This window comes from Embleya sp. NPDC050493 (genome assembly GCF_044458105.1).
In the GTDB taxonomy this organism is placed as follows: Bacteria; Actinomycetota; Actinomycetes; order Streptomycetales; family Streptomycetaceae; genus Embleya.
Genome location: NZ_JBITHP010000001.1, coordinates 205118 through 262788, shown reverse-complemented (window position 1 = coordinate 262788; position 57671 = coordinate 205118). Strand labels below are relative to the sequence as shown.

42 protein-coding genes and 2 pseudogenes (1 of these 44 cut by a window edge) are annotated in these 57671 nt (G+C 70.4%); 25 read left to right on the top strand and 19 right to left on the bottom strand.

The features are described from left to right. Both ACIBM5_RS00930 and ACIBM5_RS00925 read left to right on the top strand, forming a co-directional pair. Positions 1–818, top strand: the 3' portion of a protein-coding gene (locus ACIBM5_RS00930) for an aldo/keto reductase (protein ID WP_396004747.1). The gene continues 163 nt to the left of window position 1, outside the view; only the last 818 of its 981 coding nucleotides appear in the window; its start codon lies beyond the left edge, outside the window; its stop codon occupies positions 816–818. An 89-nt stretch (positions 819–907) separates the two neighbouring features. Continuing rightward, complete coding sequence (locus tag ACIBM5_RS00925) at positions 908–1312, top strand: nuclear transport factor 2 family protein (protein ID WP_396004746.1); 405 nt, start codon at positions 908–910, stop codon at positions 1310–1312. A 144-nt stretch (positions 1313–1456) separates the two neighbouring features. Here the strand turns inward: ACIBM5_RS00925 and ACIBM5_RS00920 are convergent, their stop codons facing one another. Both ACIBM5_RS00920 and ACIBM5_RS00915 read right to left on the bottom strand, forming a co-directional pair. Next, positions 1457–2323, bottom strand: coding sequence for a hypothetical protein (locus ACIBM5_RS00920; RefSeq protein ID WP_396004745.1), 867 nt, complete (start codon positions 2321–2323; stop codon positions 1457–1459). Continuing rightward, entirely contained in the window at positions 2320–3069 is a 750-nt protein-coding gene (locus tag ACIBM5_RS00915) for a MerR family transcriptional regulator (protein WP_396004744.1), read from the bottom strand. The genes ACIBM5_RS00920 and ACIBM5_RS00915 overlap by 4 nt, the downstream gene beginning before the upstream one ends. 459 nt (positions 3070–3528) lie before the next feature. On the opposite strand from ACIBM5_RS00915, the gene ACIBM5_RS00910 reads away from it, so the two are divergent. The 4 genes from ACIBM5_RS00910 to ACIBM5_RS00895 all read left to right on the top strand — a co-directional run bounded on the left by ACIBM5_RS00910 (position 3529) and on the right by ACIBM5_RS00895 (position 7991). Beyond that, on the top strand, positions 3529–3714 hold the full coding sequence (locus ACIBM5_RS00910) for a hypothetical protein (RefSeq protein ID WP_396004743.1): 186 nt from the start codon (positions 3529–3531) through the stop codon (positions 3712–3714). 190 nt (positions 3715–3904) lie between these two features. Beyond that, positions 3905–6721 carry an AAA family ATPase gene (locus ACIBM5_RS00905; protein ID WP_396004742.1) on the top strand — a complete coding sequence of 939 codons (2817 nt, stop codon included), beginning with the start codon at positions 3905–3907 and terminating at the stop codon, positions 6719–6721. Between the two features lie 124 nt (positions 6722–6845). Continuing rightward, on the top strand, positions 6846–7538 hold the full coding sequence (locus ACIBM5_RS00900; protein WP_396004741.1) for an alpha/beta fold hydrolase: 693 nt from the start codon (positions 6846–6848) through the stop codon (positions 7536–7538). Positions 7539–7658: 120 nt separating this feature from the next. Further along, on the top strand, positions 7659–7991 hold the full coding sequence (locus ACIBM5_RS00895) for a hypothetical protein (protein ID WP_396005118.1): 333 nt from the start codon (positions 7659–7661) through the stop codon (positions 7989–7991). A gap of 7 nt (positions 7992–7998) precedes the next feature. On the opposite strand, the gene ACIBM5_RS00890 is transcribed toward ACIBM5_RS00895, so the two are convergent. Then, on the bottom strand, positions 7999–8127 hold the full coding sequence (locus ACIBM5_RS00890; protein ID WP_396004739.1) for a hypothetical protein: 129 nt from the start codon (positions 8125–8127) through the stop codon (positions 7999–8001). A gap of 315 nt (positions 8128–8442) precedes the next feature. Here ACIBM5_RS00890 and ACIBM5_RS00885 point away from each other — a divergent pair, with 315 nt between their 5' ends. The 11 genes from ACIBM5_RS00885 (at position 8443) to ACIBM5_RS00835 (ending at position 26280) form a co-directional block, all read left to right on the top strand. Beyond that, positions 8443–8679 (top strand): DUF5988 family protein, encoded by a 237-nt coding sequence (locus ACIBM5_RS00885; protein ID WP_396004738.1) that lies wholly within the window; start codon positions 8443–8445, stop codon positions 8677–8679. Between the two features lie 592 nt (positions 8680–9271). Further along, positions 9272–11233 carry an ATP-binding protein gene (locus ACIBM5_RS00880; RefSeq protein WP_396004737.1) on the top strand — a complete coding sequence of 654 codons (1962 nt, stop codon included), beginning with the start codon at positions 9272–9274 and terminating at the stop codon, positions 11231–11233. A 411-nt stretch (positions 11234–11644) separates the two neighbouring features. Further along, positions 11645–13108 carry an acyltransferase domain-containing protein gene (locus ACIBM5_RS00875; protein WP_396004736.1) on the top strand — a complete coding sequence of 488 codons (1464 nt, stop codon included), beginning with the start codon at positions 11645–11647 and terminating at the stop codon, positions 13106–13108. Continuing rightward, positions 13105–19098: an SDR family oxidoreductase gene (locus ACIBM5_RS00870; protein ID WP_396004735.1), complete on the top strand. Its 5994-nt coding sequence runs from the start codon at positions 13105–13107 to the stop codon at positions 19096–19098. The genes ACIBM5_RS00875 and ACIBM5_RS00870 overlap by 4 nt, the downstream gene beginning before the upstream one ends. Positions 19099–19115: 17 nt before the next feature. Next, on the top strand, positions 19116–20129 hold the full coding sequence (locus tag ACIBM5_RS00865) for a 3-oxoacyl-[acyl-carrier-protein] synthase III C-terminal domain-containing protein (protein ID WP_396004734.1): 1014 nt from the start codon (positions 19116–19118) through the stop codon (positions 20127–20129). Between the two features lie 8 nt (positions 20130–20137). Next, positions 20138–21589 (top strand): cytochrome P450, encoded by a 1452-nt coding sequence (locus ACIBM5_RS00860; protein ID WP_396004732.1) that lies wholly within the window; start codon positions 20138–20140, stop codon positions 21587–21589. A 4-nt stretch (positions 21590–21593) separates the two neighbouring features. Beyond that, positions 21594–22739, top strand: coding sequence for a Rieske 2Fe-2S domain-containing protein (locus ACIBM5_RS00855; protein WP_396004731.1), 1146 nt, complete (start codon positions 21594–21596; stop codon positions 22737–22739). Positions 22740–22765: 26 nt separating this feature from the next. Next, positions 22766–23659 carry a 3-hydroxyacyl-CoA dehydrogenase family protein gene (locus ACIBM5_RS00850; protein WP_396004730.1) on the top strand — a complete coding sequence of 298 codons (894 nt, stop codon included), beginning with the start codon at positions 22766–22768 and terminating at the stop codon, positions 23657–23659. 53 nt (positions 23660–23712) lie between these two features. Continuing rightward, positions 23713–24012 (top strand): acyl carrier protein, encoded by a 300-nt coding sequence (locus ACIBM5_RS00845; RefSeq protein ID WP_396005102.1) that lies wholly within the window; start codon positions 23713–23715, stop codon positions 24010–24012. Continuing rightward, positions 24005–25111, top strand: a complete 1107-nt coding sequence (locus ACIBM5_RS00840) for an acyl-CoA dehydrogenase family protein (RefSeq protein ID WP_396004729.1) — start codon at positions 24005–24007, stop codon at positions 25109–25111. Before ACIBM5_RS00845 ends, ACIBM5_RS00840 begins: the two co-directional genes overlap by 8 nt. An 80-nt stretch (positions 25112–25191) precedes the next feature. Then, complete coding sequence (locus ACIBM5_RS00835; protein WP_396005101.1) at positions 25192–26280, top strand: HAD-IIIC family phosphatase; 1089 nt, start codon at positions 25192–25194, stop codon at positions 26278–26280. On the opposite strand, the gene ACIBM5_RS00830 is transcribed toward ACIBM5_RS00835, so the two are convergent. Beyond that, positions 26258–26920: an O-methyltransferase gene (locus tag ACIBM5_RS00830; protein ID WP_396004728.1), complete on the bottom strand. Its 663-nt coding sequence runs from the start codon at positions 26918–26920 to the stop codon at positions 26258–26260. The two genes, ACIBM5_RS00835 and ACIBM5_RS00830, sit on opposite strands and share 23 nt — an antisense overlap. Positions 26921–27365: 445 nt before the next feature. Then, the gene (locus tag ACIBM5_RS00825; RefSeq protein WP_396004727.1) at positions 27366–28298 is read right to left on the bottom strand and encodes a LysR substrate-binding domain-containing protein; all 933 of its coding nucleotides are present in this window, start codon (positions 28296–28298) and stop codon (positions 27366–27368) included. A gap of 101 nt (positions 28299–28399) precedes the next feature. Here ACIBM5_RS00825 and ACIBM5_RS00820 point away from each other — a divergent pair, with 101 nt between their 5' ends. The 3 genes from ACIBM5_RS00820 to ACIBM5_RS00810 are packed head-to-tail and all read left to right on the top strand — an operon-like array spanning position 28400 to position 30561. Then, a complete protein-coding gene (locus tag ACIBM5_RS00820) occupies positions 28400–29125 on the top strand; it encodes an SDR family oxidoreductase (protein ID WP_396004726.1) in 726 nt (241 codons plus the stop codon). A gap of 16 nt (positions 29126–29141) precedes the next feature. Next, complete coding sequence (locus ACIBM5_RS00815) at positions 29142–29924, top strand: SDR family NAD(P)-dependent oxidoreductase (protein ID WP_396004725.1); 783 nt, start codon at positions 29142–29144, stop codon at positions 29922–29924. A 31-nt stretch (positions 29925–29955) separates the two neighbouring features. Then, the gene (locus ACIBM5_RS00810) at positions 29956–30561 is read left to right on the top strand and encodes an ester cyclase (protein WP_396004724.1); all 606 of its coding nucleotides are present in this window, start codon (positions 29956–29958) and stop codon (positions 30559–30561) included. Between the two features lie 791 nt (positions 30562–31352). On the opposite strand, the gene ACIBM5_RS00805 is transcribed toward ACIBM5_RS00810, so the two are convergent. The 5 genes from ACIBM5_RS00805 to ACIBM5_RS00785 all read right to left on the bottom strand — a co-directional run bounded on the left by ACIBM5_RS00805 (position 31353) and on the right by ACIBM5_RS00785 (position 36055). Next, positions 31353–32267, bottom strand: a complete 915-nt coding sequence (locus ACIBM5_RS00805) for an MBL fold metallo-hydrolase (RefSeq protein WP_396004723.1) — start codon at positions 32265–32267, stop codon at positions 31353–31355. Positions 32268–32783: 516 nt separating this feature from the next. Then, a complete protein-coding gene (locus tag ACIBM5_RS00800) occupies positions 32784–33293 on the bottom strand; it encodes an alpha/beta fold hydrolase (protein WP_396004722.1) in 510 nt (169 codons plus the stop codon). After that, positions 33214–35013, bottom strand: coding sequence for a ferritin-like domain-containing protein (locus tag ACIBM5_RS00795; RefSeq protein ID WP_396004721.1), 1800 nt, complete (start codon positions 35011–35013; stop codon positions 33214–33216). The genes ACIBM5_RS00800 and ACIBM5_RS00795 overlap by 80 nt, the downstream gene beginning before the upstream one ends. Next, positions 35010–35189: a hypothetical protein gene (locus ACIBM5_RS00790; protein WP_396004720.1), complete on the bottom strand. Its 180-nt coding sequence runs from the start codon at positions 35187–35189 to the stop codon at positions 35010–35012. Before ACIBM5_RS00790 ends, ACIBM5_RS00795 begins: the two co-directional genes overlap by 4 nt. A 116-nt stretch (positions 35190–35305) precedes the next feature. Next, positions 35306–36055 carry an SDR family oxidoreductase gene (locus tag ACIBM5_RS00785; protein WP_396004719.1) on the bottom strand — a complete coding sequence of 250 codons (750 nt, stop codon included), beginning with the start codon at positions 36053–36055 and terminating at the stop codon, positions 35306–35308. Between the two features lie 212 nt (positions 36056–36267). Here ACIBM5_RS00785 and ACIBM5_RS00780 point away from each other — a divergent pair, with 212 nt between their 5' ends. Beyond that, entirely contained in the window at positions 36268–37470 is a 1203-nt protein-coding gene (locus ACIBM5_RS00780) for a low temperature requirement protein A (protein WP_396004718.1), read from the top strand. A gap of 55 nt (positions 37471–37525) precedes the next feature. On the opposite strand, the gene ACIBM5_RS00775 is transcribed toward ACIBM5_RS00780, so the two are convergent. Both ACIBM5_RS00775 and ACIBM5_RS00770 read right to left on the bottom strand, forming a co-directional pair. Beyond that, positions 37526–40291, bottom strand: a complete 2766-nt coding sequence (locus ACIBM5_RS00775) for an ATP-binding protein (RefSeq protein ID WP_396004717.1) — start codon at positions 40289–40291, stop codon at positions 37526–37528. A gap of 142 nt (positions 40292–40433) precedes the next feature. Next, positions 40434–41084 (bottom strand): annotated as a pseudogene (locus ACIBM5_RS00770) (sigma-70 family RNA polymerase sigma factor); the annotation flags it as partial. Positions 41085–41900: 816 nt separating this feature from the next. Between ACIBM5_RS00770 and ACIBM5_RS00765 the strand changes: the two are divergent. Then, positions 41901–44816, top strand: coding sequence for an ATP-binding protein (locus ACIBM5_RS00765; protein ID WP_396004716.1), 2916 nt, complete (start codon positions 41901–41903; stop codon positions 44814–44816). A gap of 95 nt (positions 44817–44911) precedes the next feature. Here ACIBM5_RS00765 and ACIBM5_RS00760 read toward each other — a convergent pair. Further along, positions 44912–45412: pseudogene (locus ACIBM5_RS00760) on the bottom strand (sigma-70 family RNA polymerase sigma factor); the annotation flags it as partial. A 394-nt stretch (positions 45413–45806) separates the two neighbouring features. Here ACIBM5_RS00760 and ACIBM5_RS00755 point away from each other — a divergent pair. Beyond that, a complete protein-coding gene (locus tag ACIBM5_RS00755; protein WP_396004715.1) occupies positions 45807–48590 on the top strand; it encodes a LuxR C-terminal-related transcriptional regulator in 2784 nt (927 codons plus the stop codon). 98 nt (positions 48591–48688) lie between these two features. Here the strand turns inward: ACIBM5_RS00755 and ACIBM5_RS00750 are convergent, their stop codons facing one another. From ACIBM5_RS00750 to ACIBM5_RS00725, 6 genes are all read right to left on the bottom strand, one after another. Continuing rightward, positions 48689–49885 (bottom strand): PP2C family protein-serine/threonine phosphatase, encoded by a 1197-nt coding sequence (locus tag ACIBM5_RS00750; protein WP_396004714.1) that lies wholly within the window; start codon positions 49883–49885, stop codon positions 48689–48691. A 194-nt stretch (positions 49886–50079) separates the two neighbouring features. Continuing rightward, positions 50080–50295 carry a DDE-type integrase/transposase/recombinase gene (locus ACIBM5_RS00745; protein ID WP_396004713.1) on the bottom strand — a complete coding sequence of 72 codons (216 nt, stop codon included), beginning with the start codon at positions 50293–50295 and terminating at the stop codon, positions 50080–50082. A gap of 354 nt (positions 50296–50649) precedes the next feature. Further along, on the bottom strand, positions 50650–51432 hold the full coding sequence (locus ACIBM5_RS00740) for a DUF427 domain-containing protein (RefSeq protein ID WP_396004712.1): 783 nt from the start codon (positions 51430–51432) through the stop codon (positions 50650–50652). 202 nt (positions 51433–51634) lie between these two features. Then, positions 51635–52450, bottom strand: a complete 816-nt coding sequence (locus ACIBM5_RS00735; RefSeq protein WP_396004711.1) for an alpha/beta fold hydrolase — start codon at positions 52448–52450, stop codon at positions 51635–51637. Between the two features lie 393 nt (positions 52451–52843). Next, positions 52844–53794, bottom strand: a complete 951-nt coding sequence (locus ACIBM5_RS00730; RefSeq protein WP_396004710.1) for an alpha/beta hydrolase — start codon at positions 53792–53794, stop codon at positions 52844–52846. A gap of 538 nt (positions 53795–54332) precedes the next feature. Further along, entirely contained in the window at positions 54333–55232 is a 900-nt protein-coding gene (locus tag ACIBM5_RS00725; RefSeq protein ID WP_396004709.1) for a sigma factor-like helix-turn-helix DNA-binding protein, read from the bottom strand. Between the two features lie 743 nt (positions 55233–55975). Between ACIBM5_RS00725 and ACIBM5_RS00720 the strand changes: the two genes are divergently transcribed. Together ACIBM5_RS00720 and ACIBM5_RS00715 are read left to right on the top strand one after the other, a co-directional pair. Then, complete coding sequence (locus tag ACIBM5_RS00720; RefSeq protein ID WP_396004708.1) at positions 55976–56908, top strand: SDR family oxidoreductase; 933 nt, start codon at positions 55976–55978, stop codon at positions 56906–56908. 141 nt (positions 56909–57049) lie between these two features. Continuing rightward, positions 57050–57523 (top strand): carboxymuconolactone decarboxylase family protein, encoded by a 474-nt coding sequence (locus ACIBM5_RS00715; protein ID WP_396004707.1) that lies wholly within the window; start codon positions 57050–57052, stop codon positions 57521–57523. Positions 57524–57671: the final 148 nt, after the last annotated feature.

The following is a 57671-nucleotide window of genomic DNA, read 5'->3' as shown; positions in this document are numbered from 1 at the left end:
AAAGCTACGGCCCGTTCCACAGCGAGGAGATCGTCGGGCAGGCGCTGGAAGGCCGGCGCGACCGGGCCGTCATCGCCACGAAGTTCGGCATTCTGTCGCACGGCGGCGACGCGACCGCCATGTTCGACAGCAGCCCGGCCAACATCCGCACCGCCGTCGAGGGCTCTCTGAAGCGCCTGCGCACCGATCGGATCGACCTCTACTACCAGCACCGGGTCGACCGGAACACCCCCATCGAGGAGACCATCGGCACCGTGGCCGAGCTGGTCGCCGAGGGCAAGGTCCTGCACATCGGCCTGTCCGAGGCCTCACCGGACACGATCCGCCGCGCCCACGCCGTTCACCCGATTTCCGCGTTGCAGACCGAGTACTCCCTGTGGACCCGCGACGTCGAGACCGAGCTGTTGCCTCTGCTGCGCGAGCTGGGTATCGGCCTGGTCCCCTACGCGCCGCTCGGGCACGGGTTCCTCACCGGCGGGATCCGCACGCCGGAGGAGATCCCCGAGGGGGACTGGCGCAAGACCAATCCGCGCTTCGTCGGCGAGGCCTTCCGGCAGAATCTGCGGCTCGTGGAGGAGGTACGGGCCATCGCGGGCGAGGTCGGTGCGACCCCGGCCCAGATCGCTTTGGCTTGGCTGGTGGCCCAGGGCGGGGACATCGCCCCGATCCCCGGAAGCCGGCGCGTCGCGCGCGTCGAGGAGAACACCGCCGCCGACGGCGTCGTCCTGACCGCCGGTCGGTTGCGGCGGCTCGACGCCCTCACGCCGGCGACCGGCGCCCGGCACGACGACTTCAACGAGTCCACGATCGACCGCTGAACCGGCACCGACGCGGACAACCGCAACCCGAACACGACATTCACCGAGGTTCTCGACGCCCGAGAGCCCTCGCCCTCAGGAGGCACGTCATGTCCGCAGCCACGTCACCGACCGAGCGCAACCGCGCGGTCGTCGAAGCCATGTTCGCCGCGGCGAACAAGGGCGACATCGAGGGAGTCCTCTCCCACCTGTCCGACGACATCGCGGTCATCGAACCGATGTTCCTGCCTTTCGGGAAGGCGTACCACGGCAAGGACGAATTCCTCGCCCTCGCTCAGGTCCTGCCCGACTACCTCGACATCTCCTCGATCACGGTGCACTACACCATCGCCGACGGCGACCGCGTCGCGGCGTGCGTCGGCATCACCGACATCGCGACCGGAGAGCCGACCCGGTTCATCGAGCAATTCACCGTCAAAGACGGCAAGATCGTTGAGAACCGGCTCTTTTACCACGATGCCGGCACCTTGGTCGACAAGCCCAAGGTGGTTTAGCGCATAGGTGGTTTGGCGCATAGGTGGTTTGGCGCATCCGGCCCTCGCCGTCGACCGCGCAGTGGTCGTTCCCCGGCCGGCGGCGCCGTCGCGTGGGGTCGGTGGCGGTTCCGGAGCGCCCGGGCGCCCCGCCGGGTCTGGTGCTCACCCCGACGCGGCCGTACCCCGGGCGGATGCGGTTCGTGCTCGTATGACGGCGTCGTGGAGGGCCTTGGGGTCGTCCGCGTGCAGGCGGATCACCCGTACGAGGCGGGGTGCGCCGAAGAACTGCGGTGCGTCGACCGGTTCGGTCAGGTCGAGGGTGAGCGAGGTCTGCGCGCCGACGGTCAGGTTCAGCTCGCCGTCCTTCCGGTCATGGGTGAACCGCGTCTCACGGCGGATGGAGGCGATCCGGTCGAGCGGTACACGAATGTCGACGTGGGCCGCCCGGCGCACGCGCAGGACACCGTCGGCGAGCACGTGCGGGCGGGTGACGGCGGCGGCGTGCAGGCCGAAGAGGAACAGGACGGTGTAGATGTCGACGACGAGGAACACGGAGTGCACGACGGGCCGGTCGGCGAGCAGGTACGACATGGCGAGGGTCTCGATCACGCAGGCGAACGCGAGGCCGAAGATCAGGGCGGCCTGGTCACGGGCGTGCGGGAAGACCGCGTCGGCCCTGTCGACACCGTACGGACGGCGTACGGCCCACCGGGCCAGGCTCGCCATGATCCGCGCCTCGTGTACCACGCATCGCCGCGCGCGCTCGGGGACGAGTCGTGCGAATGCTTCTCGTCGGGAGAGTCCGCGTCGCCGCAGCCGCCGCCAGACCAGGGCCTCGGAGCCGAGCAGCACCGGCAGGAGCAGTCCCCCGCCGAGCAGGGCGGCGCCGGGCACCGGCACGGCGCCGAGCAGGCAGGCGAGCGAAGCGAGTTGGGCCGACAACACGGTGACGCGCAGTGTCCGCAGAACGCGTCCCCGTGCGGGGGTGGCGGGTTCGGGCCGGAGCGTGCGGATCTCCGAGGTCGTCACGATGGTCCCTCACGTCGTTCCCGCACCAGTTCGATCGCGCGGCGGATCGCTGCCGATTGGGCCGGTGCCATGTCCGCGAAGACGGCTTCCGCCAGACCGCGGCCGGCGGTGTCGGGGTATTGCATCGCAACGTCGTCGGGCAGAAGTTCCGCGAGTACGGCCGCGGCGCCGGCCACGCGCGGGTCGTCCGGTTCCGCCTCGGCGAGGTCGTCCAGCAGGCCGTACACCTCGCCCGCGTGCGCCTCCATGCCGCGCAGCGCCTGCATCAGCCGCACCCGGTCCTCCTCGGGGATCACGGTGTCCAGGAGGGCCAGAACCTCCCGGTCCTTCACTGCCATCGGGGAGGCCGGCACCTCGCCGAGACCCGCCAACAGCGTGGTCAGCTCCGGTGACAGCGGCCCCTCGGCGGTCAACCGGCCGGCCCGCGCCTCCTCCAGCAGTACGGCGAGCCGCGCACGCCGCTCCCGGACGACCGCTTCCTGCCGGCCGAGGTCTTCGTCCAACTCCCGCAGTACCTCCACCAGTTCGCGGCCCTCGTCGTCCGCGAGGACGTCCCGCACCTCGTCGAGGCCGAGCCCGAGTTCGCTCAGCCGCCGGATCCGGGCGAGGAGCACGGCGTCCCGGATGCCGTACTCGCGGTATCCGTTGCCTCGCCGTACGGGCTCGGGCAGCAGTCCGAGATGGTGGTAGTGCCGCACGGCCCGAGGAGTGACCCCCACGAGGGCGGCGATCTCGCCGATTCGCATGCGTCCAGTAGAAACCCTGACGTTGCGACAAGGTCAAGCATCTCAGGGGGCCGCCCTCCGAACCCCACGGATCCGAGGCCCGGGAGGACATCGTGGATCTCGGGGGGCCGCCCTCCGAACCCCACGGATCCGAGGCCCGGGAGGACATCGTGCCGGAAGGCCCACCCGAAGCTCCTGTCGGGCCGATCAGCCGTTGCTATCTTGGCAGTTCGGGACATATGGCATGCGGTGCGAGGCCGCCGCACGTCGCGGGGAGGGTGATGATCGATGCGGAGGACCGCCACGAGCCCGGTCGATACGGCGTGTGGTGTGACGCACCGACCGGGGCCGCCTGTTCCGAAACGTGCCGGTCGACGGCTCGACGGACCTTCATCGGTCGTCTGACCGAAGCGACCCGGTGCGACCGCCTCCTACGCTGACGACATCCCGCGATACCCGTCCCCACGCAGGAGTCGTTCCGTGACCGAAGCCCCGCATCCGCTCTCCCCGGGCACGCACACCCTTGACGTGGATGGCACCATTCACCGATACCACGTGTCCGCTACCGGCCCGGTCCGCCTGGTCCACTCCCACGCCCTTGCCTTCGCCTCCGCCGTGGCCGACTTCGTGCCCGGCCACCGCGAGCGACCGCAGGACGTGCAATGACCGACCGCCACGTGATCCACATCACCTGGGCGGCGTCGAACTCGTGCCCGGAGCAGGCATCTTGTCGATGTCAGCGGTACCGCAGGCGGCATCCGCGATCCGCACCGTCCCCGGCGAACCGCCGCAGCGCGTGCCGGTCGGGTGTGCTCGTCGGCGCGGCGCCGAACGCAACGGACCAGGAGGTGTCGGCATGGACGACCGCACCGGCGCGGAGACCGGAACCGGGGTCCACGACCTCTTCGGCGCCTCGGGCGGCGGCCACGCGCCCACCATCGACGACGGGACACTGGTCGGCCGCGCGGCAGACCTGGCGCGGCTCGGCGCGTTCGTCGTCGAAGTCGGCGACCGTGGCGGGGCGTTGGTACTGCTCGGGGATCCGGGGGTGGGAAAGACGGCGCTGCTGGGCGTGTTCGCCCGGGAGGCCGAGGCCGCCGGGATTCGGGTGCTGCACACCGTGGGTGTTCAGTACCGGGCCCAGACGGGATACGGGGCGCTGCGGCAACTGTTGACCTCCGTTGCCGACGTGCGGTCCCGGGCCGGCGCCATGCCCGTCCTGGCCGCGGTGGCGGATCTGGGACACGCGGCCGTGTCCGGGCGACAGGAGGCGGTCGCGGCGGCCGTGGTGTCGCTGTTCACGGATCTGTCCCGTGAGCGGCCCACCGTGCTCGTGCTGGACGACGCGCAGTGGCTGGACCCGGCAAGTGCCGTGGTGTTCGCGCATGTGGCGCGTGCGTTGGCGGGGGTGGCCCGGGCCGGCATGGTGTGCGCGGTCCGGGTCGGTGACGAGAGCTTCTTCGCCCACGGCGGCCTCCCGTTGCACGAGTTGGGCCCGCTCTCCGAGGCCGCGTCGGAGGAACTCCTCGTCCGCCGCTTTCCCTCGCTCGCCGCGAGAGTGCGCCGGCGGCTGATGGCGGACGCCGAGGGCAACCCGCTCGCGCTGCTCGAACTCCCGGCCGCGCTCACCGACTCCCAACGCAGCGCCGGCCGGGCTCTGCCGCGACGCATCCCGCTCAGCCGGCGGCTCCAGGCGGCCTTCGCCTCCCGGATCACGATGTTGCCGGCGGCCACCCGGCATCTGCTGCTCGTCGCGGCCCTGGAGGGCAGCGGCAACCTGCTGGTGGTGCGCCGGGCCGTGGCCGGGCGGTGCGATCTCAAACACCTCGCCCCCGCCGAGCGGGTCGGCCTCGTCCACGTCGACGACACGACGGGCCGTCTCGGGTTCCGGCACTCCCTCATTCGCTCGGCGGTGGTGGACCTGTCCACCAGCGACCAGCGGCGTGGTGTGCACCGTGCGCTGGCCGAGGCGTGGGCGGGGGTGCCCGAGCAGCGGGTGTGGCACCTGGCGCAGGCGGCGGAGGAGCCCGACGGGCAGATCGCCGCGCTGTTGGAGGAGACCGCGGAGACCGGCGCCCGGCGCGGTGACGGGCCGAGCGCGGTGGCGGCGCTGGTGCGCGCCGCCGACCTGAGCCCGGCGGCGGCCGAGCAGGCCCGGTTGCTGGCCAAGGCCGCGTACGTCGGGGCGAACATCACCGGCGATCTGCGCGAGGTGCCTCGTCTGCTGGAGCACGCCCGCCGGATCCACCCCGACTCCGACTCGCCGGCCGCCACGGTGGCCGCCACGATGTACCTCCTCAACAGCCATGGTGACGTCGACACCGCGCACCGCCTCCTGTCCGGCGCCATCGCACTCCAACCCGAGCCCTACGACCTGAGCGACCCCACCCTGCTCGAAGCCCTGTCCACGCTGCTCATCGTGTGCGTCTATGGCGCCAGGGCCGGCCTGTGGGCGGACTACGACGCGGCATTGGCCAAGTGCACCTCGGTCCCGGACACCCTGCGATTGTTGCGGGCCACGTTCGCCGACCCGGCCCACGCCCGCCCGTCCGACTGGGATCGGCTCGACGCCGCCGTCGCGGCTCTGGCCGACACCTCCGACCCGGTCCGCATCGTCCGCATCGGCACCGCGGGTGCGTACGTCGACCGCCTCGGCGCCATGGCCGAACCGCTGTTGCGCACGGCGCGGGGCGGAAGCGGCGGCGAGAACCATTTCCCGGCCATCCAGGCGTCGTTCCTGTGGGGCAGCCATGCCTGGTTCACCGGCCGGTGGGCCGAACTGCGCGACGTGGTCGGCAACGGGCTGGCGCTGTGTGAGGAGTTCCACTATCCGCTGCGGTCCTGGACCGGAAAGTTCGTCCTGGCGTGTGTGTCCGCGGCCTGCGGCGACTTCGCGACCGCCCGCTCGCTCGCCGAGGGAATGGACCAGTGGGGCGGCTCCCGCAGAGCACGCGCCGTCTCCTGCTACGCCGCGCACGTGAAGACGCTACTCGCCCTGTCCCGGGGCGACTTCGAGTCGGCTTACCACCACGCGTGCCGGATCTCGCCCGCCGGGACACTCGCCCCGTTCGTCGGACACGCGCTGTGGGCGATCCTGGACACGGTCGAGGCGGCGGCGCGAACCGGCAGGCACGACAAGGCACGCGACCACGTCGCGGCGGCTCGCGAGGCGGGGCTCGACACGGTCTCGCCGCGCCTGCGCTTCGTCCTGGGCGCGTGCGGCGCCATGGCGGCGCGCAACGACGCCGAGGCCCTGCGCCGCTTCGGCGAGGCCCTGGCCGACGAGGACACCCAACGGTGGCCGTTCGACCACGCCCGCATCCGGCTGTACTACGGCGAACGGCTGCGGGCCGGCGGGGCACCCATCCCGGCCCGCTCGCAACTGGCCGCGGCCGTCGAGGGCTTCGAACGGCTCGGCGCGGCGCCCTGGGCACGGCGCGCCCGCGAGGAGCTACGCGCCTGCGACGACCACGTCCCGCGGATCGGCGCACTCACCCCTCAGGAACACCGGATCGCGAGCCTGGCGGCGACCGGCCTGAGCAACAAGCAGATCGGCGAGCGCCTGTTCCTGTCCCCGCGAACGGTCTCCTCCCACCTGTACCGGGCCTTCCCCAAGCTGGGCATCACCTCCCGGGCCGGCCTGCGCGACGCCCTCGACGGCGCCCGGCAGTGACGAAGCGCGGCCTCGAATTGCGTCAAATGACGCAAGAGGCGGGGCTGTTCACGTTTCTAGTGTCGGCGTTGCGGGCCGGGGCAACGGCGTCATCGGCTCCGCGGGACTCGGGAGGAACGAAACGATGAGCGACAACGCATCGCGCGGCAACGTCGTCCTCGTCCACGGCGGCTTCGTGGACGGCGCCGGCTGGCAGGGGGTGTACGAGGCCCTGGTCGACGACGGCTACACCGTGGCCGTCGTGCAGAACCCCACGTTGTCCCTGGACGACGACGTGCTCGTCACCCGGCGGGTGATCGACGCGCAGCCGGGACCGGTCACCCTGGTCGGCCACTCGTACGGCGGCGCGGTGATCACCGAGGCCGGCAACCACGACAAGGTCACGGCGCTGGTGTACATCGCCGCCTTCGCGCCGGACAAGAGCGAGTCGGTGAACACGCTGATCGCCGACCCGCCGCCCGGCGCGCCGGTGCCGCCGATCCTGCCGCCGGTGGACGGCTTCCTGCTCCTGGACCGGGAGAAGTTCCCCGAGTCCTTCGCCGGCGACCTGCCGCTCGCTCAAGCCCGGTTCCTGGCCGACTCGCAGGTGCCGTGGGGCGTCGAGGCCCTTGCCGGCGCCGTGGCCACGCCGGCCTGGCGCACGAAGCCGTCCTGGTACCTGGTCGCCTCCGAGGACCGGATGATCCCGCCGCCGGCGCAGCAGGCCATGGCCGAGCGCATCGGGGCGACGACGGTCGAGGTGGCGGGCAGCCACGCGATCTACGTGTCGCAGCCGGCCGCCGTCGCCGATCTGATCAGGCGGGCGGCCGACGCCTGATCCGACGCACGCGCACCTCCGGTGCCCGCCGTACCCGTCCGTGACGGCCGGTCCGGCGGGCACCGACACGTCTTGCCCTCGTGGGCAAGCCCCGACACCCCGGATCGCAAGGAGTACCCCATGAAGTCACCGCGCCGGAGCAGGACTTACGCCGCGGCCGCAGCCGCGGTCGCGCTGACGAGCGTCGTCGCCGTCGGCACCCTGACCCCCGCCGCGTCGGCGTCCGACCGCCCCGGACACGGCACGCCGTCGACACCCAGGCCCACCTGTGCGCTGAGCCTGCACGCCACCGGGTTTCGGCCGAGGGTGAGCGAGGTGGCGCGGACGATCGAGGCGGTGGGCGTGGGCATCAACCTGCTGCCGCACGCAGACATCGGGTGGGGTTCGGGCTCATTTCCGGGACCGCACGAGCGGCGCGGCCGACCCGTCGCGAAACGCGGGCTTCCGCAATGAACGTGGATCAAGCTTGGCACACGGCCGACGCGCGACGGACGTCCGGGACGAGCAGTTCGTCGGCCGCGCCGTCGTCGTCCGAGACGAGCCACAGGAGCCGGCCCTCGCCCTCACCGGTGTCGTCCACGACGGGCACGAAGACCGCTTCCCCGCGTGGCGGTGATGCCGTCGGTGGCTCATGTCACGCGGTACGCCGGCGCTCACGACGCATACGCCGGCTTTTTGCTCACGAAGAGCGGGTGGAAGAAGTAATCGATGGTCGTCGCGCTCCTCGGCGGCCGCATATGCGCCGGCTGTGCGTTCGTGCGCCCTGTGCTTGATGCCTTGGGTGTTGATTTCCTTGCAGAACGATCGGCTTCCGGTCGTCGGTCCCGTTGCGCAGCAATGCACTTCAGGAGTGGCCGCGACCGAACAGGCCCCTTGCGTGGTGACGCGTGATGCGAGGTGGACCATGAACACTGGCGCCGTTCCGGCGCATCCGGACAACGAGCTACGGGTGGCTCTGACAGGCGGGTTTCCCGAGATGCCGTCGATACTCGTGGTGGCGGGACCCGATATACCGGCCAAGGTATCCATAGAATTCCGAAACGGTCGTGAACACTACGAGTACACCGGCGGCGTGTTGGACCTGGACGGCGTGAGCCTGCCACTCTTCCGGTGGAGCTATTCCACGAGGATCGCCGAATAACGGTTGAGCAATCGGCTGTTCGCCGCACCGTCGGAGCGCCGGTTCATGATGGTCCACACCGACCGCGTGAGCCGGTGCTTCGGCGCGAGACGGCCGGCCGGTGCCCCGACTCCGCCTCCTCGATGACGTGCGTACACGAGATGCCGGGGAGGTGCCCGGCGGTCTGCCCCGCGCCCGCTACGGCGACCGCGCTCCCACGATCAAGTCGCCTCCCGCATCGATCGGTTCGGGCGACGCGAGCCGCACGTGCGAGCCCGGCGTGCGCGCCCGGGTGCGATCGTGAGCCGGTGACCGTCTGCGATAGCAGAGGTACCGTGAGTTGTGAGGGGAATCGTCGGGCCCGCCTTTGATGCGGGCTACTCGTCGGCGCCGGCCGGCCACGTCCGCCCTTCCGGTATCACGAAAATCCAGAGCATCCCGGGCCCGCAGTGCGTCTTGCCGCGTCGCGGCGGATCCGATCTGCGCGATGCCCCTCAGCCACGGGAGCCCCCCATTGCCACGCACGCCACCCATCGACGGCCACCCGTTCCCCAGTCTCGCCCAACATCTCGAAGCCGCCCGTAACCGCGCCTTCATCGGAAGGACGAGGGAGTTGGCGTTGTTTCGACGCGCGCTCGCCGGTGAAGCGGGCTCGTTGTCCGTGCTGTTGCTCCATGGGCTCGCGGGTGTCGGCAAGTCGTCCCTGTTACGGCAGTTCGCCGTGGACGCACGCTCGGCCGGGCGGACCGTGATCGAGATCAGCGGGCGCGTCGGCTCGTCGCCGGCAGCGTTCGAGCTCGCCGCCGCGGAGATGTTCACTCGCGACAACGCGGTGCTGCTGGTCGACGACTTCGAGCGCTGTCAGGTCCTGGAGGGCTGGCTGCGGGACCACTTCCTGCCCCGTTTGCCGGTCGGAGCGCTGACCGTCTTCGCCGGGCGCCGGGCCCCCGCGCCGGTATGGGAGACCGACCCGGGCTGGGCCGAAGTGGTGCGCGTGGTGCGGCTCGAGGACCTGTCGCGCGAGGATGCCGCAGCGCTGTTGGCGTCGCGTGGCGTGCCGTACGAACCGTTGCCGGCGTTCGCCGGCGGGCATCCGCTGGCGCTCGCCCTCGTCGCCGAGGTCGCCCTCCAGGCCGCGCCGTCCGCAGGCGAACTCCCGGCGCAGGAGGTGTACTCCAAGCTGGTGGAGCACCTGGTCGGCGATCTGCCGTCCGCGGCTCATCGGCATGCCCTGGAAGTCTGCTGCCACGCTCGGGCCACGACGGAGGAACTACTCAGGGCCGCGCTGCCGGGCGAGGACGACGCCGCGGCTCTGTTCGCCTGGCTTCGTCGGCTGCCGTCCGTGAAGGCGGGGCCGGAGGGCGTGGCCCCGCACGATGTCGTGCGAGGCGCCGTGGACGCGGATCTGCGCTGGCGTGATCCACAGCGCTACGCCGCCATGCACGGCCGGATCCGCGATCACCTGCTGAAGCGTGCCGTCGAGGCACGCGGCGCGGATCGGATCGGCGCCGTCGCTCCGATCATGTATCTGTACCGGAGCGGCGGTTTCCTGGGCGACCTCGTCACGTGGGGGAACCGAAGCGAGGTCCACGAAGAGGAACCGCGATCAAAGGACCACACGGCGGTCGCACGGATGGCGGAGCGGGCGGAAGGGGCCCGTTCCGCCACGATCGCACGGCTCTGGTTGGCCCGGCAGCCGGAGGCGTTTCGGGTGTACCGGCGCTCGGACACGGGGGAAATGGTCGGATTCTCGACCTGGTTGACGCTCCGGGACCCGGACGAGAAGGAGTTGCGCGCGGATCCGGTCGTGGCGGCGGTGTGGAGCCACGTCCACGCGGTGGGCGCGCTACGGCCGGGGGAGCACGTGGGGATCGCACGATTCATGGTCTCGTCGGAGCCTCACTCCTGGGCTTCACCCGTCATGGACTCGATGGTGCTGCGGATCGCGGCGGAAGTGCTGCTCGTCAGGGGAGCGGTCTGGTCGTTCATCATCTCGGCCGACCCCGACCTGCGGAGATCGGCCACCGCTCATGGCCCCTTCCACCCGACCGGAACCGATGTGGTCGTCGGCCGCCGGACATACCGGATCTTCGGACACGACTGGCGGGCCGAGCCGCTGGAGTGCACCCTCGACCACACCGGGCCTCCCCGGAACCTGCGCCCGATGGCGGAGTCGGCCGCCTGCGCGCACAAGACGGCCGTCATGGCGCGGCCCGAGTTCGACGAGGCCGTTCGCGAGGCGCTGCGGTGCTGGCATCGACCCGATGCCCTGGCCCGCAACCCTCTGTCGCGCAGCGGGTTGTTCGCCGACGCGGGCAGCTCCCTCCGGGACGCACTCGAGCGGGCGATCGACACCCTCGGCGGCGACCCCCGGAGTGTGAAGGCGCACCGGGCCCTGACCGTGACGTTCGTGGACGGCGCACCGACACAGGAGGCCGCCGCCAGACGGGTGGAGTTGCCGTTCAGCACCTACCGCAGACACCTCACCCTCGGCATCCGGTACGTCAGCGAACTCCTCTGGCACCAGGTAATGCGGAGCGTGTCCCCCGCCGCGTCGGTCGTCGCCCGGCCGTGACCTCGATGCGGGCGCGGCTCGCGGATGCCGTGGCATCGCCGTCCCGGGCGGTGGCACCGGTCTCCTCGGCCGGGTCCATCCGCCCGACCCGCCGCCGTGGCGGTCGAGTCGGGCCGGCCCGCAGTGAGCAGAACCGAGCAGTGGATGAGCAGAGAATGGTCTGGCCACCTTCCCACGTCGAATCCGAGACTGATTTTCGGCGTGGGCATGGCAACCCATTCCTGGTGGCGACAGAACGTTCGGGACAACGGCACCGCGTATCCGCTCGCATTTCGGCGGCCCTGCCGCCCGGGTATCGCACGACGAACGTGCTCGTGCCGTCGACGTCGTCGCACCGACGTGGCGTTTCAGGACTCCGGCCGCCGACGAGACATCGCCGGCCGGTGGGACGGAATGAGGGTGACGCACGTGATGGACTCTGTCTTCGTCATGCCCGGTACGGTGCCTGCCCCGCGCGCGGGCATCCTGAGCGACTTCCACCACCGCTACGAGACCGTACGCGAATCCTTGTCCCGCATCGACAAGGCGGCCCGGGAAATGGGATTGCCCGAGATCAGTCCCCGGCTGATCGAGGACAACGGGACAAGTGACCGCCGCGGTCCCGAGGTGCAGTATCTGGAGATCTACGCGGTCAGCCTCGCGACCCACCACATGCTGGTCGCCGAGGGGGTCCGGCCGATCGCGATCGTCGGGCAGAGCATCGGGGAACTGTGGGCCCTGGCGGCCGCCGGACACCTGGCCGTGGAGGACGCCGCGCGCCTGGCCGTGGCTCGCTCCCAGGCGCTGACCCGACAGGGCTGGGGCGGCAAGATGCTCGCGGTCGGTGTCGACGGCCGCCGAGCGCAGTCGCTCGCCGGGTTGCTCGACCATCCCCACCTGGTGCTGGCCTGCGAGAACGCTCCTCGGCAGAGTGTGCTCAGCGGCCCGGAGCCGTTGATCGAGTTCGTGGAACGGGTGGCGGACACCCTGGGGTGGCCGAGTCTGCGGCTGGATGTCCCGCATCCGACGCACTCCCCCGCGATGGTGCATGCCGCGCGCGACCTGCGGGCGAGCGCGCCGCGGGTACCGTACGGCACCGGGCGTTGGCGGGTGTGCTCCCCGTGGCTGGGCCGGGACGTCGGCGACGACGACCCGGTGGACCTGGTCGCGGGCGCGCTCACCGCCCGGGTGCGGATGTTGCAGACGATCCGTGACCTGCACGCGGGTGGTGCCGACGCCTTCGTGGAGTGCGGCGAATGGCCGGTCGTCACCAAGTTCGTCGAGGCGTCCGTCCCGGGTGTGCGGTGTGTGGTTCCGCTGAGCGAGGGCGATCCGTTCGAGGCGGTACGGGTGTTGGCCGCCGATCCGTCGCGGGGTGGGCTGTTCCGCGAGCGGGTGCCCGCGTCCGCAGCTTCCGCCGGCGGTCGCGCCGCTCACGCGAGCGCACCCGCGACCGCCGCGACGGTTACCCTCCCCGCCCTGCCCCCGACGCGGTCCGCCGTTGTTTCCGCGCCGACGCCTCCCGTGACGTACGCGAACCCGGCCGCCGACCCGGCGCCCACGATTGCGGCGCCGGTGGTCCCCGCTGCCGCGCCGGCCGTCGCCCCGCCGGCCGCCTCGGCGCCCGGCGGGCTCGACTACGACGCGGTCTTGGACGAATTGCGGGTGCTCTACGGCGACTTCCTGGGTTACCCGCCGGATCTGCTCGGTGCGGACGACGGCCTGGAGTCCGAGTTGGGAGTGGAGTCGCTCAAGCAGGTGGCACTGCTCGGGCGGGTGTCCGATCGGTTCGACCTGCCCGATCTACGGGCGGACACCTCGCTGCTGACCCTCGCCACCCTGCGCCGGATCGCGGAGACCGTGGTGCGCGCCCGGGCGGAGGTTGCCGCACGATGACCGACACCGACCACCTCCGCGGGAGGGTCGCCCTGGTCACCGGCGCGGCGAGAAGCCTCGGCGCGGACATCGTCCGCCGGCTGGCGGGCGACGGCGCCCACGTGATCGTCAACTACTTCCACTCGGTCGAGCAGGCGAAGCTGCTCGAAGCCGAGCTCGAGCAGGCGGGCCACAGTTGCGAGTTCATTCGCGCCTCGGTGGCCAAGACCGGCGAGATCGACCGCATGTTCGATCTGGTGGCCGAGCGGCACGGCGGCCTGGACATCCTGATCAACAACGCCGCCGGCGGCGCGTTCCTCCCCCTGCTCGACATCGACGACACCTACTGGCAACGGGCGTGGTCGACCAACGTGATGGCGGCCTACCATTGTTCGCGCCGGGCGGCCGAGTTGATGGCCGGCCGGGACAACACGAACATCCTGTGCCTGTCCAGCGTCGGCGCCCACCTGCCGATCCCGGGATACGGCCCCGGCGGGGTCACCAAGGCCGCCCTGGAATCGCTGGTCCGCTACCTGGCCCTCGAACTCCTCCCCCAGGGCATCCGGGTGAACACCTTGCAACTGGGCACCGTGGACAGTGAGTTCGTCGACAACCTGGACAATCCCCCGGCGGCCCTGGGCGACCCGGCCACGACGAGCGAACTGATGAGCCGTGCCCTCTCGACACCGGAGGCCGCCACGTTGATCGTCCACCTCCTCCACCCGAACTCCGGCTTCATCACCGGACAGACCATCGTCGCCGACGGTGGCATAGCCATCGGCGGCATGCAGGGCGTCCGCCTGCACAGCAAGCTGGCGGACCGCGTGGGCGTCCCCGTCCGCGGCCGACCGATCCCGCCGGCGGCGGCGCGGACCGCGCCGCCCGAGGCGGACGAGTCCGGCCCGGAACCACCACAGGCGGCGCGCCCGGGGCCCGACACGACGCCATCCCCGACGCCCGATCCGACGCCGCGGTTCGACCCCGAAGCGATCGCCGTGGTCGGCCTCGGTCTGGTCCTGCCCGGTGCGAACTCCACCGACGACTTCTGGGATCGGCTGCGTGAGGGCACCCCGATCCGCAGCGAGCCGTCCGCTTTCGACCTGAAGCACTTCTGGGCACCCACCCGCGAGGACACCGACGCCTTCTACGTACGCGAGGCCGGCTACGTCCGGAACTTCGTACCCGACCCCGCCTCGACCACCGAACCGCACGGCAACGTCGACCACCCGGGGTGGCCGCGCACCAACCGCTGGCTGCGCCACTGCGCCGTCCGAGCCCTGGCGGGAGTGGGCCGGCGCCCGACCGACCGCTGGTTCGTCGCGACCACCGGCATCCACGACCAGACCGGACTCGGCTCCCAGGCCGTGGTACTCGGCGACGAGTACCGGCGCATGGTCCGCGAGGCGATCCCGGCCGACCGGGAAGGCGATTGGTTGGCCGAGTCGGCCGACCACGCGATCGACGCGCACTACGCCGGCGACGGCGGAAACCCGCAGGCGTACCTGCCCGCGTCCGTCTCCCGCAACGCGCTGCGCGGACTGATCCCCGACGACGCCCAACACCTCACCCTCGACTCCGCCTGCGCGAGCGGCCTGTTCGCCCTCGACGCGGCGGTCAAGGCACTGCGCGACGGCTCGTGCGACGTGGCGTTCGCCGGTGGCACCTCGGTGATCGAGCCGATCGGGTTCACCCTCTTCTGTCGGGCGCAGGGCATCTCGATGAGCGGCAACGTACGCCCGTTCGACCAGGCGGCCGACGGGACCGTGATCGGCGAGGGCGCGGTAATGCTGGTCCTGAAGCCGTTCGGGCGGGCCGTGGCGGACGGCGACCGGGTGCTCGGCGTGGTCCGGGGCAGCGGTCTGGCCGCCGACGGGCGGGGCAAGGGCATTCACGCCCCTGCCACCCGCGGCCAGGAATCGGCGATCGCCCGGGCCTGGGCCGACGCGGGTGTCGAGGCCGACGACGTGGACTGGATCGTGGCCCACGGCACCGGGACGCCGGTGGGCGACGAGATCGAACTGCGCTCGCTGCTCTCTCGGTTGGGGCCGCGGCGGCGGGCGTGTCTGGTGACGTCGAACAAACAGATCTTCGGCCACACCGGGGTCCTCGCGGGCCTGGTCTCCGTCGCCCACGCGCTGGTCGCGTTCGAGCGCGAGGCGATCCCCGGGCAGTGTGTGGTCACCGATCCGCACCCGGTGCTCGGCGACGGCTCGCGGCTGACCGTACCGCTCGTGGACGCCCCCTGGCCGACGGACCACACACGGCCGCGTGTCGTCGGAGTGTCGGCGTTCGGCCTCGGCGGCGCCGACGCACACGTGGTGCTCTCCGACCGTGTGCCGCAGGCCGCGCCCACCACTCGGCGCGGCGGGGCGGACGTCGCCGGCACGGAGGACCTGGTTGTCGTCGGCTGGAACACCCACCTACCCGGTCTCGACGCAGAGGATGTGCCGACCTGGCTCACCGGCGGCGGCCCGCGCCCGGACGCCGGCTTCGGGCTGCCCTATCCGCTGCCGTCCCCACGCCAGGTACGCATCCCACCGCTGACGATGCGGCACATGGACGCCGCGCACCTGATGACGCTCCAGGCCCTCGGCCCGCTGCTGGACCGGCTCGGCGAGCCGGGCAACCACCTGCGACCCACAACCGCGGTCGTCGTCGGATCGTCGCTGCCCACCACCCACAACACCCGGGCCGCACTGCGCGTGCACGCCGCCGAGTGCGCCGCCGCGTTCGACATTTTGCCCGACCGCGCGCAGGCGCAACGGCTGAAGGAATACCTCGCGAAGGGCATGGCGGAGGCCGCGGGGGTGATCCCCGGCGACCTCAACGAGGACGACTTCACCGGGGCGGTCTCCTGCATTCTGTCCGGCCGGGCGGCGAACTACTACGACTTCCGGGGTATGGGCGTCAGCGTCTACGCGCACCGGGACTCCGCGCACACCGGCCTCGACCTGGCCCTGCGCCAACTCCGGCACCGAGCCTGCGATCTCGCCCTGGTCGGCGCGGTCTGCCTGCGCCCGATCAGCGGGTGGGATCGCCATCTCGCCGGCCTGGTGCCGCAGGGCCGATCCATCGCGGAGGGCGCCGCCGTCCTGGCGATCGTCCGGCGCTCCACCGCGCGCGAGCACGGCCTGCCGGTCCTGGGCACCCTGTCCACCTCGCTCGCCGGTGACGACGCCGGCGCCGTGCCCGCGCACGCACTGCCCGTCCTGACCGACATCGGGCACACGTACCTCTCGCTCGACGCCCTGCTCACGATCCTGAAGGCGGTCGTCACCGGAACCTCGACCGTCGTCGCGCCCGCCGCCCCGGGGTCACCGACGATCCGGTTCACCCCACCGACCGAGCCGCAACCGTCTCGGGCCGAACGGGCCGACCACACGGTGTCGGCGCCCACGGCACCCGACCGGATCGCGTCGGAGGAGGGCACCGCTCCCGACCCGGTCGTCCGGCAGGAGCACACCGAGGAATACCTCGGCCGCCGCCAAACCGTGCGCCTGGTCCCGACGACCCCACCCCCCGCGGAGGCGGCGATGGCCGCGATCCCCCCGGGCTCCGTCGTGATCACCGACTCCCCCGACCTCGCCGCCGCGGCCGGCGGCTCGGACGTCGCCGTCTGGGCCCCGACACCGGGCATCGGCGCCACCACCCACGTCCCGCCCGAGGACGCGCCCACCGCGCTGGCCGGCCTTGCCTTCGTCCCCCGCCACGTCCGGATCCTGACCCGACTGCCCGAGGACGACGGCGCCCCCGACGGCGACGGCGCGGACGACGCCGAGACCGCCCGGATGGAGGCCCTCCAAGACCTCACGTTCACCACGGTCCAGGCCGTACTGCCCGCCCTGCGCAACGGCGGTTCGCTTGCCGCCGTGCTGCTCGGGGCGATACCGGACGACCTGCCGAGCCCGTCGAGCGCGCTGATCGTCGGTCTCGTCCGCTCCGTCCGAGCCGAGATCCGCCAGTGCGGCGGCGCGGCCCTGCTCACCGACACACCGGACGCGGCATCCGCCCTGGCCCTACTGGCCCGAGCGGCCGGCGCCCAGGTCCCCACCCACACTCTGGCCTGCCGCGCGGGCACCTGGCTCACCATGGCGGTCGTCGACGACAACGCCGCGCCGGTTCCCGCACCGCAGGCCCAACTTCCGCCCGGCGCGGTCGTGGTCGCCTTCGGCGGCGCCCGGGGCATCACCCCCGAGATCATGCACGCGCTGGCCCGCACCGTCGACCGACCCCACGTGTACGTCGTCGGCCGCACCCCACCACCGGCACCCGACGAAACGCTGCCGGCGCAGGCCGAGTTCATCATCACCGAACGACGCAAACGCCCCGACGCGTCCGTGGGCGAGTTGCGCGCCGACTACGAGCGCGCCCAAGCGCGCCTGGAGGTAGGTCGCACCGTGCGCCGGCTGGCCGACCTGTGCGGCGCCGACCGGGTGCACCACCGGGTATGCGACGTCCTCGACGCCGAGCGCACCACCGCCGTCCTCGGCGAAGTCCTGGACCGACACGGGCACATCGACCTGCTCGTCAACACCGTCCTGGAGCTGCGCTCACGCGCGCTGCATGCCAAAACCCTCGCCGACTTCCGCGCTGTACGGGCCACCAAGGCGACCGGCTACCGCAACCTCAAACGCGCCCTCGCCGGCCGCCCGCCCCGAATCTGGGTCAACTTCAGCACCCTCGCGGCTCTCGCGCCCGCACCCGGCGACGTCGACTACTGCACCGCCAACGAATACCTCGCGTACGCGAGCGCCCGGGCTCGTCGCCACGCACCGCCCGACCGGCACGAGTTCGCGATCCTGTGGAGCGGCTGGCTCGAAGCCGGCGTGGCCAGCAGCATCACGATGCGCGAAACGCTCAAACGCAACCGCATGGACGCCTATATCGACAACGCGCTCGGATCCACCCAGTTCCTGGCCGCCGTCGCCCGTCCACCGGCCGGCGGGGTGACGTTCTTCGTCCGCGAGGACGAACGCACCCTGCTGCACACACGCGGGATCGCCGCGCACGGCTCGCCCGACGACCTGCGCATGCCCACTCCCGACGTACCGCCGCCCGCCGCGCCGGATCCGGGCCTGCGCACTCCCCTGCTCGACGGCGTCCTGCACCGCGGCACGAACTGGATCGTCCTGACCAAGACCTGGGATCCCCGCACCCTGGCCGAACAGGACGGCCGCTGGATGCGCCACCACCGAGTGAACGGCGAGTACACCCTGCCCGGCACGTTCACCCTCGAGGCCGCCGCCGGCGCCGCCGCACTCCTGTGCCCCGATCTCGTGGTCACCGGATTCCGCGACCTCGTCTGCCGCACCTCGATCACGGTCGGACTCACCGGACCGCGGCGCACCGTCGCGGTCGAGGCCCGGGTCACCAGCCGGCAGCGGAATCGCGCCGAAGTCGCCGTCCGGATGACGACCCACCGGATCGGCCGCAACGGCCGAGTCCTGCGCTTCAACGACCTTCTGTGCGAAACGAACGTGCGCCTGGCCCGGCGGTATCCCACGCTTGCCCCACCCCCCGACTCCTCGACCCACCGACCCGAACCCGACTTCGCGATGCCCGTCTACACCCTCGACCCGCCGATCTCGCTCACCGGCCCGTTCGCCGGCACCCGCGACCACGCCCGCGGGGCCGACGGGAACAGCGCCGCGTTCGGGTTCGACCATGCCGCCTGGGCACCGGCCCTGGGCGACACGATGGTGCCCGCCATCCTGCTGGACGCGATGGTGCACCTGCTGTTGCTGCCACCGATCGGCGAACCCCCGCCCCGGGTCGGTCCGATGGCCGGCCTCGGCGAGGTCGACCTCGGCGGGCCGGGCAACGACTGCCGGCTCGGCGCGCAGCATCCGACCATCCGTCTGTACTGCGACTTCGCCACCGGCGTCCTGACCGCCGCCACCGCCGACGGTCGCACACTCGCCCGGATCGCCTCGGTCGGCGCGCACGACCCGGACCACCCCGGCGAACTCGTCCGACCCCTCGCCGACGCCCGCCGACCGATCGTTTCGTGACAGCCGAGGAGGCAGCGATGTTGTGGCAGGACATCACGATCGCGGGCACAGGTGCCTGGATTCCGCCGATCGTCCCGGTACCCGATCCGGGCGAGGCGTCGACGGCCGCGCCGCGGCAGGCCGCGCTCAACGGATTCACCTCGGCCGCCATCGCGACCGACCACACGCCGACCCGGATGGCCGCCTGCGCCGGCCTCAAGGCGCTGCGCCATGCCGATGTCGCCACCGCCGATCTCAGCCTGCTCGTACACGCCAACTTCCAGGACGAGGACCACTACACACCCGCGACCTACATGCAGCGGGTGCTCGGCGGTCCGCACACCATCGGCTACGAATTGTGCGCCGCCAGCGACGGTGGGGCCGCCGCGCTGATCGTCGCCGCCGAACACCTCACCGCCCGCCCCGCCGCGAAGGCCGCCCTGGTCACCGCCGGCGCCCGATTCCCCGAGCAACGCTGGGGCGGCGCCCGGAACATGGGCTACGTGGCCGGCGACACCGGCGCCGCCGCCGTACTCACCCGAGGCGCCGGCTTCGCCCGGCTGGCCGCGACCGCCCAGGTCGTGGAGCCACACCTGGAGGTGCTGACGCGGGCGCGGAAGGAGCACGACGGAAGCGGTCGGCCATTCCCCATCGAGGACAGCGGGCTCATGCCGCACATGGACACGCTGCAACGCGCCACCCGCCGGTGTGTCGAGACCGTCCTCGACGAGACCGACACGAAGCCCGCGGACGTCACGCACGTCGTGGCCATCGCGATCGGATCGATCGTGCTCGACCTCGTGCTCGCCGGGTCCCCGCTCGACCTGCGCTGCGAGGACACCAGTTGGACCTTCGGCCGACACCTCGGCCACGCCGGCCCATGCGACATCCTGCTCGGCCTCGACCGCCTGTTCCGCTCCGGCGCATCACGGGCGGGCGACCGCGTCCTGGTGCTGAGCTTCGGCCTGGGCTTCCGCTGGACCACCGCACTGATCGAGGTCACCCGCGACACCACCCCCGCGGCGCCGGCCGCCGGAACACACAGGGAATGAGGTCGTCCATGCCGGACACGAATACGGCCACCGTCGCGTCGATCCCGCTGGCCCCGCGAGCCCTGCCCCTGCTGGGTCACGCCTTGCCGCTGCTGCGCGATCCGCTGGCGTTCATCACATCCCTGTCCGGCTACCGCGAGATGGTCCGCGTCCGGCTGGGCCCCAGTTCCGCCGTGATGATCTGCGACCCGGCACTGACCCGACAGGTATTCCTCAACGACCGCGTCTTCGACAAGGGCGGCGCGATCTACGACCGCATCCGCGAGGTCATCGGTGACGGCCTGTCCACCTGCGCCTACCCCCTGCACCGACGCCAACGCCGCCTGTGCCAGCCGTCCTTCCACCCCACCCGACTGACCGGATACGCGGCCGTGTTCGCCCGCGCGGCCCAGGCGAAGGCGGCCGGCTGGCGCGACGGAGACGTCGTCGACATCACCCAGGAAATGATGACGCTGACGACGCGGGCCACCATGGAAACGATGTTCAGCGGCGCCCTGCCGGAGGAGACCATGCAGCGGGCCCTGACCGACACCTCCACCGTGGTCAGCGCGTTCTTCCGCCGGATGATGACGCCGGCCCTGCTCCGTGGGCTGCCGACGCCGAAGAAAAGGCGGTACGACGAGGCCCGACACCGGCTCTCGGCCACCATCGAGGGGATCATCGCCGAGCGGCGCGCCGATCCGACCGACCACGCCGACCTGCTCTCCGCGCTGATCGGTGCGGTCGACGACGAGAGCGAAGGCGGCGAGAAACAACTCAGCGACACCGAGCTCGCCGACGAGGCCCTGACGTTCTTCCTCGGCGGGATGGAGACCACGGCCATCACCTTGGCCTGGGCGCTGCACCTGCTCGCCGAGAACCCGCACGTGCAGCGCCGCCTCCAGGCCGAGACCGACGACGTCCTGGCCGACAACGGCGGCACACTCGACGCCGGCCACCTGCCCTCGCTGGGCCTGGCGAGCCGGGTGGTGACCGAGACGCTGCGGTTGTACCCGCCCGCCTGGATGATGACCCGCACCCTCCGCGAGGACGCCGAACTCGGCGGCGTGCGGCTCAAGGGCGGCAGCACGATCGTGCTCAGCCCCTACCTCCTGCACCGCCGCTCCGACCTGTACGCCGAGCCGAACCGGTTCGACCCGGACCGCTGGCTCGGCGCCCAGCCCGACCGGGCGACCTATATCCCATTCGGCGCCGGCCCCCGCAAGTGCATCGGGGACCAGTTCGCCCTCACCGAGGCCCTCCTCGCGCTGACCGCCATCGTCGCTCGCTGGCAGTTGGTTCCGGTGGGCCACGAACCCTTCCGGCCCAAGGTGGAGACGAGCCTGAGTTCGCGCGGGCTGCGCCTGCGCCTCGACGAACGCCGCACGAGCGACGCCGACACCACGACCGCGGTGCGGTCGGCGTGCACCCCGTCCACCACGAAGCCGGGCGGCGGTTGCCCACTCGACCATCAGGAGTGATGCCATGAGGTCTCACGTGAAGCCGTTGGTGAAAAGGCTGCTGCGGGCGCGCCGGGTCGGCGCGTTCGAGGCGGCCCCGGCCGACACCCTGCACGTGCCCACCCGCCCGCATCCGAACGGCTGGTTCTGCCTCGCCTTCTCGGACGAGGTACGCCCCGGTACCGTCACCACCCGGGCGCTCGCGGGTGCCGAGGTCGTGCTGTATCGCACCACCGACGGCGTGCTGCGGGCCGTGCGCCCGCGATGCCCGCACCTGGGCGCACACCTGGGGGTGGGCGGATCGATCGAGGGCGAGGACATCGTCTGCCCGTTCCACCGGTTCGCGTTCGACCCTGCCGGCACGTGCGTGCGCACCGGATACGGCGGGCCGCCGCCGAAGGCGTCGCTGACCCGGTATCCGGTGTGCGAGACCAACGGCTCGATCTACGTGTGGCGGCACGTCCTCGGCCTGCCCCCGCAGTGGCGGGTCCCGGCGCTGCCCATGGACGACGGGCAGCCCTACAGCCACGATACGTTCGACATCGCCGGCCATCCGCAGGACGTCATCGAGAACGCCTTCGACTGGGGCCACCTGCCCGCGCTGCACGGCCTCGAGGATGTCGACATCGACGGCAGACCGATGCCCGGAGAACCGATCGCCACGGTCACCGCGACCGCGCGCGGCACCGTCATGCGCGGCTTTCGCCAGTCGTACACGCTCACCGTGATCGGCCTGGCCACCATCGCCGCCCGCACGGTCCTGCCCCGGGGCGCGGGCAACCTGTACGTGATGCTCCACGCGACGCCGACCACCCCGGGGCGCATCCACCTGCGCTTCGGCACGAAGCTGGAACTGGGCGCCGTGCCGGGTCTGCCCGAACGGATCGGGCGCGCGGCCACGCTGCCCGTCGCCCGGCTGAGCAGCGTCCTCATTCAGCGGCTGGCGAGCCTGGACACCGGCGCCGACCTGCTGATGTGGAACCACCAGGAACACGTCGAACAGCCCAAGCTCGCCAAGGGCGACGGGCCGATCGGGCGATACCGGTTGTGGGCGCAGCAGTTCTACGCCGGCGTCGAAGGCGTCCACATGGAATCCGCGAACTCCGAGGATGTCGCCGCACCATCCGAGGCGGTGGACGCGAAACCCACGGGCGGTCTTGTGTCCCCGTGACTCGCCGGGACCGAAAGAGAGACGACATGGCAGCGGAGAACGGTACGCCCGAGGGCGGGCGACGATTGACCGTCCTCGGAGCGGGAGTGATGGGGACGGGCATCGCCGCGCTGGCCATCGGTCACGGCATCGCGGTGTCGCTGATCGACCCGGACCGACACCGCCTGAACGAAGCCCCCGCGCGCATCGACTTGATGGTGCGCATGGCGCGGCTGATGAACGCGTTGCCGGAGGAGCCCGGCACCGGTGTTCTCGTCACCGGAGTGTCGTTCGCCGAGGACGCGACGGCCGACAACCCCGGTCCCGTCGCGGTGGTCGAGGCGGTCACCGAGGACGCCGACGCCAAGGCGAAGGTTCTCGCCCAGGTGTCCGCTCTGGTCGCGCCGGGCACCGCGATCATCTCGAACACGTCCTCGATCCCGATCGACGAGCTGGCCCGGGCGACGGCGCGCCCGGCGGAGTTGATCGGCACCCACTTCATGAACCCGCCCCACCTGATCCGCACCGTCGAGGTGATCAGGGGCACGCACACCGACGAGGCCACCATGGACACGCTGCGGGCCCTGCTCGCCGTGCTGCGTCGGGAGCCGATCGTGGTCGACGACGCACCGGGCTTCGTCACCAGCCGCATCCTGCACCCCATGATCAACGACGCGGTTCGGGTGGTGGCGGCGGGCACCGCGAGCGTCGAGTCGGTCGACCGGTTGATGCAAGGGTGCCTCGGCCACCCGACGGGCCCGCTGCGCACGGCGGACCTGATCGGCCTCGACAACCTGGTCGACTCGTTGTGGGTGCTGCACAACCGGACCGGCGACGAGGGGTGCCGTCCCTGCGACCTGCTGCTGGAGATGGTGCGCGCCGGTCGGCTGGGCCGCAAGAGCGGACGCGGCTTCTACGCATACGAGGGAGAACAGGCATGACTGTGTCGTCGGAGTCGTCGGAGTCCTCCGAGTCGTTGGGGTCGTCCGAGACGTTGGAGTCGCCTGATCCGGCGGCTCCGGAGCCCGTTCCGGGCGCGGACGGCATCGAGGCGGAACTGCTGCGGTTCCTGGCCCGGCACACGGGCCGGGAGTGGACGATCGACGCGGACGTCTTCGGTCCCGGGGGCCTGTCCTCGCTCTTCGCCATGGAACTGGTGGTGTATCTGGAGCGGACGTACGACATCGCCATCCGCGGCGCCGACCTGCGCATGGACAACTTCCGCACGGTGGTGCGGATGGCCGAACTGGTCGACCGGCTCCGGCAGTCGGCCCTCGGGGGTCCCGGTGCGTGAGACCGTCGCCGCCGCGACCGCGGCGGTCACCGAACTGGTCGGTGATCGGGCGGCCGACTGGGATCGCGCGGGCCGACTCCCCGACGACGTCGTCCGCAAGCTCGGCGCGGCCGGTTTGCTTACCGGACAGGTCCCGGAAGAATACGGCGGGTTGGGGTGGACGAGCGCGGACGGCGGCGAATTCACCGCGCATGTGGGCAGCCTGTGCGGTTCGTTGCGCAGCGTACTGACCTCGCAGGGCATGGCCGCATGGACCGTGGAACGGCTCGGTGATCCGGCGCAGGCCGCGGAACTGCTGCCTCGACTGGCGTCGGGCGACACGGCGGCGATGGCCTTCAGCGAACCCCGGGCGGGCAGCGACCTGTCGGCCGTCGCAACCACCGTCACGGTCGACGGAGACACCGTCCTGCTCACCGGCGACAAGAAGTGGGTCACAGCGGCCGACCACGCCGACCTCATCCTGGTCGTCGCCCGGATGGGGGACGGCGGCGCCGTGGTGGTCGTTCCCCGAAACGCCCCCGGGGTCCGGGTCTCCCGGGTGGCCGACCCGCTGGGCTGTCGGGCGGCCGGACACGCGGAAGTCCGGCTCGACGGGGTCCGGTTGCCACTCGACAGCCTGCTGGGCGGTGGGCGCCAACCGCTGCCCCTGCTCGTGACGACCGCTCTGGCCTATGGGCGGATCTCCGTCGCCTGGGGATGTGTCGGCATCCTGCGGGCCTGTGTGAAGGCGGCCGTCGAGCACGCGCTGTCCCGGGAGCAGTTCGGTCGGCCGCTGGCACAACACCAGCTGGTCGCACGGCACTTGGCCGAGCTGTGGACTGCGGAACAGGTCGCGACCCGGGTTTGCGAGTACGCGAGTCGCTGTTGGGACGAGCATGCCGCCGACCTGGCCGCCGCCGTCGTGCTGGCGAAATACGTCGGTGCGGAGTACGCGGTCAAGGGCGCCGCAGCGGCGGTGCAGGTCCTCGCGTCGGCGGGTGTGCGGGACGGCCACGTCGTCGCACGGGCATACCGCGACGCCAAGCTCATGGAGATCATCGAGGGCAGCAACGAAATGTGCCAGCTGATGCTGGCCGACCATGTGCTGGGTCGGCAGTGAACACGACCGTGGCCGCCGAGGAACCTCGCGACGCCGAACCTCGCGACGGGGGGCCGAACACGCGCGCCCCCGCCCGGGCGATCCCGCCCGCCCTGGTCAAGTGCCTGGTCTGGGACCTGGACAACACGCTGTGGCGCGGCACGTTGTCGGAGGACGAGACCGTCGACCCGTTCCCGGCGATCCGCGAGGTCGTCGCCGGCCTGGACGCACGCGGCATCCTGCAGTCGGTGTGCAGCCGCAACGATCACGACCCGGCCTGGGCCCGATTGCAGGCCCTGGGCATGACCGAGTGGTTCGTCGTGCCGGAGATCGGTTGGGGGCGCAAGTCGGACGGGGTCCGGCGGATCGCCGAGCGGCTGGGCTTCGCGACGTCCACGATCGCCTTCATCGACGACCAACCGGCCGAGCGGGCCGAGGTCGCCCACCACCTCCCGGACGTGCGCTGCTATCGGGCGGAGGACGCCGCGACGCTGCTCGACCGGCCCGAGTTCAGCCCGAGGTCGGTGACCGTCGACGCACGCCGCCGCCGGACGATGTACCGGGCCGGGGTCCGACGCACCGACGAGCAGGCACGCTTCACCGGCTCGCACGACGACTTCCTGCGCTCGCTGGAGATGGTGATGCATCTGGGTCGGGCCACGGAGGACGAGCTGTCCCGGGTCGAGGAGTTGACGTTGCGCACCAGTCAGATGAACGCCACCGGGGTGCACTATCCGGACGCCGCGCTGCGCGCTCTTCTCGACGACGCCTGCCACGAAGTCCTGGTCACCACGCTCACCGACCGCTTCGGACCGCACGGTGCGGTGGGTGTACTGCTGCTCCGAAAGCATCCGCGTGCGTGGCATCTCAAGCTGCTCGCCACGTCGTGCCGCGTGGTGGCGTTCGGCGTGGGCACGATCATCCTGAACTGGTTGGCCGACCAGGCGGCTCGGGCCGGTGTACACCTGCTGGCGGACTTTCGCGCCACCGATCGCAATCGCATGATGGAGATCGCCTACCGGTTCGCCGGTTTCGACGAACAACCGTGCGACTGCCGGGGCCCGGCGGGCGAGCCGGGTTCCGACAGTGATGTCCAGGTCCTGCACCTCGTTGCCGAACGGCGCCCGCGGTCGGAGACGGTCCGGCTGATCGCTCCGGATCTCGTGGTCAGCGCCGACGGACCAGGGTGACGCCGTCGGCCACGGGAAGCATGCAGATGTCCACCCGCCGGTCGTCCCGAATCCTGGCGTTGACCTCCCGAACCCCGACGGTGTCCGCGTCCACCGCGAGGGGGTCGACGACCCGACCGAAGAAAAGCGTATTGTCCAGCACCAACAATCCACCCGGCCGCACAAGGCGCAGGCAAAGCTCGTAATACCCCGGGTAGTTCCGCTTGTCGGCATCGATGAAAACGAGGCCGAATTTCCCCGAACAGCCCTCCGAGATCATTACCCCCAGCGTTTCCATCGCCACTCCGATACGGACATCGATGCGGTCGAAAACTCCCGCCCGGCGCCAATACTCGGAACCGATCTCGGGCCACCGCGCACTGATGTCACAGGTGACCAATCGCCCGTGCGGGGGAAGCGCCCGCGCCATACACAGGGTGCTGTACCCCGTGAAGGTACCGAGTTCCAGCACCTCCGCAGCGCCGGTCGCCGCGACCAACATCGCGAGGAACTGCCCTTCCTCGGGCATGACCTGCATCGTTTCCCCGCCAGGCAGCTCTGCGCTCGTCAGCCGCAGATCACGCAGAATCTCGTCCTCCCGAAGCGAGAACTCTCTGACATACCCCAGAAGTTCCGGCCCGGCCGCAATTTGATCCGCCATACCGAAACCCTAGACGACGCTCCGACCATAATTCAATAGACGCCCGAGACGGTCCAATTCAACGTACGACTACGAATCCGTTCCACACGTGGACCTCAAACGTAGTCGCTGAAGGAAGCCCATTTCCGGACACCCGAGGCCGAGACACGGCGCTGTCGGCAACACGGCGGCGGTGTCGGCACACCAGCCGACATGGACCGGGCCGGAGTCCTTCTTGTTCCGGCGGCGTCCCAGCGCCAGTGCATCGAGCGGGAGTTCGGTCCGCAGATGTTCCGCGAGCCGCCGGCCCACGATCATCCGCGAGTACACGTCGTGGACGAACGCGACGTACACCTGGCCTTGTTTGCGCCGCCAATGAAACGGCGACACCGCAGGAGCGGGGCGCGACCGGCGAGGGCCGGCCGGTGCGGGCGGTGGCGATTGCTTCGGTCGGCCCGGCCCTTCGTCAGTGTGACGGAGCGGAGTCGGGTACTGCGGCAAGCGCCCGGATGTGGGCCGGGACGACGCATGCCTGGGAGGCGAGCAGGTCCGCGAACGTGGTGGTCAGCAGGTCCGGACGGGTGCGGGTGTACGCGGTGAGGGTGCGGCGGATCGGCGGGTCCGGCGGTCGCAGCAAGCCGTCGAAGTCCGGAGGGACGATGTTGGCCGGAACGAGGGCCGGGCCGAGCCCGGCGGCGGCGAGCAGCGGTGCGGCAGAGGTCTGTTCGGCGTGGACGGCGGTCCCGGGAGAGAAACCCGCCTGGTGGCAGGCCTGGTCCAGGATGTCGGCGAGCCCGTTGGCGGGGGCGTAGCGCACCCACGCACGGTCGGCCAGCTCGACCAGTGCCAATGGCCCCGGCGGTTCGCCGGCGAGCGGGTCGTCACCGGGCAGCACGATGACGAACTCCTCGACGCCCAGGTCGCGGACCGGGCCCTCCCAGCCTGCCGGGGACGGGCCGACGGCCAGGTCGGCCTGCCCTGCCGCCATCGCCGCTTGCAACCGGTCGGCGTGCGCGAATTCGCGGAGCCGGATCCGCACGCCCGGGTGCTGTCGGCGCCAGGCCCGTAGGACCGGCGGCAGGATGCCCAGGCTGACGGAGTAGACGGTGGCGACCTCCAGCTCGCCGCCCTCCAGGCCGGCCGTCCGCCGCGCCGCCGTGTGCAGGCGTCGCGCCTCGGCGAGTGCGGCGCGGGCGTGCGGCAGGACGGCGCGGCCCATCGGTGTGGGCCTGATCGCACGTGGCAGGCGTTCCAGCAGCGGACCACCGAGCGAGCTCTCCAGCGCACGGATCTGGTGGGACAGGGCCGGCTGCGTCACGTGCAGTTGTTCGGCCGCCTGTGTGAACGAGCCGGTGTCGACCACCGTGACCAGGTATTCGAGCTGCCGCAACGTCGCCATGAACAAATGTTATCGCAGGCAGAGAAAACAAGCCTTGGACTCATGGGCCGTCGAGGGGAGAGGGTCGAAACAAGCCCACCACCTCTCCCTTGGAGCCGAATATGACAACTTCCGCTGATCTCACCGGGCAGCGCCTGGTCGTCGTGGGCGCCGGTTCACGCACCGGACGCCTGCTGGCTCGGGCCGTCTCGGCGGCCGGCGCAGACCTGGTGCTCGCCGGTCCCGACTCGCGCAAGCTGGAATGGACTGCCGGCGAACTGTCGGGCCGGGCCGACGTGGTTCCGGTCGACCTTGCCGAGGAGACCACGATCGCCGCCCTCGCCCGGAAGGTCGGCAGCTTCGACCACCTGGTCTCGACCGCCGCGATGCCCGCCAACGGCCCACTCGCCGAGCTCGAACTCGCCGACGTACAGCGTGCCTTCGCCGCCAAGGTGATCGGTCCGCTGTTGCTCGCCAAACACCTGACCGACGGGGTGCGCGAGGGCGGCTCGTTCACCTTCTTCTCCGGCGTGGCGGCCTGGCGTCCAGCCCCGGCCCGGACCGTGATGGCGACCACCAACGGGGCGCTGGCCTTCCTGGTCCAAGCTCTCGCCGTGGAGATCGCCCCGGTGCGGGTCAACGCCATCTCCCCCGGCATCGTCGACACCGGCTCCTGGGACGGACTCGGTGCCGACAAGGAGGCGTTCCTTCGCTCCATCGCCGAGCGCAACCCGGCCCGTCGGGTGGGCACTCCGGACGACCTGATCAAGGCGGTGCTGTTCGCCGTCACCAGCCCCTACGTCACCGGCAGCGTGCTGCACGTCGACGGCGGCGGCCGACTCGCCTGAGGGGAGGGCAACACTGATGGATCTGCACCTGAACGGCAAGGTCTTCCTCGTCACCGGAGCCTCCGCGGGGATCGGCGCGGCCACGGCACGGCTGCTCGACGCCGAGGGCGCCACCGTCGTCGGCGTGGCCCGCCACCCGGGCGACGCCGAGGAATCGGGCCCGCACACCACGGGCCTGGCCGCCGACCTGACCCTCCCGCATGCCGCCGAGCGCGTCGTGAGCGAGGTGCTCGCCCGGCACGGGCGGCTCGACGGACTGGTCAACAACCTCGGGGGATTGCAGGCCCGGACCGGTTTCCTCGACGTCACCGACGAGCAGTGGCACCGGACCTTCGACCTCAACCTCCACTCCGCCGTCCGGATGACCAAAGCCGCCCTGCCCGCGCTGCTGGAGCGTGGCGGCTCCCTCGTCCACGTCACCAGCGAGGCGGCCCGACTGCCGGATGCACCGCTCGTGGACTACGCGGCGGCGAAGACGGCCCTGCTCTCGGTCTCCAAAACGCTCGCGGTGGAGTTCGGCCCGCGCGGCGTGCGCTCCAACGTGGTCTCGCCGGGCCCCACCCGCACCCGGTTGTGGGATGCCCCGGGCGGGTTCGCCGACCAGCTCGGCGAACGGTTCGGCCTACCGCCGGACGCCGCGATCGACCATTTCGTACGGGAGGTCCGGCGGCTGCCCACCGCTCGACTGGGCGCCCCGGAAGACGTCGCCCGCGTCATCACGTACCTGCTCTCCCCGCCGGCCCGCCAGATCACCGGCGCGGAATGGGCCGTCGACGGCGGCGCTCTGCGTCAGCTCTGACCTTCCCTCATCTCTTCCCAGGAGTACTCTCATGCATTCTCGCACCCTGATCCGCGCCGTCGCCGTCGCCGCCTCGGTCGCCGGTCTGGCGGGCGGCACCGTCGCGGTCGCCTCCGCTCACGACCACGGCACCCGTTCCTCACGTTCCTGGCCGCAGCGCCTGATCGACCGCTCGCCCGACCTGGTCCAACCCGAGACGCTGACCGTCGACCGCTCGATCGGCGAACGCAGGGCCGCCCAGCAGGTGCGCCTGGCCCAGCAGCTGTACACCTTCTGGAACACCGGGCAGCAGAAGTACCTGGATGCCGCCGTCAGCCCCCGATTCAAGGACAACACACTGCCCACCGGCCGCCCGCAGGGTCCCGCCGGCCCGATCTTCGCCTCGGCGAACTTCCGCGCCGCCGTGCCGGACCTGACCTGCGAGTTGTCCGACGTACTGGTCACCGGCGACAAGATCACCGCCCGGCTGGTCTTCCGCGGTCACTTCACCGGCACCTTCAACGGGGTCCGGGGCAAGGGCCAGAGCGTCGATTTCAACGCCATCGACATCCAGCGCGTCGGAACCGACAAGATCATCGAGGACTGGCACATCGAGGACAACCAGACCCTGATGAGTCAACTCGGCGTCGACAACTGATATCCACCGTCCTGCACGCCCTCCCATGGGCCGCGTTCGCCGTCGGCACCACGGCGTTCGTGACGGTCGCCTGCTCCCCGCCCCGGCCGTCCGACTCTCGGCCTCGACGTCGACGGCCGGGCCGCCGGTCACCGGCCATACCGTCGCCGGGGCGCTCTCCGCTCGCCCCGGCGACCATCGGCACAATCCGTTCGGCACACACTCGACGAGGCGAATCGCCCGCCGCGCGCATGCCCACCCCCGCACTGTCGTCCACCTCCGCCACCGCGTGACACGTTGGCCGGCTGGTCCGCCGAGCCCGGGAGGAACGGGCCGGCCAGTGGGGTCCCCTGCCGGGCCGGGATATCGTCCCCGATGTCGTGGAATGCGCCACGTCCACTCCCACACCGCCGGCGAATGGAGCCGATCGCCTCTCGGGTGCCGTTGTCGTCCCGATCCTGCCGAGTCCGGTATCCGTCAAGTCGCGCGCGGGGCCCGTATCGGGCCGGCACCATGGCAATCCACCGATGGCGGCCCCATACGAGGTCGCGGGCGACGGGGGTCGGGCAGCGATGGAAGTCGGCCGGGTTTCCGGCCGGGGTCGGCTCCGTCTCTCCCTCGGGTCGGTTCTCGAAGTCGGGGATGACGCCCCTGGTGACCAGTCCCGATGAGACCCGACCGGGGTTCCCGGAGCGGTGCCCGTAGGGATGTCGAGTGGACACCGCTCCGCCCTGCTCCCTTGACCACCAGGGCTACATGTCAGGGCCGGCCTCTCGCGTGCTGCCCACGCGTCGGCGTCGGCCGAAGTGCGGTCAGAAGTCCCAGACGGCCGGTACGAAACGGAAGGCGTTGCCGGCGATCGCCACGTGGCAGGCGGACGGGAACGGCAGGTGCGCGGCCAGCAGTTGCCCGCCGTTCGCCGCCAGCTCCGTCAGGAGACCGAACCGGACGCGGGCCGCTTTTTCGGGGTCGTGGTCGAAGCCGTTGTGCCAGTCGGGCTTGTCGAACCCGGTCTGGAACACGGCGTCGCCGGCGAACGTCAGCCGGTCGCCGCCGGACTCCAGGCGGATGATGCTGTGGCCCGGGGTGTGCCCGCCGGTGCGCTGCATCACCACTCCCGGCGCCACCTCGTACTCCGTCTCGAACGGCCGCAACTGGCTGCGGTACACGTCCAGGAACTGCGCGGCGGTCTTGCGCAGCACGCCCGGCACCGGTGTCGGCATGACGGTGTGGGAGAAGTCGGGCGCGTCCCAGAACTCGGCCTCGGCCGCCGCCAGGTGGACGTGCAGGTCCCGGCGCAGCCGGCCCCTCAGCCCCTCGACGAGCAGCCCGCCGATGTGGTCCATGTGCAGGTGGGTGAGCACCACGTCGGTCACGGACGCGGGATCGATCCCGGCGGCGTCCAGTCGCATGGCCAGCTGTCCGGCGCGCGGGAAGCCGGGAAACTCCGTCCCCAGCCCGGCATCGACGAGGATGGTCCGGTCACCGCTGCGCACCACGGCGACGTTCAGCGGCCAGTTGCACACCTCCGGCGGCAGGAACATGTCACCGAGCCAGGCCGCCAGTTCCTCCTCGGCGGCGTTGGTGGCCAGCGTCGTGGTGGTGATCGGCAGCACGCCGTCGCTGATCACCGTCACGTCGATGTCGCCGACCTTCAGCGGGTAGCGCGACGGAACCAGGTCGTCATGCCCCGGTGCATGGGAGTGTGCGAGGTGGACTTGGCTCATGATGTTCTCCTCTTGAAGCGCGTGGACCGAGGACATCGACGGCGCCTTGGAGCACACCGTCCAGTCGCCCCCTATGACCGGACGGCAGTTTGGTTTGTGACAGCCGTCCTTGCTCCCTCGTCGCGCCATACCTTCGCCCGATCGTGCCGAGGATTGACCCAAGTGACTTCCCGAAGCGGCCACATGGATCACATTTCCGCACGTCAGTGCCTTTCTTGTGCGTCCTGGATTGCTCATCTTCCGGAGCGGCTCCGGCCCTCCGCCATCGAGAAGACGTACCTCGCCGCCAAGGTCGGCATCGTCTGCCGTGCCGCATACACCTGCCTAGCAGGTGCAACCCACCACCCCGTCGCCGGCCACCACGTCCACCCACGCTTGTCGTTCACCGGGGCATGCACCCTCCTCCCCCGCGAAGCCCTGGGCCACGTGGGCCTGTTGCTCACCGCCGACGGCGAACACTCACGCGCCGCGAACAGCCGCGGGAGATTTCCCGCGCGGCACGTCCCGGCTCGAAGCTCAGCCCTGCCCCTCGCCGACCGCGTCAACAATCGTGGCAACCACCTCTTCGGGTCGACTCGCCGCGATCGCGTGCGAGGCGTCGGAGACCACGCGGGTCCCGCGCGAGGAGGCACGTTCGGCCATGAAACGCACCGCGTCGGCCGGGATGTTGAGGTCCTGGCCGCCGAATACGAACCACGACGGGATGGTCCGCCACGCCGGTTCGCCCGTCAGCCCGTCGGTCAGCGCCCGCTCGGTGACCGGGCGTTGGGTCGCTGCCATCAGGGCCGCCTCGTCTGCCTGCAGGTCGGCGCAGAACTGGTGGTGGTACCGGTCCGCGGCTATCCGGAACCTTGCGGGCCCCCTCCGGTCCCAGCCGGTAGAGGAAGGGGGGGCTTGGCCGTGGCGTCGGCAATCTCCTGGGCTGCGGGTTCGAGGATGTGGTCGGTCACGGTGTCTTCCCTTCCTTCGAGGCGTGTGCAGCGTCCGGTTCCTCGCGGAAGCCGATCGTGCGATGGGTGCCGTCACACAGTGGTTTGGTGGAGGAGTGGCCGCACCGGCACAACGTCGTCCGGTTGCGGGTTTCCAGGAACCTGCCGTCCGCGCGAAGCACCGGGACTCCCCCCGTGACCCACAGCGGGCCGGCCAGGCCGTCCTCTTCCTCGAGGACCGAGACGGCCTGCGGCAGGTCGACCTCGATGGTTTCGCCACCGCGCTCCAGGGCGTAGGTGTAGGAACCGGAGGGGCAGTGGTCGACCCGCCCCATGATGTTCGACCGCACATCGGGGTCGTCGGTGTCATCGAGCATCTTGGCGATCGGCCGCGTGGCACCGACGCAGAACGCGGCGTGGACGCACAGTTCGCCGACACGCTGTAGCGAGATGCCGATGCCGTCGTGGACATGCCGAAGTTCGCGGTAGGGCGTGACGGTGGCGTTCTCGGTACCGTCGAACCCGATGTGGGCGTGGGTTCCGTCGCAGAACGGCTTCGTGTGGGAGTGGCCGCACCGGCACAGGGCGTATGTGGGTTCGGTCTCCAGGTCGGCGCCCGTCTTCCAGGTCAGGGCGTCCTGGTTCTCCGGGGAGACGATCTTGGTCTTGCGGCGCAGCGCGGTGCCGCCGTGCACGAGGTAGGGGCCGTCGGGAAGCACGACGATTCTCCGTCCATGGCTCGGAGGTCGACCGCGCAGCTCGGGCGGGACGTAGTCGAACGTCGGTCCGGCCGTCGTGTCCACTCCGTCCGGCATCGCCATCAGGGCCTCGGCGTGCATCCGCAGGCGGTACATGGTGCCCGTGGCGACCGGGAACAACCGCGGGCTGCCGTCGAACGCCTCCTCCAGCTGATGCAGGAGGACGCAATACGTGCGGTTGAACTCGTCCTGCGCCACACGGATCGGGCTGCCCGGCAGGTGGTCGTCGAGGCGCGGGTTGGGCCGCATCCGGCGGATGCCTCCGGGATCCACGCGCAGCGGTTCGCCGGTCGGCCCGGACTGCGGCGTGTCGCCGCGCCGGTAGCGGCGGCCGGCCCGGAGCTCCCGGAAGCGGTAGTAGTGCGCCACCTCTTCCCGCTCGGGGTGGTGAACGTCGCGGTCGCCGTCCCATACCTGGCCGCGCAGCAGGCCCTCGCCCTGCTCGACGATCTCTTCCAATGCGGCCGATGCCGACGCCAGATCGGTGACTTCGACCAGTCGGCCGGCGGTGTACCGGAAATGGCAGTCCCGCACCTGACGGGTGCGATCGCCGCGGAAGACCTCCGCTTCGCCGAGCCGGGCGCACAGTTCGCGCAGTCCTTCCTCGATCGCGGCATAGAACTGACCGATCGTCGCGTATCGGTCCGACTGTGCCGGCGCGTCCGGCGGCGCGGGCTGCTCCAGTCGGAGGAACTGGTCGAGCGCCGCGGGCCCGAACGGGAGCAACGACAGTTCCAGCGACGGGTCGCCGTGCGGCAGGCGTCGCGGGTGGCGCGGCAACATCCGCGGCGTGTCCAGCTCCGGCCGACCGCCCACCGCGTTGAGCAGGTTGGCGACCAGTGCCAGGTGCAGCATCTCTTCGACGAAGACACCGGTCACCGCCCGGACGGCATCGGGGTTTCGCTCCCGCTCCAGCGAGTACAGCGCGCACAGGTACTGCGGCAGGGTTGCGTGCTCCAACTCGATTGCCCACTGCAGGTGTTCACGCAGATCGTCGAGTGTGGCGATCTGCGGCACCGCGGAGATGTCGTCGGGGCGCCGCCGTGTCGAATGGTTCACAGCTCCCCCGTTTCGCGGGTCGTCGGGTCGGTTTCCACCGGTGCGGACGGCTCGGGGGAAAGCCGGTCCCGCGCCGGCTCCCCGCCGTCGAAAAGTGCCCCGATCAGGCCACCGAGTGCCATCTTCATTCCCAGGTCGAAGTCGTCGTCTGCGTCGTCGCCGGTGACGGGGGTCATCTTTCGCCTCCACGGATGGATCGGGTCGTCGTCTCGTGTTCCGATGGAACTCGGCCGATGCGGCGCGCAGGCGGCTCCGCCGCATCGGCCGAGGCGCCGTACGGGTGTGCCGCGTGCTAGACGCCGGCCCGCTGCAGCCAGTCCTTGTAGCTGATCTCGGCGAGGACGGCACCGTCGGCCGGAACGAGCGTGAGCTCGTCGGGCACCGCGCCGAAGTAGTGCGCCTGCGCGTCGGTGACCACCTCACGCGGGTCGCCCCACGCGGCCAGGGCCTTCCGGAAGAACTCGTCCATCCGGTACCGGTTCGGGCCGGCGATCTCGACCATCGCGTTGCGCGGTGTGCCCACCGCGGTCCGGCCCACCAAGCGCGCGACGTCGTCGCCGGCGACCGGTTGAAAGGCGACCGGCGCGATGTGCACCTCGTTGCCCGTCGTCGCCTCGTCCGCGATCCGCCGGCCGAACTCGTAGAACTGCGTCGCGTGCACGATCGAGAACGGGATCGTCGATTCCTTGACGAGTTGCTCCTGGGCGATCTTCGCGCGGAAGTAGCCGATGTCGGGTCGACGTTCGCTGCCCACCACCGACAGCACCACGTGGTGACCCACGCCCGCCTCCTTCTCGGCGGCCAGCAGGTTGCGGGTGGAGGTGGTGAAGAAGTCCAACACCGCGTCGTCCTCGAACGACGGTGAGTTCGACACGTCGACGACGACGTTCGCGCCCTTCATCACCTCGGCCAGCCCCTCCCCGGTGAGGGTGTTCACCCCGGTGTTCGGCGCCGCCGCGACCGCCTCGTGCCCGTGCTCGCCCAACTTGCCGACGACCTTCGAACCGATCAGGCCGGTACCACCGATGACCACGATCTTCATGTCGGATCCTCCCTGTTCCCGGGGACCTCGTCGCCACCCGGACGACAGCTAAGACCGGGCACCCCGTACGGATGTGACAGATCCGGACCACCGAGATCTCTACCGGGTGCCGAACCGCCGGCACCCGTGTCACATCCGCGTGGGCTGCCCGGTCTTGCTTGTCGGCAACCGGACTCACCCGAGCGGACTCGCAAGCGCGAAGGAGCAGGACCATGCCCCCAGTCGTCACCGGCTACCGGATACGGATACGGATGACCGCACGCGCGATCGACGAACCGCACCGCACCGCGAGCCCGCTCGAACTGCTCTTCGACCTCACCTTCGTGGTCGCGGTCGCCGCCGTCACCGCGCAGTACGCGCACCAGATCACCGCCGGGCACGCGCTGAGCGCGCTCGTGCCGTTTCTTCAGGTCTTCTTCGCGGTGTGGTGGGCATGGATGAATTTCACCTGGTTCGCGTCGTCGTACGACATCGACGACATCGCCTACCGGCTGCTGACGATGGTGCAGATGGCAGGTGTGGTGGTCCTCGCCGCGGGGGTGCCGCCCACGGGCGCCGACTCGGACTTCCGGCTCATCACGATCGGCTACCTCATCACGCGCATCGCGCTCGTCGCGCAATGGCTGCGCGCCGCCGTCGAGCACCCCGCCGGCCGCCGCACCGCACTGCGGTACGCCGCCGGCCTCACCCTCCTGGAAGCGGGCTGGCTCCTGCGCCTGGTCCTCGCCGAAACGCACACGCTGCCGTCCCCCACCGGAATCGCGTCCTTCCTCGCCTTGGCGGCCTTGGAACTCGCGGTGCCGTGGTGGGCGGAGCGCGCCGGCCACACCACCTGGCACCCGCACCACATCGCGGAACGGCACGGCCTGTTCACGCTCATCCTGTTCGGCGAGAGCGTGCTGGCGGTGTCCAACGGGGTCCGCGCCGCGCTGGAAGGCACCGAGGTCGGCGGCTCGCTCATCGTCATCGCGGCCTCCGGCCTCGTCCTGCTGTTCGCCTTGTGGTGGCTGTACTTCCTGCTCCCCGCGGGTCAAGGGCTCAGCGACCGCCGCGAGATTTCCTTCCTCTGGGGCTACGGGCACTACGGCGTCTTCGCCGCGCTCGCGGCTCTCGGCGCGGGCCTGGAGGTCGCGGTCGAGCAGACCGGTCACCGGCTCGCCGCGTCACCCCTCGCGATCTGCTATTCCGTCGCCCTGCCAACCGCCGTCTTCGTCGTGCTGCTGCGGCTGATCCACACGCCCCTGGTGACCGAGCACGTCATGCGTCCCCGGGCGGTGCTGGTCGGCGTGGCGACCGTCCTGCTCCTGCCGTTGGCGGCTTCGCGTTTCGGGGTGACCGCCGTCGTGGCCGCGCTGGCGGCCGTCGGCGTCGCCATGGTCGTCGTCACGTTCCCCGCCGTGGCCCGGCACTGCTGACCGCCGGCCCCACGGGGGGTATGCCGCGGTCCGAGCGGCTCGCGCGGCTCGGCCGTCAGCCCTGGGCCAGCGCTCCGCGAAGCTTCTTCCGCGAGTTGACGTCGAGCTTGGTGAATACCTTCCGCAGGTGCCATTCGACCGTACGAGCGCTGATGAACAGCTCCGCGCCTATCTCGGAGTTCGTCATTCCATCGGCGGCCAGCCGGGCGATCTGGGCCTCCTGTGCGGTGAGGGCCTCACGAACCTCGACCGCGCGTTGCCGTACGGACTCGCCGGTGGCCAGGAGTTCACGACGGGCACGCTCGGCGAAGGCAACCGCTCCGAAAGCCTGCAGCATTTCGTACGCGATGCGCAGGTGCTCACGCGCGTCGGGGATACGATTCTCGCTGCGCAGCCACTCGCCGTACACCAGGTGGGTGCGCGCGAGGTGAACGGCGATCCGGCAGCGTCCAAGGCGCTCGATGGCCTCGCGGTACAGCAGGTCGGCTGCCGGACCCTCGCAGAGCAGCGCTCTCGACCGGGCCACAACGCCATGAGCCCAGTCCGAGCCGTCGGCTTCGGCTCGTTCCTCGAGTCGGCGCAGGGCCGCCGCGGCCGCCTCGTGGGCGCCACTGCGAGCACCCGCCTCGATGAGCTCGAAGAAAGAGAATCCGGCGACCCCCAGGTCCTCGTACTCCATCGCCGGTTCGGCGCCGGCCAGGGCGTCCTCGTACCGGCCGAGGCCGTTGTACAGCACCGCGAGCAAGTAGTGGCGTATGCCGATCGCTCGCCCCTCGCCCCAGGAGGTCGCCTGCCGGGCGCCGGCCTCGATCAGCTCCGCCGCTTGGGGATCCTCGCCGCGCCAAGCCAGGAGGAGAAGCATGGCGTAGCCGAGCGGCGCGTTGCCGGTCACCTCCGTGATGGTGGTGGCCTCGCCGATCAACGTCGCGGCCACGTCGAACTCTCCGGCGTGCACGTGTAGGGCGGCGCGGTAGGAGAGAGCCAGCGGGAGATAGTTGAGTGCGCCGACCTCGCGAGCCGACCGGACCGCGTGTGTGCTCAGTACGTACCAGGTCTCGTCGTCCCACATGTCGCCGGCCACCAGCCACGACAGCCAGAGCCAGCGCATGATGTCGTCCTCGTTGCGTTCGGCGGCTCGTCGAAACGCCGCCAGCGCGGGATTCAGCAGCGCCGCACCCACGACGCGGCCTTCGACGAACCACGCCGCCAGGCCATCGAGAAGTACGTCCGCCGGCCGCGGCGGACGTGGTCCGCGCGGCGCGGCGCGGGCGATCTCGGCCACGTCCCGCACGCCGACACGCGCTCCGAGGCGGCCTGCGAAGACCGCTGACCCCATGGCTTCCAGGTACGCCTCACGCGCCTGTCCGGCATCGACGCGCTCCAGCCGGCCGGCCGCGTCGAGCAACAACGGCAGAGCCTCACCGCCGCGCCTGCGCGCGAGAACGATCCGGGCACGGAGCCGGGCCAGCCGCGCCTGCTGAGCCTCGTCCAGCGGACCCGTCTCCGTGGCGGCGAGGAGCGCGAGTGCCATGTCGGGGGCACCGGACTCGAAAGTGGCCTGCGCCGCGGCCACCGCCCTCGTTCCGCGTCCGGCCGGATCGGGCGTCAGCTCGGCCGCACGTCTCAGGAACGCGGCCGCCGCCGCGATCCCGCCGCGGGCCTGGGCCCGGCCGGCCGAGCGCTCCAGATCGACCGCCAGAGCCTCGTCGGGTTCGACCGCCGCGTAGGCACGGTGCCAGGCCTGCCGATCCAGGTCGAAGCCGGGATCGGTCGCCTCGGCCAACGCACGGTGGACGTCCCGGCGTTCTCCGGGGTCGGCCGCCCGATAGGCCGCCGAGCGCACCAGCGGATGGCGAAACCGCACCCGCGCACCGAACTCGATCAGTCCCGCCGCCTCGGCCGCCCCCGCGGCGTCCGCCCCGATGTCGAGCCGCTCGGCCACCCGCCTCAACAACGGCGCGTCCCCCACCGGCTCGGCGGCCGCCGCCAGCAGCAGCCGTTGCGCCTCGTCCGGGAGCGACCCGATGCGCCGCAGAAAGCTTTGCTCGATCTGGTTCGCCAGCGGCCGGGCGTCCGGACGCCCGAACCCGCCGGCCAGTTCCGCCGCGGTCAGCCCCCTGGTCAATTCCAGCAGAGCCAGCGGGTTTCCACGGGTCTCGGCGACGATCCGGTCCCGGACGTGCTCGTCGAGCCGGCCCGGGACCACCGAGTCCAAAAGCGCACGTGCGTCGTCGTCGCGCAGACCCCGCACGACGAGCTCCGGCAGAGCCGACAGCGGATCATCTCCCGCCGCAGGGCTCGATGTGCGCACGGCGAACACCAACACCACCCGCTCCGCGAGCAGTCGGCGCGCGACAAAGGCCAACGTCTGCGCGGAGACCCGGTCGAGCCACTGGGCGTCGTCGATCACACAGACGAGCGGCTGCTCCTCCGCCACCTCCGCCAGCAGGCTGAGCACCGCCAGCCCGACCATGAAACGGTCCGGCGCGCTCCCCACGCTCAAACCGAACGCGATCGCCAGGGCATCGCGCTGCGGGTCGGGAAGCCGATCGAGGTGCTCCATCACCGGCATGCACAACTGGTGCAGTCCGGCGAAGGCCAGCTCCATCTCGGACTCGACGCCGACCGCCCGCAGGACCTGACATCCTGTCGCGCTCTCCACCAGGTACTCCACCAGGGCGGACTTGCCGACTCCGGCCTCACCACGGAGCACCAGCACCTGGCTCCGACCTGCCTTGGCATCGGCGATCATGTGGTTCAGCGCCCCGCACTCGCCATGCCGACCACGCAGCGCACGCCGAGGAGTGCCGCTGCTCGACATCCACACCACCACAGGTCAAGGGCCGGACCCTGTTCAACCCAGGTCCTCCCCATCATGCACCAGCGCGTACAGCCCGGACAAACAACCGGCCGGCCCCGCGGGAGCTGAATCGACCCGGCCGCGCCGCGACTCAGCGGCATACGCGCATACCCGAAGCGGCGGGCAGGCCGACGCCGTCGGGGGTGAGGAGTTCCTCCAGGGAGGCGACGTCTCCCGTCCGTGCCGCCGAGACGAAGGCTTCGAGCAGGTGTCGGTGCTCGGCGGCGTCGACGTTCTCGCGCTGTTCCTCCAGCAGGTGCTTGCGGGCCCGGCTCACGATCTTCCGTACGTTGACGGTGCTGAACTGGAGCATGTCCGCGATGTCGGCGTAGGCGTAGTCGAAGGCCTCGCGCAGGATGTATACGGCCCGTTCGGTGGGCGTCAGTTTCTCCAGGACCAGGAGCAGGGCGAGTTCGAGGGCTTCGGCCCGTTCGGCGCCGGCCGCGGGGTCACCGGCGGTGTCGACGGGTTCGGGGAGCCAGGGGCCGATGTAGGTCTCGCGGCGGACCCGGGCGGACTGCGCCACGTTGATGGCGAGGCGGGTGGTGGCGCTGGACAGGAACGCCATGGGGCTGAGCACCACCGAGCGGTCGGTTCTCTGCCATCGCAACCACACCTCCTGAACCACGTCCTCCGCCTCGGCCGTGCTGCCCAGCATCCGGTACGCGATACCGAACAGGCGCGGACGCAACTCCACAAACACGGCAACGGCCTCGTCCAGCGTGCCTTCCGTCGGGGAGGACTCGGAATGCATGAGTCTGTTGTCTCCGTTCCTGCGGATAAGGGGATGCGATGACTCGAGCGGCTACGGCATGAGGCCGACCGCCTCTGGGGGCAACGGCCTCGGACTGCGGACCGGCCGGCCACGACATCCGCCGATGTGCCTGTGTTCACACTCGTCCATCGCCCACTCCATGGAGCCCCGGGGAATGCCTGGTCCACACCCTGGTCACCCCGGGGGTGGCCCCCGGGGCGCCGCGGCCCGGTGCCGGCACCCCAGCGATGGACGGTTCGCCGGCTCGGCCCCGACGGCGTTCCAGCACTCTCGGGTTCCATCACGAGATAAAGTGCCGGGCATACTCATAGGACGGGGAGCACGGTGTCCATCAGTCACCGCACGGCGTCGACAGGCCGTATGCCGCGACTGGATGCCACAGCGCCATTACCGGCGGGTACGGCGTAGCCGACCGGCTTGCGAGATCCAGGTGAATACCTGGTACGCGGCATTTGCCCTCGGCGGTCGCTCGAAGAATGCACCTGTCGATCTCCGTGCGACACACGCGAGACGGCAAGTACTCCACCAGCGGACGCGACCGCATGGCCGACGGCCACGGCGCCGGCAATGCGCACAGCACGTACACCCAGCCGTGCAGCCCCGCGAACGTGCGGGACCTTGGACCGGTCGAGCCGCTTGGCGGCGCGGAGTCGCGCAAGCGGGAGTGCGTGCAACCGAGCCCCCACACCGGCCTCGTTCCAGGCCGCGAGACACCGCCGACACGTCGTTCCCGACCCGAAACCCGACTCCTGCGGCAGGAACTCCCCATGGATTCCCGTGTACAGGACGAACAGGATGCTGATTGTCACACCCAACACGGTTGCTGTTGGGGCTTCCCGGGGCAGCGGCCCAGGTTCAAGACGGAGGTACATACGTGTCCAGCCACCATGTCGGAAGACGGAGCAGCTCTGCTCCCCACGCCGGTCAGACCATAAGTGCCGCACTACGGCCACGAATCGAACGGCCCATCGAGTCGTGACACAGGTGCCGGTTTTTGGGCGGACCCATGAATGCGAGCTGCTGGACGGGCTGCTCGACGCCGTGCGTGGCGGAGAGAGCCGGGTGCTGACGCTTCGGGGTGCACCAGGGGTGGGAAAGACCAGACTGCTCGAGTACGTGATGGCCAAGGCCCGGGGGTTCAAGGTGGCCCTCGTCACGAGTGTCCAGTCGGACATGGAGCTTCCCTACGCGGGCCTGCACCAGCTGTGCGCACCCATGAGCGACCAACTCGACACGCTTCCGCCCGGGCAGCGCGATGCCCTCGGCGGAGCTCTGGGACTGGGCTCGAAGCGCGCCCCTGATGCCTTTCTCGTCGCCCTCGGTGTCCTCGGCCTGCTGTCCGAGGCCGCCCGCAGCCGGCCCTTGCTGTGCGTGGTGGACGACGCGCAGTGGTTGGACAGCGCTTCCAGACAGAGCCTGGAGTTCACGGCGCGGCGACTGCTCGCCGAGTCGGTCGCGATCGTGTTCGCGGCTCGGGTGCCGGACGAGGAACCGCCCGGCGGCGCGGAACCCACCGCCCTGCCGGAGCTGCTGATCGAGGGCCTGCCCGATCGTGACGCGCGAGCTCTGTTGCGCTCCGTGCTGCCGGGCCCATGGGACGAACGAGTACTGACGCGCATCCTCGCCGAGTCGCGGGGAAATCCGCTCGCGCTGCTGGAGCTCCCCAAGACATCGACGCCTGTGGAACTGGCCGGCGGCTTCGGTCTTCCGAGTGACCGGCCCGTCGGTGACCACATTCAGAATGCGTACGTGCGCCGCATCGCCGGACTGACCGAAGAGGCGCGAGGGTTTCTGCTGGCCGCGGCGGTGGACCCCACCGGCGAACCGGCGTTGCTCCGGCGGGCATCGGAGAAGCTGGGAATCGGCAGTGCCGCCGCCGCGGACGCCGAGGCGGCCGGTCTCGTCCGGATCGGTGATCGCGTGAGGTTCTTCCACCCCATGGTGCGCTCGGCCGTCTACTGGGCGGCGTCGTCCGAGGACCGGCGCAGAACGCACCGCGCACTGGCCGAGGTGACGGCTCCGGCCGCCGATCCCGATCGCCGCGCCTGGCACGCCGCCTACGGCGCATCGGGCCCCGACGAGCCTGTCGCCGCAGAGCTCGAACGTTCCGCGGGGCGTGCACAAAAGCGTGGCGGGGTCGCTGCGGCAGCCGCCTTCCTGGCACGTGCGGTAGAGCTGACGCCCGATCCTGTCCGCCGCCAGGATCGGGCCATGGCCGCCGCACGTGCGGCCCACGAGGCGGGGAACCCCGATCTCGCCCTGCACCTGCTGTCCGTCGTCGAAACAGGCTCCCTCGACGAGCGTCGCCGCGGCGAGATCGACCTCGCGCGCGCCCGGATCGCGTTCACCTCGAACCGGGGCAGTGAAGCACCCGGCCTGCTGCTCGAAGCAGCCGCCCGGATCGCCGCCCACGACATCGAACTGGCCAGGGAGACGTACCTGGAGGTCGTCAACGCGGCGATCTTCGCCGGCCCGCAGGCGTACGACGACGGTCAGTACGAAGCTGCCCGAGCGGCGCGCGCGATGCCGACACCACAGCCGCCCCGTCCGACGGATCTCCTGCTCGACGGCCTGGCGCAGCGGATCATCGAGGGCCATACCGCGGCCGTCCCCAGCCTGCGCGTGGCCATGCGCGCCTGCGCGGGGCCGGACCTCTCCTCGGAGGATGGGCTGCGCTGGCTGTGGCTGATCTGTGTGACCGCGGTGGGCCTGTGGGACCACGAAACGATGTCTGTGCTGAGCGCCCGGCATCTCGAACTCGCACGGGATACCGGGCAGGCCACGGCACTGCCGTTCGCGTTGACCATGCGGTGCGTGGTGCACGTCCTCGACGGCGAGCTCACCGAAGCCTCCTCGCTCGCGGAGGAGGTGCAGACGGTCGCCGAGGCGGTCGGAACGGCCGCTCCCATCTACGGCGCCCTCTTCGTCGCCGCGTGGCGAGGCCGGGAAGAGGAGTGCATCGACCTGAGCGAACGGGCCGACGACGGGGTGGAGCGACGGGGCGAAGGTGTGGGGCCGGTGGTCTGCCGGTGGGCCCGGGCACTGCTCTACAACAGTCTCGGGAGGTACGCGGAGGCGGCAGAGGCGGCCGACATGGCCAGCCGGGAGTACATCCAACTGGAGATGGGCATCCCCGTGTGGGCCCTCGTCGAATACATCGAGGCGATCGCCCAGATCGGAACACCGGGTCGGGCCGCGGACGCACTGGACCGGCTGACCGAATTGACTCAGGCGAGCAACACGGACTGGGCCGTAGGCATCGAAGCCCGTTCGCGCGCTCTGCTCAGTGCGGGAGCCGAGGCCGAAAGTCACTATCTGAAGGCTATCGACGCTCTCGACCGTACGCGCCTGCGAGGCGAGGCGGCCCGTGCCCACCTCGTGTACGGCGAGTGGCTGCGCCGGGCGGGTCACCGTCACACCGCCCGGAAGCACCTACTCATCGCCCACGACCTTTTCGTGGCCATGGACATGCAGGGCTTCGCGCAGCGCACGGCACGCGAACTGGGCGCCACGGGGGAAACCGTCCGGAGGCAGCCGGAAGGCACGAGGAGCGATCTGACGCCCAAGGAGTTCCAGATCGTCAGACTGGTACGTGAGGGGCTCACCAACCCCGAGATCGGAGCACGGCTCATCCTCAGCCCGCGCACGGTCGAATGGCATCTGCGGAAGATCTTCGGCAAGCTCGGTGTCACCTCGCGCAGGCAGGTGTGAGTACCTGCGGGGATGCGCCGGGCGAACGTCGAGCTCGGTCAACCGCGGCCCGCCGGCATGCCCGGCGGGCCGCTCGCGCTCCGGGCTCCGACCCGGTTCTCGCGCTGTTCCTCCAGCAGGTGCTTGCGGGCCCGGGTGACGATCTTCCGTACGTCGACGACCCCGAGCATGAGCGTGTCCGCGATGTCGGCGTACGTGAACTCGAAGGCCTCGCGCAGGATGTACACGGCCCGTTCGGTGGGCGTCAGTTTCTCCAGGACCAGGAGCAGGGCGAGTTCTAGGGCTTCGGCCCGTTCGGCGCCGGCCGCGGGGTCACCGGCGGTGTCGACGGGTTCGGGGAGCCAGGGGCCGATGTAGGTCTCGCGGCGGACCCGGGCGGACTGCGCCACGTCGATGGCGAGGCGGGTGGTGACACCCGACAGGAACGCCGCAGGGCCGACCACCACCGAGCGATCGGTTCTCTGCCATCGCAGCCACACCTCCCGGACCACGTCCTCCGCCTCGACCGTGCTGCCCAGCATCCGGTACGCGATACCGAACAGGCGCGGACGCAACTCCACAAACACGGCAACGGCCTCGTCCGGCATGCCTTCCATGAGGGATGACTCGGAATGCATGAGTCTGTTGTCTCCGTTCCTGCGGATATGGGGATGCGATGACTCGCGCGACGGGACATCGGGCGAACAGCGCCCGGGGCAACGGCCTCGGACTGTTGCGATCAGCGTCGCCTGCCGGACCCCTCCGTGGCGCCCCGGGAAGTGCCTGGTCCACACCCTGGCCCTCGGGTAGCCCACCGGGGCCGTAATCACGCCTCCCTACGCGCCTCCACATGCGTGGAGGCGGCCGAACCCGGCGAACTCGACGTAGGCGGCGCCCGGACGGGGCCGCTGGTATCGGAAAGATAGGATGCCGATTGCTCCGAGTCGCGGGGCCGGAAGCCGCTCATTCGGTGATCGACGATCGGACGAACAGTCATCAGGGGCGGTGCCCATGGCAGGTGGAGATCCCGGGGCACGGCTCCACGGGCGGCAGGTCGAGTGCGAGACGCTGGACGCGCTCGTGGCGAACGTACGGGCCGGCCACAGCTCCGTGCTGGTCCTGCGCGGCGAGGTGGGCATTGGCAAGACCGCGCTGCTCGACCATGTGCGCGGCAGTGCGGACGGTTGCCGGCAGGCCGGGGCGGTGGGCGTCGAGTCCGAGACCGAGCTGCCCTTCGGCGGCCTGCATCAGTTGTGTGCCCCGTTCCTCGGGCATCTCGGTGGCCTGCCGGCACCGCAACGCGACACCCTGGGGAGGGCCTTCGGCCTGATCACGGGGGCGGCACCGGACCATCTGCTCGTCGGGCCCGCCGTGCTCGGCCTGCTCGCGAAGGTGGCGGCGAAGGAGCCGTTGATGTGTGTCGTCGATGACGCCCAATGGCTGGACGACGTCTCCATGCAAACGCTTGTCTTCGTCGCGCGGAGCCTGCGGGCCGAGCCGATCGGGCTGGTCCTCGCCGTGCGCGAGCCCTCGCTCGAAGCCGAGTTGGCAGGGCTACCGCAGCTCGTCGTGGAACCGTTGAACGACAGCGACGCCGGCGCTCTCCTGGAATCCGTGGTCCCGGGCCGGCTCGACGAACGGGTCCGCAACCGCATCGTCGCCGAGACCCAGGGAAACCCACTGGCCCTGCACGAGCTGCCCCGCGGGCTGACGCCCGCCGAACTGGCCGGCGGGTTCGTACGCCCCGACGCATGGTCGTGGACGAGCCAGATCGACTTGAGTTTCCTGCGGCGCGTCCAGGCGCTGCCGTCCGAGACGCAGTTGTTGCTGCTCGTCACGGCGGCCGAGCCGCTGGGTGACATGGCCCTGCTGGCCAGGGCGGCGGAGCTGTTGGGGATCCAAGCATCCGCCGCCTCGCCGGCCGAAGCGGCCGGGCTGATCACCATCAGGGCGCGGATACGGTTCCGGCATCCCGGGATGCGTTCGGCGGCCTACCGGGTGGCGACCGCCGAGGCTCGCCGCAACGTACACCGAGCGCTGGCCGAGGCGACCGACCCGGACACGGACCCCGACCGCAGGGCGTGGCATCTGGCCGGCGCCGCGACCGGCTTCGACGAGACGGTGGCCGTGGAACTGGAGCGCTCGGCCGGCCGGGCTCAGGTGCGCGGCGGGGTCGCGGCGGCTGCCGCATTCCTGGAGCGAGCCGCCGAGCTGACCCCCGACCCGGCTGTGCGCGGTGCCAGGACCATGGCGGCAGCTCGTGCCACGTACCAGGCCGGCAGGTATGACAGCGCGCGCGAGCTGCTGGCCGCTGCCACCCTCAGCCCCATGGACGAGCGCCGGCTCGCCCAGGCCGAGCTGCTGCGCGGTCGGATCCTGTTCGCCTCCAACAGCTCCGGCGCCGCCCTGCCACTGTTCCTCGCAGCAGCCGAACGTCTGGAGCCGCTGGACGCGGGACTTGCCCAGGAGAGCTACCGCGACGCACTCAACGCCGCTCTCATCGTCGACCGTGTGCCGCACAGCATTCACTTGCGGGAGGTTGCCACCGCGATGCTCGCCGCACCGCCGGGGCCACCACCGGAGCGCAGGGACCTGCTCCTGCGGGGCCTCGCCGTGATGACCGTCGACGGTTACGCCGCAGGCATGCCCATGGTGCGCAGGGCTTTGGACGCCTTCTGTACCGAAGAGATCTCCGCGGAGGAGGGCCTCGGCTGGTATCCGCTTGCCGCCCGCATGGCCTTCAACGTCTGGGATTTCCACGGCAGTACGGTGCTCTCGACGAGGCTGGTCGATCTGGCCCGCGAGGTGGGAGCGCTGTCGGTGCTGCCGTCGGCGCTCCTGCAGCTTGTATCCAACCGGGTGCTGGCCGGTGACCTCGACCACGCGGACTTGCTGATCGCGGAGGCGCAGACCATCGGTGAGGCCACCAACAGCCCGTATCTCATCCATTACGTGTCCCTGGTGACCGAGCCGTGGAAGGGCCGGGAGAACGCGACGCTCCAGGCGATCGACGCGATGACCCTGGACGCGACCGCGCACCAGGGACGGCAGGGACAGCAGGGCAAGACGCTCAGCTCGACCCAGTGGGCCAAGGCAGTGCTCTACAACGGACTCGGCCGTTACGAGGAGGCCTTCGCCGCAGCCGAGGAGGCCGCCGCGAACCTGCAGGAACTCGGACTGGCGATCAGATCGAAGATCGAGCTCGTCGAAGCGGCCACGCGGAGCGGGAGGCCGGACCAAGCCACCGAAGCCGCACGGCAGATCGACGAGATGGCCCGGGCCAGTGGCACCGACTGGGCTCTCGGTACCTCGGCCATGGTGCGTGCCCAGGTGAGCGAGGGACCTGCGGCCGAGGCCCTGTACCGCGAGGCGATCGAGCGATTCGGCCGCACCGACGTCCGGATCACATACGCCCGCTCCCATCTGCTCTACGGAGAATGGCTGCGTCGGGAGAATCGCCGCGTGGACGCGCGCGAGCAATTGAACATCGCCTACAAGGTTCTCAGCCGGATCGGGATCGACGGATTCGCAGAACGCGCCCGGCACGAGTTGCGTGCTACCGGCGCCTCGGTACGCAAACGCGGCGAGGAGTCGCATACCGCTCTCACAGCTCAGGAAGCGCAGGTCGCCCGCCTGGCCGCCGACGGGATGACCAACCCCGAGATCGGGGCCCAGCTCTTCATCAGCCCGCACACCGTGGAGTGGCACCTCCGCAAGATTTTCGCGAAGCTCGGTATCGCGTCCCGCAAGCAGATCGACAACACGCTGCTCGACGGCACGGCGACCAACGCCTGAAACCGGGCTGAGGCCTTCGCCCCCGCACTCCCGCAGCACCCGTCATGGCATCCGACGGCACACCGACCACGAGTCGACAGTGGCCGCACCGTTCGCTCTCAGGGCCCCAGCGGTGAAGTGGGCGGGTTCCAGCCCAGATGAAGAACGGCCACGTCGTCCGCCAGTCCTCCGAAGGGAGCCGCCATGGCGGCGACGCCGCCCACCAGGGCGTCGACGAACTCCTGGGACGGCAGATGGGAGTAGTGGGTCGCCAGCCGCAGGAGTCCATCCTCGCCGAGCCGTGCGGAAGGCTCGGTTTTGCCCTCGAACAGGCCATCGGTGAAGACGACCACACGGTCCAGCGGAAAAAGTTCCAGCTCGGTCTCCGACCAGTCCGGCTGCCCGGGAAAGAGCCCCAGCGCCGCTCCTGTTCGTGGCTCCACCCATCGAAACTCCCCCGCCCGCCGAAGGAGAAGGCCGGGGTGTCCGGCGCTGACCGCCCGCACGGCGGTGCCTCCGGAGGGAAACACCAGGGAAATGACGGTGGCGTATGTGTCGCCGTCCGGTCTTTCGGCGATCAGGATCCTTTCGAGAAGCCCCAGTTGCTCAAGCTGTGTCTTTCCGCAGAGAACGGCGGTCCGCCAGGCCACACGCAACTGCACCGCCAGGGCGGCCTCGGCCGCTCCATGCCCTGAGACATCCCCCAGGATGACATGTACGCTGGAATCCTCGATTTGCACCACATCGTAGAAGTCGCCGCTCAACAGCGCGTGGGCGCGCCCCGGCTCATAGCGTGAGGCCGCGGAGAAATCATCCCCCCGGAGAGCCGGTGTAGGAAGCAGACCCCGCTCCAGTGTGAGTGAGTCGCGAGCGATCAGCGCGTTGGCCTCTCTCGTGGCCATGGCCGTCTCCATGTGCCTTCTCCGCAAAGCGAGCCGGATGGCACCGCACAGTTCCACCGATGCGGCGTCGGCGAGAACGACCACAGCCGCGTGCGGGGCCGATCGGCGCAGACGGCGGGCGGTCTCGGCCGGCCTCGCTCCGGTAGAGGAACGACCCACCAGAACGCACATCGGCCCGCGGCACACGGCGAGGAACGGCCCTGCGTCACCGGCGTTTCTGTGCCACACCATTGACTGAACGAACGGGACCGGCAGCAAATGGCGTATACGGAAAGCCTCTTCCTCGTCCTCCGAAATCAGGAGCACGGTGAGGTCACGAAAAGGAGGATTCTCTTTCGTCGCCGCATCTTCGTGGATCTCCACCCTGCGTCGATGTGAGTCATGCGCGCCCGGCACCGAGAATACGCTGGTCATGTCAAGGCTTTCCGTTGGCAAGTGAGCACTGTCCATCCCCCGGCGTTCGTCGCCGACGCGCGCCCCTCATGATCGTCCTATGCTCAGACAGCTCAGGCGCGGGAAGTGTGACACGTAGGGCATGCGCGCGATCACGGAAACCGTGGGGTGCGGGGCCGAGATCCGGGGCGAGTACCGCGCCTTGTGACGTGCTTTCACTGGCAGCCGCGATTCGAATGAAAGATCGTCCCCGGCTGCGGTCGCTGCCGCCGCACGGCGTCGCGCAGGGCGTCGGCGACCAGCCCCGTGCGCAGGTGGTCGGCGGTGGCCCAGCCGACGACCTTGCGGGTGGCGACGTCGATCACCGTGGCGAGGAACAACCAGCCTTCGCCGGTCGCCAGGTAGGTGATGTCGTCGCACCAAGGCGTCACCGGTACCGGGCCGGGCGTGAAGTCCCGGCCGACCAGGTCCGGGCGGACCTCGGCGTGCGGGTCGGGGACGGTGGTGCGGTGGCTAAGGTGACCGTGAGCAACCAGTCCCCGTCGAGCAACACCGCCGCCTTGTCACCGCGTTCCGGATCGCGGCCGGTACCGGGGACCTGGCGGGCCTCGTGCAATTTCTCGTCCCCGAGCCGTGTTCACCGCTTGCCGCGCCGCCGTCCCGCCGATCGCCCGGCCCGGCCCACCTGCCCGCCCGACACGCCGCGTGAGAGCAGGCGCCAAGGCGGAGTGGGACACCCACACCCCGACGTACCGCGGCCTGCATCGAACCGGCTGCCGTTCGTCTCAGCGGCCGTGGTTGGGGTCGGTGGGCCTCGGCAGCAGGAAGCCGTCGACATACAAGTCGACACGCTCGTTGTGGAACGCGGTGAGCCCGGCGATCCGGTTGGCATGGATGGTCGGGAAGTCGTACGTCCAGGCGATGTCCTCGTGGGAGGCGGTGTCGCTGTCGAACGACCAGTAGCTGCCCGTCGTCCCCTTGTACGGGCACCGGGTCACCGTGTCCGAGCGCCGCAGCCGGGCCCAGTCGATATTCGTGCGATCGAGGTAGTAGCGGGTCGGCAGGCCGGTCTCGAACAGCTTCACGCAATCGGTGGCCTCCGCCAGCACGACACCGTCCGACTCGACTCGTACGCCGCTGCCGGATCGCAGGGCGTCCACGCGTGAGTAGGGGCTCCGCGGATGAACGAAGACCGGCTCGTCCTCCTCGAACCAGGAGTCCAGCGCCTCCCACTCGAAGCGCACAGTCCCGCGCAGGGGTTCCGGGGCGCCCTCCCCCCAGACCCACGCTGCCTCCGCACGGACTTCCGGACCGACCTGCAGGGTGTGTCGGTGCGCGGGGCCGGCACCGAGTTGCTCCATGTGCTTGTCATCGTGGAGCACGCCGTCCACCAGGTCCTCGACCGGGATGCTGAACTGGGGATATGCCTGCCATTCCCACACGTACAGCGCGCGGCGGGTGTCGAAGGCGACACGACCGCCGATCATTCCCCGGATGCGGCGGGGAACGGGCTCGACGTGCCCGATCGGAGCGATGAGACTCGGGTGCAGGACACTTTCGGTTGCCATCGTGATCACCTTGTGTTCGTTGATGATGCGCTCGCCATGCCCGGTGCAGTGCCCCGGAGTGACCACGCCTACTCGGGCTACGGCCCTCACCTGCTCGCTCGATGCCAACGAACGGTGCCCCGTCCATCGCTGGTTCGGGGCGCTGCCCGCCGGAGGGCGGGGTGGCCATGTCGCCGCCCCGCCCTCCGAGTCCGTCCGCCGGTCAGCGAACCGGCCGCGCCGCGCTCTCGATGACTCGCGCCACGTCATCGGGACGCGACACACTCACCGCGTGCGACGCACGCACGTCCACCGTGTGCGCACCCGCCCGCTCGGCCATGAAACGCTGGGCCTTGGGCGGGATGTTGAGATCCTGCTCGGTGACCAGCACCCACGACGGGATCGTCTTCCAACCCGGCTCGGAGGCACCCTCCTCCAACGCGGCACTGGTCACCGGACGCTGGGTCACTCCCATGACCTCCGCCGTACCCTTCGCGACATCCGCCGCGAACTGATGACGGAACTTGCCCTGCTCGATGTACAGATCGGTACCCGCCGTCCCGTTGGGCAGCGTGACCGGGACCGGGCGCAGCGTCTCACCGAGCGTGCTGCCCGGGAACTTCCCCGACAGCTGGACCGCGCTCTCCCCCTTCTCCGGAAGGAAAGCCGCGATATACACCAGCGCCTTCACGTTCTTCGCACCATACGAGGCGCTACTGATGACCGACCCGCCATACGAATGACCGGCCAGCACCACCGGCCCCTCGATCCCGGCCAGAACCTCCTTCAGATACCCGGCATCGCTGCTCAGCCCGCGCAGCGGATTGGCCACGGCCACCACCGGATAGCCCTCTCGCTGCAACCTCTTCACCACCCCGTTCCAACTACTGGAGTCGGCGAACGCACCATGAACCAGAACCACCGTCGGCTTGCGCTTCGATGAGGAAGAGGAGGATGACCCCTCACTCCCCTCATTCCCCGCACTCGCCGGCGACACCGACACCGCGAGAACGGACGCGGCCACCGTCACCGTGGCCATCAGGGAAATCAGGGAACGAGTACGCCGGGAACCAGGACGTTTCATCACAGAACCTTTCGAGTCATGAATCGAATCGGCCGCGTCCGAGCACACGCACGGACACAACGGCAGGAAGGAACAAACAACGCACCACCCACACACACGTCGGACCGAGATGCGGGCTGTGGCGGGCAGGAAGTGAATGTGTCACGGACACCGGTCCGCGGCGGGTCCGGCCGCGGTCGCGGGTCACGTCGCGGCAGGACGGAGGGGCGACGCGCGCAGCGTCTCACCCGGCATATTCACCGACGGGGGTCGGGGCGATGAGCAGGTTGCCGCCCGGGCTGACGGGGCTCCCGGACGGGGAGCCAGGGCCGCGACCACGGGCGTGCGGTGTCGCGCGGGCGGCGAACCTCAGTCGGTGTGCAGCGCGACGCGAAGTGTGCTGATGGCCTGCTGCATCGCGGCGGTGGTGGCCCCCGTGGACCGCAGCGGGTTCAGCATCATGAAGTCGTGCAACGTGGCGTTGTAGCGGATGCTGGTGGTCGGAACGCCGGCTCGGATCAACTTGCGGGCGTATGCCTCACCTTCGTCGCGCAGGACATCGTTCTCGTCGACGAGGACGAGCGCGGGCGGGAGCCCTTCCAGGTCCTTCGAATCCGCCCGCAGCGGAGACGCGGTGATCTCGGCGCGCTCGGCCGGATCGGTGGTGTAGCAGTCCCAGAACCAGGCCATCGCCTTCGCGGTCAGGTACGGCCCTTCGGCGAATTCCCGATAGCTCGCGGTGTCCTGGCCCGCATCCGTCACCGGGTAGTACAGCGACTGATGCACGAAGGACACATCGCCCCGTCGCTTGGCCATGATCGTCAGCGCGGCCGTCATGTTCCCGCCCACCGAGTCCCCGGCCACGGCCAGGCGCGCGACGTCCAGCCCCTCTTGGGCACCATTCGCCGTGATCCACCGGGCAGTCGCGTACGCCTGCTCGATCGCCACCGGATACTTGGCCTCGGGGGAGCGGTCGTACTCCACGAACGCCACGGCCGCCCGCGCACCGACGGCCAGCTCACGCACCAGGCGATCGTGAGTGCCCGCATTGCCGATGACCCACCCGCCGCCGTGCACATAGAGAACGACCGGGAGCGAACCCTCGACTCCGACGGGCCTGACCACGCGCACCCGCACGTCGCCGACCTCGGCAGGCACCGTTACCCATTTCTCCTCGACATCAGGCTTCTCGATGGGTGCCGCCTGCAGATCGTCGAGGACCTTCCGCGCGCCCTCCGCACCCAACTCGTACAGGAACGGCGGATTGGCTGTCGCCCCCGCGAGTTCCCGAGCAGCGGACTCAAGTACCGGATCGTTCACGGCTGTGCTCCTGGTGTGAGTGAGGATGTGTACTGCCTTCACCCTTATGACAGCCCACCTATGAAAGGTGTGACACTTACCCCCCTGGGTTGCGCGGCGCTGAGCCCACTCTTTTCAGAGCACCGAAGAAGGTGTGACCAGGACCGACCGGCATCCCCGAGCCACAGTCACAATGTGGTGTGCGGCATACATGTCACAAAACAGGGGTCGTCGTGGTCATTGAAGAGACGCGAGGGGAACAGCCTGATCCCCGATGAGCACCGCCCTCGGAAAAGCCGCGCGCCCGGCGGCTGTTCATCCCCGTCCCTCCCACGGTCACACTGCGCGGAGCACCCCATACCGCAGGAACGGAGACAACAGGCCCATGCATTCCGAGTCCTCCCCCCACAGAAGGCACGCCGGGCCCAGAACCGCCACGAGACCTGCATCGGCCCCGGCTCCTTATGGACGGCCGGTGACGCAGCGGATCAGTCGTCGGCAGCGCCCCGGCACATCCGAGCCGTGTGCCTGGGCAAGGGCGGGACAACGGATTCCGGAATCACTCCCGCTCGGTGTCCGGGAACCATGTGGGACCCGGTTGGTTCCAGGAGCGTAGTTTGTCGGGGTTGAGGACGACCCAGACCTGGACGACCAGGTGGCCTGCGATGTCGAGGGTGATCACCGCCACGACCTGTTCGTCGTACCGCACGACGAGCCCCGTCCGACCGTTGACCGAATGGGTCCGCAACGTCGTCCGCGGATGCCGGGCCAACAGGGTCAACAGACTCCGAGCCACCCGCTCACTGCCGTGAACCGGCCCCACCAACGCCCGAAGCTTCCCCCCGCCGTCGAAGAACACCGCGGCATCGGGCGCCAACAACGACACCAGAACGGCCGGAGCCTCCGCCACACACGCATCACACACCGCACGGGTCACCGCGTCATGACGCTCCGGCGTCGTGGGCCGCGAACGCCGCACCCGCAGACTGCGACGCGCACGCTCCGCCAACTCGGCACACTCCCCCTCCGACCGACCCACGATGTCCGCGACCGCACCCGGCGCCATCCCGAACACGTCACTCAACACGAACGCCGCCCGCTCCGCCGGAGACAACGAATCCAACGCCTGGAGCAAAACGGCGCCGATCTCCTGCTCCAGCATCCGATGCCGGTCCTGGCCCACCTCCTCGTCCGCGCTCGCCGCCGCGGAGGCCCTCACCCCGTCGGGGGACACCAGGGGGTCCAGGCAGATGCCACCCACCACTTTCGCCAGCCACGCCCTCGGATCACGGATCTGTGCCCGCTCCGACTCCGGCAATCGATACCACCGCCGATATGCCTCATCGACCACAACCTCGGCCGCGCCGCCGCTGCCCAGCATCCAGTAGGCGACATCCATCAGATGCCGGCGCTCCTCCAGCAAGTCCGTGATGGGAACCGCTTCATCGGCATGGTCCATGCCGCATCCTCCCTCTCCAACCGCGGCCCGCACCAGCTGCGTCGCGCCTACAAGGTGCCGCTCCCGATCCCGCCCCTTCCCGAGCCCCCTGTGCGGATATGTACGTCGGCAAGGGTCTCGCGCACGGCGTCCTCGGTTCTTCTCGGTTCGTCAGCTAGACCGAGCAGTCGCAGATGTTGTGACATACCTTCGCGAACGCCGACCCGGCCTCTCGTTCACACCGACTCGTCCGGCCCGCGGCGCCCATCGGACCGTCATCGCACAGCGGGTGCGTATCTGTCACAGCTTCCCCGGCTACCCGGTCAGTGCGAGTGGCGCCCCCACCGAACGCACCGCCTCGGCGCCCCGATTCCCAGACGTCGGGCTCGAGCCCAAGGGAGATGGAAGATGCTCCGAGACCCTCACCAGCGCTCCGATCCTGCCGTCGCCGCAGTGGCCCTGGCGACGGAGGCCGCCCTGCTCGAAGCGCGTCTGCGCATGCTCAGGGAGGCACTTGACCACGTAGACGCCCGCATCGGGGCAGCTTCCGAAGCCTTGACGCAACTGGCCCACCCCGCGACCTCCGTCGAGGCCGAGGAGCACGGGGGACACGACGCCTCTCCGAGTCACAGCGATCCCGCTTGCCGCTCGGACAGTCCGTGTCACGAATGTTGTGGTCGATCCCGGCCGGCCCGGACACGTATCCGTCCACCCGACGCATGGACACCGCCGAACTCTGTCCGTACACACCGACCGGAGTTGTGATGAACGAAGTATCCGAACCCGACCTGCGAGGGAAGCTGGCCGTGGTGACCGGGGCCAGCGACGGCGTAGGCCTCGGGCTTGCGGCACAACTCGCCCGGGCCGGCGCCGAACTGGTCCTGCCGGTACGCAACGAGGCCAAGGGAGCCGCGGCGCTCGAACGCATCCGGGCGAGTGCGCCCGATGCGCGGGTCTCCACTCGCTCCCTCGACCTTGCATCGTTGGCGTCGGTCGAAAGCCTCGCCGACACACTGAACACCGAAGGCAGGCCGATCGACCTTCTGGTCAACAATGCGGGCGTCATGGCCCCGCCTGTCCGGCACACGACGGAGGACGGGTACGAGCTGCAGTTCGGGACCAACTACCTCGGTCATGTGGCGCTGACCGGGCGGCTGATGCCGTTGCTGCGTGCCGGTCGGGCCCACGTGACCACGGTGACCAGCAGTGCCGCGCGAGGTGGCCGGATCGACTGGGAGGACCTGCAGAGCGAGAACCGGTACTCACCGGTCCGCGCATACGGGCAGTCCAAGCTGGCCAACCTGCTGTTCGCGCTCGAACTGGATCGCCGCAGCACGTCGAACGGGTGGGGCATCGTCAGCAACGCCGCTCACCCCGGCACGACACTGACGAACCTCTACGCGTCCGGCCCCAGCCTCGGCCGCGCCCGCCCCGCTCCCCATGCGGCGATCGTGAAGCGACTCGCCCGCTTGCGCATCCTCGTACAGACCGTCGACGCCGGGCTGCGTCCGTTGCTCTACGCGGCCACAAGCCCGACAGCGGTCGGCGGACAGTTGTACGGACCCGACGGCTGGGGTGAGTTCACGGGTGAGCCCACAAAGCTCACGGTCTACAAATCGGCCCGCAGCGAGGCGGACGCGGCCCGGCTCTGGCAGGTCTCCGAACACCTCACAGGGGTCGTGTTCCCGGCGGACTGACGGCGCCGACCGGGCGCGGGGAACCGAGCGTCAAGGCCTGCGCGGCGCAGGTGTCCCGACACACACCCACGAGGGATGTCACAGATGCCCGGGTCGCCCGGTCAGTAGCACGGAACCGAAAAACGGCAAGGAGATCACACCATGAATTCACGTCTCGACTACTTCGGCAATTCCCTCGGTGGCAAGGTGCTGAAGCATGTCAACTCGGCCAACAAGGTGCTGTTGGACTCGACATTGCCCGGCACGACGCAGGAGTTGGTGAAGATTCGCGCCAGCCAGATCAACGGCTGCGGCTTCTGCACCGACATGCACACCAAGGACGCCGCCCACGCGGGAGAGAGCCGGCAGCGCCTCGACCTGGTGGCCGCCTGGCGGGAGGCCACGGTCTTCACCGACGCCGAGCGCGCCGCGCTGGAGCTGGCGGAGCAGGGCACCCGCATCGCGGACGCGGCAGGCGGCGTCACGGACGAAGCCTGGGCGAACGCCGCCAAGCACTTCGACGAGGACCAGCTCGTCGCACTGATCTCGCTCATCGCCGTCATCAACGCCTACAACCGCATCAACATCATCAACCAGCAGCCCGCCGGGGACTACCAGCCCGGCCAGTTCGGCTGATCCGCCCGGCGCGCCGCCGGATCACGGAGAGGGGGGGGGGGGGGGGGGGGGGCCCCCCCCCCCCCCCCCCGGGGCCAGGGGGCAGTCGGTGGGGCGGGGGGGGCGCCGGGGGGCCGGCGGCGCCACCGGCCTCGGCGTCGCCGACACA

What these genes read in the sequence shown, in the direction of transcription:
- ACIBM5_RS00720 (WP_396004708.1), top strand. Translation starts at nt 55,976, where the DNA reads ATGAACGAAGTATCCGAACCCGACCTGCGAGGGAAGCTGGCCGTGGTG.
- ACIBM5_RS00915 (WP_396004744.1), bottom strand. Translation starts at nt 3,069, where the DNA reads ATGCGAATCGGCGAGATCGCCGCCCTCGTGGGGGTCACTCCTCGGGCC.
- ACIBM5_RS00765 (WP_396004716.1), top strand. Translation starts at nt 41,901, where the DNA reads ATGCTGATTGTCACACCCAACACGGTTGCTGTTGGGGCTTCCCGGGGC.
- ACIBM5_RS00735 (WP_396004711.1), bottom strand. Translation starts at nt 52,450, where the DNA reads ATGGCCACGGTGACGGTGGCCGCGTCCGTTCTCGCGGTGTCGGTGTCG.
- ACIBM5_RS00865 (WP_396004734.1), top strand. Translation starts at nt 19,116, where the DNA reads ATGTTGTGGCAGGACATCACGATCGCGGGCACAGGTGCCTGGATTCCG.
- ACIBM5_RS00755 (WP_396004715.1), top strand. Translation starts at nt 45,807, where the DNA reads ATGGCAGGTGGAGATCCCGGGGCACGGCTCCACGGGCGGCAGGTCGAG.
- ACIBM5_RS00785 (WP_396004719.1), bottom strand. Translation starts at nt 36,055, where the DNA reads ATGAAGATCGTGGTCATCGGTGGTACCGGCCTGATCGGTTCGAAGGTC.
- ACIBM5_RS00830 (WP_396004728.1), bottom strand. Translation starts at nt 26,920, where the DNA reads ATGGCGGATCAAATTGCGGCCGGGCCGGAACTTCTGGGGTATGTCAGA.
- ACIBM5_RS00815 (WP_396004725.1), top strand. Translation starts at nt 29,142, where the DNA reads ATGGATCTGCACCTGAACGGCAAGGTCTTCCTCGTCACCGGAGCCTCC.
- ACIBM5_RS00895 (WP_396005118.1), top strand. Translation starts at nt 7,659, where the DNA reads ATGAAGTCACCGCGCCGGAGCAGGACTTACGCCGCGGCCGCAGCCGCG.
- ACIBM5_RS00855 (WP_396004731.1), top strand. Translation starts at nt 21,594, where the DNA reads ATGAGGTCTCACGTGAAGCCGTTGGTGAAAAGGCTGCTGCGGGCGCGC.
- ACIBM5_RS00860 (WP_396004732.1), top strand. Translation starts at nt 20,138, where the DNA reads ATGCCGGACACGAATACGGCCACCGTCGCGTCGATCCCGCTGGCCCCG.
- ACIBM5_RS00725 (WP_396004709.1), bottom strand. Translation starts at nt 55,232, where the DNA reads ATGGACCATGCCGATGAAGCGGTTCCCATCACGGACTTGCTGGAGGAG.
- ACIBM5_RS00740 (WP_396004712.1), bottom strand. Translation starts at nt 51,432, where the DNA reads ATGGCAACCGAAAGTGTCCTGCACCCGAGTCTCATCGCTCCGATCGGG.
- ACIBM5_RS00820 (WP_396004726.1), top strand. Translation starts at nt 28,400, where the DNA reads ATGACAACTTCCGCTGATCTCACCGGGCAGCGCCTGGTCGTCGTGGGC.
- ACIBM5_RS00850 (WP_396004730.1), top strand. Translation starts at nt 22,766, where the DNA reads ATGGCAGCGGAGAACGGTACGCCCGAGGGCGGGCGACGATTGACCGTC.
- ACIBM5_RS00900 (WP_396004741.1), top strand. Translation starts at nt 6,846, where the DNA reads ATGAGCGACAACGCATCGCGCGGCAACGTCGTCCTCGTCCACGGCGGC.
- ACIBM5_RS00780 (WP_396004718.1), top strand. Translation starts at nt 36,268, where the DNA reads ATGCCCCCAGTCGTCACCGGCTACCGGATACGGATACGGATGACCGCA.
- ACIBM5_RS00775 (WP_396004717.1), bottom strand. Translation starts at nt 40,291, where the DNA reads ATGTCGAGCAGCGGCACTCCTCGGCGTGCGCTGCGTGGTCGGCATGGC.
- ACIBM5_RS00870 (WP_396004735.1), top strand. Translation starts at nt 13,105, where the DNA reads ATGACCGACACCGACCACCTCCGCGGGAGGGTCGCCCTGGTCACCGGC.
- ACIBM5_RS00875 (WP_396004736.1), top strand. Translation starts at nt 11,645, where the DNA reads ATGGACTCTGTCTTCGTCATGCCCGGTACGGTGCCTGCCCCGCGCGCG.
- ACIBM5_RS00790 (WP_396004720.1), bottom strand. Translation starts at nt 35,189, where the DNA reads ATGACCCCCGTCACCGGCGACGACGCAGACGACGACTTCGACCTGGGA.
- ACIBM5_RS00750 (WP_396004714.1), bottom strand. Translation starts at nt 49,885, where the DNA reads ATGACCAGCGTATTCTCGGTGCCGGGCGCGCATGACTCACATCGACGC.
- ACIBM5_RS00825 (WP_396004727.1), bottom strand. Translation starts at nt 28,298, where the DNA reads ATGGCGACGTTGCGGCAGCTCGAATACCTGGTCACGGTGGTCGACACC.
- ACIBM5_RS00715 (WP_396004707.1), top strand. Translation starts at nt 57,050, where the DNA reads ATGAATTCACGTCTCGACTACTTCGGCAATTCCCTCGGTGGCAAGGTG.
- ACIBM5_RS00810 (WP_396004724.1), top strand. Translation starts at nt 29,956, where the DNA reads ATGCATTCTCGCACCCTGATCCGCGCCGTCGCCGTCGCCGCCTCGGTC.
- ACIBM5_RS00805 (WP_396004723.1), bottom strand. Translation starts at nt 32,267, where the DNA reads ATGAGCCAAGTCCACCTCGCACACTCCCATGCACCGGGGCATGACGAC.
- ACIBM5_RS00925 (WP_396004746.1), top strand. Translation starts at nt 908, where the DNA reads ATGTCCGCAGCCACGTCACCGACCGAGCGCAACCGCGCGGTCGTCGAA.
- ACIBM5_RS00905 (WP_396004742.1), top strand. Translation starts at nt 3,905, where the DNA reads ATGGACGACCGCACCGGCGCGGAGACCGGAACCGGGGTCCACGACCTC.
- ACIBM5_RS00885 (WP_396004738.1), top strand. Translation starts at nt 8,443, where the DNA reads ATGAACACTGGCGCCGTTCCGGCGCATCCGGACAACGAGCTACGGGTG.